Raw genomic sequence first — 57,671 nt, forward strand, 5'->3', positions numbered from 1 at the left:
ATGTCAACACCGTTTTTAGTCCATTGAATCGTATAATCCTTAGCGTCTAAATCTCCTCCAAGAACCAAAGAACCACCTGGACAGATCGCATTACCGCCTTCGATAACAAGATCTTCTCCCAAATCTGGTGTTCCGATATCAAAACTACGAGCATTAAAAAATACCGCAGATGTGTGACTTGATGAACCACAAAAATCCATTACCGCCAATTTAATGTGGTATTTACGACCGGGTATCACCTTAACCGTACGTGAACTCAATGGAATTGTTGATCCAGAAAAGTTGAAAGGAGCACCTGCAGGATTCGATTGATTGTTAGTATACTGATTCCAATAATACTGCGGATTTACACTTACACAACCAGCACCTGATTTACCGGTATCTCTAATCGTATTCAATGCAATCGGTGTATTGGTACCCGGTAATTTCGCTAAATTCTCTCCGATTCCGGTGGTAGTATCAATCAACCAAGCAGCAAATAAGGCTCCGTTTCCACATTCGTAAGTACATCCACTAACATAACTATTCGAAGCAAATAAATATTCGAATTTAATCGTATCCTTTACTGGGACAAAATCAAATTCCAATTGCGTTACACGCATATCTGTAGCCACCATCGGAGTTTGTGGCATTCCTCCTGTATCATTAATAGCATCGATTAAATCTTTATCTCCAGCCCAACGATTGTTATTAGTACCCGTAGTTCCACCATAAGGTCCTGGTATATATTGAACTTCACTTGTTCCTAAAACAATTCCTTCGTCAAAAGGGAATATAGAACCATTTTTATTAAAGTATCCTAAGGTATTTACTGATTTCGTAGCAGGACTTCCGTTACCTACTTTGTAAGTAACATTAGAAACCAAATTACATCCGGATTTCACCAATACGTTGGTCACCAACTCTTCAACAGTATACTGTTCGCCACTTGGGCTAATGCGCATCGGAGGTGGAATTGATGTCAAACACAAATCAAAAGGATAATCGTTGGCTGTGGTATTCCCCAATCGAACATAATACATACGTCCGATCACCAGATTACTCATAGTAGATTTTTTTATAGCATTAGTCAGATTAAAACAGCTAAATGCCGCTGCTTTGATCAACGAACAATCGGCTTTATCATAGATGGCCACATTGATGGTCCAATTGGCAACCCCTGGCACATTGATTTCCAATTGATGTAACTTACTGGTCGCAACAAACTTATACCACACATCGCGTTTCGGTCCTGGATTACAGTTCGGTTGCACTATGTTAGTACTGTTCGTTGCGTCTTTAAAGGTACCTAAGACATTCCGAACACAATCGAAAGCTGGATTCACCGGCAAATCTATAGCTCCTGCACAATCATCATTGAGTGGTGCCGCCAACAACATAGCAGCTGCCTTGTTAATTGTAGTTGTTCTTACGACATCAAAATAATCCACAAAACTATAATAGTTCAAAGAATTCTTATAATTTGGTGCATACGCCCTAGCCGATTCTTTCCAAACACTTGTACTCGAAAATAGAGGTGTTGAAAAAACAAACATCATTAATAATAATAAAATTCGCTTCATAAATTTGAGGTTTTTGGGTAATCTACTTTTATACTTGTATGTGTTTGATATTACTGATCAAAGTCAAAAAAAAAAATTCTTTACCTTTCGTATAAAAAATCCGAGTCGAAAATACGGAGAACGATCTCTATGTACTTTTTCATCCTTAAACCCTTGACTATCTAATTACATTTGTCAAATGTTGTTAACAGCATTGTAAGCAAATGTTAATTTTGAGTTTAAATTTCCAAATATAGCATTTCATACAATATATCTTCGCTAAATTTGAAAAAAAACAAAAAAAATGTCCCAAATAAAAACGATTGACAGTCAAAACCCCGCTATTGTTAAGTTTGTATTGCCAGACTTCATTATAAAAGGAGAGAGTTTTGAGTTTAAAAACATCGATGAAACCGCTTTGTCTCCATTAGCCAAACAGCTTTTCTACCTTCCATTTGTTAAAACGGTATTTATATCCAGCAATTTTGTTGCTATAGAAAAATTCTCCATAGTAGAATGGTCGGAGGTTAAAGAATTGGTTGCCGAACAGATTCAATCTTTTTTGGAAAAAGGGGGAAAAGTAATCCTTGAAGCTGAAAATAAGCTCAAAAAACAACCTATTACCATTTACGGAGAAACCACTCCAAATCCTGCAGTTCTAAAATTTGTTGCCAATAAAATTTTAACCAAGAAAGCAGTAGAGTTTAAAAATATTGATCAGACATCGTCATCACCTCTAGCGAAAGAATTGTTTCAGTTTCCTTATATCAAGGAAATATTTATCGATGAAAACTATGTTTCAGTGACCAAATACGATTCTTACGATTGGCATGAAATCACTTTGGAAGTGAGAACTTTTATTAAAAACTTTTTGGAAAACGGTCATCTCGCTGTTGAAGAAAGTTTGATTGAAGTCAGTACAGAAACCGAAAAACAAGCTGAAGCTCATTTTGACAGTTTAGACACCACTTCTCAACAAATTATTAATATACTCGAAGAATACGTAAAACCTGCTGTAGCAGCTGATGGGGGAAACATTGCCTTCCAGTCCTACGACAAGGAACAGAACATGGTCAGTGTAATTCTACAAGGTGCTTGTAGCGGTTGTCCTTCCTCAACATTTACTTTAAAAAACGGTATCGAAAACATGCTTAGACAAATGCTAAATGACGAAAGCATTCGTGTTGAAGCTAGTAACGGTTAAACAACAATCAATTTATAAAGAATATAAAAGCCATCTCATTCGATGGCTTTTTTGTTTTTAATCTACACTCGAAACTGATCACCAAAACCAGCACTAAGACTAAAATGCAATTAAACACGTTAAATACTATACTTAAACCTCCCAACTTCATCAATCCACAACAATATTAACTTAAATAAAAAGAGGAGCCACTTTGCACAAGTAACTCCTCCTTCATACATCACAAATAAGATTAACTATTTCTTTACATGTAAATCAAACTCTTTAAACAACTCTAGTAATCCCATAGTTGCTTTGATTAAATCATCGGTTTCAAACAAGATAGAAAAATACAGTTTACTATTTTTCGGACTAGTCTCGGTTGTTCTAATACGGATAATTTGTTTTTGTATCAAACTATCTACATATGCAATCAAGGTTTCTTTATCCTTTAACAAACTTTCAATTTGAGAGAAATCTTCATCAGAGAAGGTTCTTTGAATCTTATCAAACAATTCTTGTAACTGGCGATCGGTGTTTTTCAAATCTCGGATTTGATTAAACTTCAATTTCTTGTGATTATTATCAACATGAGTAAAGCTATTTTGAGCAATAAAACTGACCGCCTTAACCATATCTTGTAGATAACCCAGAGTCAAAATATAAAATTTACTAGCCTCAACAGAAGTCTCATCTAAATTTTTAACGAAGAAATAGACATTACCCTTTAGTTCTTCAATCTGCTTTTCTAGTTTTTTTAATTTTTTCTTACTCTGCTTTAATTTACTCAACTCTTGTAATCCCAAACTGTCAATCACCGAGATATACAATTCTTTAGTTTCTCCAATAACCGTTGCTATTTGAGCGGAACTTTCTGAAACCACCCCCTGTATTGTAACAATATCATGCGAATTGAGTTCGGATGCTTTCGCAGCATCTTTAGCTTTAGTTTTTTTCTGATGCTTTTTATTACTTCTATACAACAAAATACCCACCAAGATTAACATCCCTACTACGGCGTATACTTCTCCGATTTTCAGAATATAGGCTATTACAAATGCAGCTAAAAACGCTACAACTGCCGTTATAACCCATCCTCCAATCACATTAAATACTCCTGCTACTCTATATACTGCTGTATCACGATCCCAAGCACCGTCAGCAAAAGATGTTCCCATAGCCACCATAAAAGTCACATAAGTAGTAGAAAGGGGTAATTGCATGGAAGTACCGATTGAAATTAAGATACTGGCCACCATCAGGTTTACCGAAGCTCGAACCATATCAAAAGCCGGCTCTTCCATCTTCTTATTTTTCACCTTAAGTGGTTTTTCAAAACTTTTATCAATTTTTAATTGCAGTGATTTTGGTAAAAAGTAGTTAATCCCAACTCCAATATAAACCATACCTCTCACAATTACCTTTGACAAAATATTGGGAGTAAATTTCTCAGTCGTAGTACCGGTATCTTGACGCGCTAAATTCATTTCTGTTTCGATTACATTTCGCGCTTTTTTTGAAGTCCATAAGGTATAAACCATCACCAAACCAGCAATCACTAAGAAATAAAACGGTGCCACTATATTGTCGTTAGCCAATTCGCCCATCATATACGCATTGGGGTCTATTCCAGAACCCGCAAAAAATTCATAGGACTGAAAGGCAGCAATAGGTACTCCGATAAAATTGACCAAATCATTACCTGCAAAGGCCAAGGCTAATGCAAAAGTCCCTATAATGATAATCACTTTTAAAATATTGATTCTAAAAAGACTCATTAATAGTTGTGAAAACAAGGTCCAAAAAACAAAAGATAAAGCGACGATTCGAAACTGATGATGATCAATCCAAGAATAGGTCTCTTTAGAAATAAAAGACACGCTTTTAAGCCCTTTTATTAAAATAAAGAAAGTGATCGCAGTAATGGCTATACCTCCAAACAAGGCGCCAAAATATTTTAATCTCTTATCGACATGAAACGTAAAAAACATCCTTGAAACATATTGTACCAAGGTACCTATAGTGAAAGACAAAATCACTGAAAGCAATATGCTGTAGATAATTTCAGTCGCTTTTTCCGTGTTTATATATTGAGGTAGTGTTGCAAGCCCACCATCCGTCATAACAATTTTAACAACAGCTAAACAAACTGCTGCTCCAAGTAGTTCAAAAACGATAGAAACCGTAGTAGAAGTAGGTAATCCCAGCGAATTAAATACATCTAACAAAAGTACGTCTGTGATCATTACAGCCAAAAAGATGATCATCACGTCGTTAAAACTAAACATGCTGGGGACAAAGATTCCGCTTCGAGCAATCTCCATCATTCCATTAGAGAAAAGCGCGCCGACCAAAATCCCTAAAGTAGCGACTACCATAATGGTTTTGAAGGGAACCGCTTTAGATCCAATTGCTGAATTCAAAAAATTCACAGCATCGTTACTTACCCCAACAGTTATATCAATCACTGCCAAAATTGCCAAAGCAATCAACATAACCACAAAAATCTGATCCATATTGTCTTTTATTATTTGCGTTGCAAAAATCAGGTTTCCAATTGTTTTTTACGTTAAGTTAATGTTATCAAACAATTAAACCCGATGATTCCTTCAAAGATACAAACTGTTTTTATACCAATTAATTCTAGTGGTATTTATTACCTTTACCTTTTAAAACAATTTCCTATGAACGAATTATCCTCCGAATCAAGTCCGTATTTATTGCAACATTCCCAAAACCCCATACATTGGAAAAGTTGGAATGCAAAGTCTTTAAAACAAGCTCAGGAAGAGAATAAGCTCATCGTAGTGAGCATTGGGTATTCGACCTGTCACTGGTGTCATGTCATGGAACACGAAAGTTTTGAAACCGAAGAGGTAGCACAACTGATGAACAGTCATTTTATATCGATTAAAATCGATCGTGAAGAGCGCCCAGACTTGGATGCTTTTTATATGAAAGCCGTTCAATTGATGACCAAACAAGGAGGATGGCCACTCAATGTAGTTTGCTTACCCAATGGAAGTCCTATATGGGGCGGAACCTATTTCCCTAAAGAAAATTGGATGGAAGCACTAGAGCAACTACAAGCTCTTTTTGCGACTGATGCAAGCAGGGTTAATGAATTTGCAGAACAGCTTCACGAAGGAATCACGTTATTGAGTGGTATCCCCAATGCCAAAGAAACTGTTACCCCCCTTGATGATTTAATCTCAAAGTGGAAAAAAAGTTTTGATTGGGAATATGGCGGATACAGTAGAGCACCCAAGTTTATGATGCCCAACAACCTTTCTTTTTTACAAAAATACGGCTATTTAAACCAGGATGAAACCCTTCTAAACTACATAGACTTAACCTTGACGAAAATGGCCTGGGGAGGGATCTTTGACACGGTACACGGTGGTTTTTCACGATACTCCGTCGATCATAAGTGGCATATACCTCATTTTGAAAAAATGCTATACGACAATGCACAGCTTTTAAGCGTATATGCGGATGCCTACAAAAGAACCAAAGACCCACTTTATAAAACTTGCCTTGAAAAGACGATTTTATTTTTGGAATCAGAGCTTTCCAATGGCGAAGGAGGTTTTTATTCGGCCTTAGACGCAGATAGTTTGACAAAAGGCGGTAAACTGCTCGAAGGAGCCTATTACATTTGGACAAAATCGGAAATGGAAGATTTAATCCGCGAGGATTTTTATTTATTTGAACAAGTTTTTAACGTTAATGAATTCGGCTATTGGGAAGACAATTATTATGTACTGATACAAAACCAGTCGCTGGAAACTATCGCGCTCCATAACAATATACCGCTATCTGAATTGGTTGCGAAAAAAATAAAATGGGAAAAAGCCTTACTAGATCACCGTAAAAACCGATCACAGCCAAGACTTGACGACAAAACACTAACAGCCTGGAACGCCCTCCTTATAATGGGCTACCTGGATACTTACACCGCTTTAAACGAATCTATTCACCTGAAAAAAGCTAAGGGAATTTGCGCTTTTATTTCAGACAAAATGTGGTCAGAAACCGGTTTATTTCATACTTACAAAAACGGCAAAGCAACCATTGCAGCTTTTCTCGACGACCATGCTATTTTTATAGCCGCATTAATCATGCTTTACGAAAATACCTTAGAGGAAGATTACATAAAACAAGCCAAACAACTAACCGATCATTGTTTGGATGTATTTCTGAATACGGAAACGCAATTCTTTAATTTCAGCTCCGATCACGAACATGACATCATTACAAATTCTATAGAAATCGAAGACAATGTAATACCTGCCTCAAACTCTTATATGGCTCAAAACTTGATCAAACTCGGTATTCTATACGAAAACACTCATTATACCAAGTTGGGACAAAACATGGTCGAAACCATTAAAAAACAGATCGATTATGCATCCGCTTATTCCAATTGGCTACTTGCGGATTTATACCTATCAAATCCTTCCGAATTAGCGATCACCGGTCCAAATGCCCTAGCCGAAACACTTGCTATCAAACAGCAAATACTCACTAAAACAGCCGTATTTGGAACAACCATAGAATCGACTATACCGTTTTTTAAAAATCGTTATGATTCCAAAGAAACTATGTTTTATTTTTGTCACAATCAATCCTGTCAACGTCCAGAAAGCGATGCAGCATTTTTAGAACAACACACCCTATAATTCATGGAAAAGACCGATCAACTTCTCTCCAAATACTTAGAAGCTATCATTGATTATATCCCCAACATCGTTGGGGCTTTAGTGATTTTAATTATCGGATTAATCATCATTCGACTGTTGAAGAAATTCGCACAAAGAATTTTTTTAAAACAGCACTTAGACCCCACTTCAATCAGTTTTTTACTCGATGGAATTATTTGGGCCTTGCGCGCACTGCTCTTTATCGCCATCGTTTCGAAACTGGGAATTGAAACCACTTCATTTGTAACCGTATTGGGTGCCATGAGTTTGGCCATTGGATTATCCTTGCAGGGATCTTTAGCCAATTTTGCTGGCGGCGTGTTAATCATACTTTTCAAACCTTTTAGAATAGGCGATGTTATTGAAGCACAAGCAGAAGTCGGAAAAGTGTTAGAAATACATATTTTTTCCACTAAAATAGTTACGTATCAAAACCAAGTTTTATACATACCAAACGGCATACTATCCAACGGAAAAATTAAAAACTACTCGCAAAACAAACTGCGTAAGACCGAGGTACTCATACAGTCCACTTTAAATAAAAACAGTACGGAATTTATAGAAAAAATGAATGGCTTACTATTAGCCAACGATTTGGTTTTAAAAAAGCCCGATCCTAGAATTTTAATCAAAGAAGTGTTGGACGCTAAAGTCACCTACAATGTACAAGTGTGGGTTGAAAACCACAATCACACCGAGGTTTCTTCGTTTATTTTACAAAAGGGAAAAGAGATCTTTTCCGAGATTGACTAAAAAGAAACTTATTTCTTTTTAGTCAACATCAAAAAATCTTTTAAATAAAAAGGTTCGAAATACGCCACATCTTCAAAATCCTTAGCAAGGTATTTTTGCCAAGCTAGCATCCCCATATCCTTGGCGGATGGGTATTGAATTTCATCGTAAAAAACACAGTTATCAGCCGTAAACAATTCTTTACATTTAGTTGCCCCATCACCAATAAAGTGCAAGGCTTGTGGTTGAAGATAGTCAAAGGCATCCTGTGTCAATACCAATGCTTTGGTATCTTCTATCATGTTGTGATCAACGGTAAAAACAGCAGTAAAGACTTCCATTCGCCTAGCATCAATCATTGGAATAATCAAACCTTTATCTATACTTAATTGTTCCGCTAAAACACTTAAGGTGTTAATCGCTATTAAGGGTAATCCTAAAGCATAACACAGTCCTTTTACAGCCGAAACCCCAATTCTTAAGCCAGTATACGACCCAGGTCCTTTACTGACCGCTAAGGCACTTAAATCTTTAAATTTTAAATCCAGCTGTGCGAGTACTTCATCGATATAGAGATGTAATTTCTCTGCATGACTAAAATTTTCTTCCGCCATTTCTTTTGTAAGTAATACTTCGCCATCACCCGATATGGAAACCGAACAATTTTTGGTTGCCGTTTCCACGCTTAATATATAAACCACTATTTTTTAACTTTAATATTAATTTCTCGTTGTACTTGTTGTCCCTCTTCCAGCTCTCGATTAACCACGGCATAAGGACCTACAATAATAACATCCTCTGCTTGCAATCCTTCTATAATTTCAATATTACGATCGTCTTGAATACCGGTTTTTATCCATTTCAGCTTAGCAACACCATTAGTCAATACAAATACCGCTTCTTGTGGTTTAGTTGCATCAGTCCCCTGCATATTTTCTGATATCGTAGTACCTAGACTGTCTTGCACTGCTTTCATCACAATAGCACTGATAGGTACTGTAAAAATACCCTCGCGTTTATTGGTTACGATATCAACAGTCGCGGTCATTCCCGGTCTAAAAGGCGAGTAATTGGACGGTTTTCCATCTAACAGATCCTCATAGGATTCTTTTGATATACGCACCTTCACCTTAAAGTTTGTTACCTGATCTGCCGTAAGGGTCACACTCGCAGAATTAGAAATACTGGTAACAACCCCTCTAAACTCTTTTTTCAGATAAGCATCTACCTCAATTTTTGCTTCATTACCTACTTTGATCTTAACAATATCATTCTCATTCACATCAACCTCTACTTCCATATTATTCAGGTTGGCCACACGTAAAAGCTCTGTTCCTGCCATTTGTTGGGTCCCCAACACACGCTCTCCCAACTCTACATCTAGACGTGAGATTGTTCCATCTACCGGTGCATAAATCGTCGTTCTATTTAGATTGTCTTTCGACTCTGTCAAAGAAGCTTGGGTACTCTGTACGGTAAAAAACGCCGCATTCTTTACCGCCGTAGCCACTTCATAGGCCGACACTACTTTGTCCCATTCCGCTTTTGAAATCACCCCTTTTTCAAACAAGATTTTATTACGATCATAATTCAATTTAGCTTCTTTCAATTGCGCCTCAGCTTGATTTAATCCCGCTTTACTGTTTGACAAAGACGCAACCATTCTATCCACCCCCGATTCATACAAGTCAGGATTGATCCGTACCAACAGCTCTCCTTTTTTTACGACCTGTCCCTCTTTTACCGGCAAATCGATGATCTCACCCGACACTTCCGAAGATATTTTAACCTCGATTTCTGGTTGAATTTTACCTGTTGCAGAAACTGTTTGCGTTATCGCACTTTTCTTCAACTGTAGCGTTTCTACCTTTTTTATCTGATTATTATCGCCCAAAACATTGGTTTTATATAATGCTACCACAACAACGATAGCCACAAGAACCAGCGTAATAAGGATGTATTTAGTTCTTTTTTTCATAAGTAGAAGTATTCATAATTTAAGGTCAAACAATAAAGCTAAGGCGGCATAATTTACGCGGTCAGAGTAATAATATTAATTACTAATTCTCAAAAAGAGGAATTCCAAAATAGTACTCCAATATTTTTGTTTTAAAGATGTAATCGTATTTAGCGCGAAGCACTTCTGATTGCGCATTAACCAATAAGGTTTGAACTTGATTGAGTTCGAATATATTCATCAGCCCAACTTGATACCGTTGTTTGGCATATTCCAACGATAACTCACGGGCTTCTAAAGTACTTTTTGCTGCCTCAAAACTCTTTAAAGCACTTTGCGTATCGGTATAAGCGGTATATACCGCTTGTTTCAATTTTAAATCGGTTTGTTCTTTTTCATTTTTAGTTTGCTGTAGCGCTACCCTACTCATACGCACATTATTTCTTGCGCTCCACCCATTAAAAATAGGGATATTAATACCAACTCCAAAACTTTGTCCTTTATTACTATCAAACTGATCAAACAAGGATTCTGGACCAGAAATAATCGGTACCATATTGGGTTGCACTACGTTTTGATTGGTATTTTCTACGATTCCAATCACACGAGTCGGACTGTTTGGATCTAAGGTTTGTCCCGTTACACGATCATTATAGGCCGCACGCGTTGCAAAGCTATAAAACCCTCTAATACTAGGCAAAAACATTCCGCGGGCAATATCCACTTCTTTTGCTGCTATTTCTACTTTGGTTTGAGCTAATCGAAGATCTACCTGACTTATTTTTGCTTGCTCCAAAATTTCATCTGCCGTTTTCAACATCACTTCACTATGAGCCACTTCATAATCTTGATCGGCAATATCAAATGCCTGAAAATTATCCATTTGCAACAGTTGTGCCAAGGCCAATCTAGAGATTAAAACTGCGTTATCAGCGACAATTACCTTTTGTTGTGTATTGGCCACAGTGGCTCTAATATCCAACAAGTCTCCAGCTGGAACCACCCCTGCGGTAACCAACTCTTGTGTTCTAATTAATTGTTGGTTATCGTATTTTAATTGTGCCTCGTTGGAATGCAACAACTCCTTATTAAAGATAATTTGTAAATATGCATTAATCACATTTAATGCAATATCCTCTCTCATCTTTTGAGATTGATATTGAGATGACAACAAACTCAAGCGCGATTTAAGCAACTGATTCTGGTTTTGAAGCCCCTTAAAAATATCTATAGCTACATCCACTCCTGCAGAAGTAAACTGGGTAGTTTGATTCTCTAATATACCGGTAGTAATATTTTGATTTAAACCCAAGGTCCAAGAATGATTAGATTGAGCACTAACGGTGGGTAAAAAACTCCCCCAAGCCGACTGTTTACCAATAAAGGCTCTTTCTTGATCTAAATCAATTTGTTTGATATCGATGTTATGCTCCAAAGCATAGGAAACACACTCTTGCAACGTCCAATTTTTATCTTGAGCCATCCCACTAAAGCTACCTCCCAACAAAACACAAAACAACAGTACTAGCCTATTTGCTTTATATTTTTCGATCCTATTAATAAAGTTCATAAGCAACGATCATTTATCTATATGACGCTAAAAGCATCTTTGTGTTACAACTAATAAAAATAAAAAAAAAACCGTCGTAAGACGGTTTTATAATATAGCTTTTTTTTGTTTCTTTTTTTTAACAACCCTATACACTAGATATCCGACTACACCGACTAACAAATAGGGGAATATCATCAGATAGACAATCCCATCATTTACTGCGGCGGCTTGAACTCCGGACTCTTCTGTTTCCAAAGCAGCTCTACACATAGCGCATTGCGCTGATGCGGAAAAAGTGGACAATATAAAAAATAAGCTTACAAAAAATAAATTTTTAATCATTGAGCTTTTCATAATATACAATTAATAAACATAATAGGGTGAAATCATTAAATACACGACAACTCCAGTTACAGCAACATACAACCATAAAGGAAAGGCATATCTCGCAATTTTCTTATGCAAATCGTACTTCCCTAATAGCGCTCTTACATAAGTCACCAATACAATTGGAATAATAACTACAGATAAAACGATATGACTGATTAGGATAATAAAGTAAATGGTTTTCAAAACACCTTCTCCTCCATAAGAAGTAGAATTAGAAGTCATGTGATACGCTACATACATACCTAAAAACAAAACAGAACACAAAATACAAACCTTCATAATGTTTTCATGAAGTTTTCTATTACCCTTTTTAATAGCGATGACTGCCGCAATCAAAAGCACCGCCGTAAGTCCATTGATACTCGCATAAATCGGAGGCAAAAACGAAAGTGGCTCCACGTTTGGAATCTTAACACCAAACAAAATAACTACTACAATCGGTATGATAACCGATAATATAATAATCCAAGTATTGTATCTTTTTTCAACTGATTTATCCATTACTCTTCTAATAACAATTTAATATCTTCCTTAATCATCTTAACACCTTGGTCATCGGTTCCGTCGTAATAGAGTATAGGATTTCCAAACTCATCTTTTCTACAACGAATATTACCATCCTTATCTATTAATGCAAACAAACCTGAGTGTTCAAATCCACCAGGTACATTTGAATTTGCCGCAGCATAAAGGTTGAATTTTTTAGACAAACTAAAAATATAATCTGCATCACCTGTTAACATATACCAAAATGGCAATTTAACGCCCAGCTCTTCAGCATGAGCTTTCAGTGCAGCCGGTGTATCATTTTTAGGATCTATGGTTATAGACGCGACACCAAACTTCAGATTTCCATAAAACTCCTTTTGGATGGTAAGCATGTTTTGATTCATTATTGGACAGATCGTCGGACACTGTGCAAAAAAGAATTCCAAGACATAAACCTTACCTTTATAATCTTCATTTGTAATGATTTTGTCATTTTGATTGGTCAACTTAAACTCTGGCGCTGGACCGATCACCACCAAGTCTGATTTTTCAAATTTAGCAATAATCTTAGGTACTGCCCAAATTCCAAAAATCAAAATGATAAACGAAATACCTATATATGATTTATTTTTCATGATTGAGTTATATTACTTATTAGGTTCACTAACAATTTTATTATACTTTTTAAGAGCCAATCTGTATTCTGCAAGAATAACCTTCATATCGTCCATCATTTCGTTGTGCAATTCGGCAGCTGATATGGTGTTATAACCTTCTTTATATTCTTCTAATCCTTTTTTATTTTTACCTTTTCGCCCTCTAAGATTTTTTTCTTTGTCCAGAATAAAGACATTTGGAGTTCCAAGATTAGCATCTAGTTTTCCCTGAAGTTTAAATGAATCATAAAAAACCTGGATTTGTTCTGGCTCGAGAAAAACATAATCCCATTTTTCTAGGTCCGAAATCGGCTCCAACTCAGTACGAACTCTTTTAACCTCTTCCTCACTTCCGATAGGTGCAACAAACACCACTTGAAAGTCGTTAAAATCGCGATATCTCTTATAGATCTTTTGATCTAAATTAAAAGCATTACCCCGATCTCTAAACATATCACTACCCGGAAATCCGATGACAGTGATTTTATCCTTTAAGACGATTGGCTGACCAGACCAAGTTTTACCTTCTGGCAGTTCATCTACTCCCTCCGTCAACGTCGGTAATTTTGCAAACTGATTAACTCCTGTAGCAAAAAACAGATACGCACAAATAGGCATGATAAACAAAACGGTAAGTACAATATATTTTTTCATTTCTAGAATATATTTTATGTAAGGTTAGGTGCTATTACAAGACGAACTCCGATATTATATTTCGAAAGTTAAACACTTTGTAGTACTGATTTCATCTGTTGATAAAATCTAATGTAGTACAAGTCTTCAATACATGTTCGAAGGCAAATGAATCAAAAAGCAAATCATCCGCTGGTATATTCCGGTCTTCTAAGTAAACCGTACAAAAATAAAAAAAGGCGATTAATAAATCGCCTTTAAATACTTAATATGTTATTAAAATATCCACTTGTAAATGGAGTTATGATTGAATACATCATAAATATAAGATCCTTCAATTAAGAGTAAAGTTACCATATAAGCAATTAAGAAGGCTAAAATACCCACTACGGACCATCTTAACGCTGCTTTCTCCCCTTCTAAGTGCATAAATGCCCACATGATGTAGTATGCCTTCCAAAGGGTCAACAAGATGAAAATCCAGTTTAATAAACTTAAATGTAAAACATGCGTGTAGTGTAAAAAGTCTGGTTTAAAAATACCGAAAACAACTTCCACTATAGTTATCAAAGAAAGAATTACGAATACGGTCCAAATTCTCTTTGTATTTGATTGATGCGCTGTACCTGTTGATGCTGCCATTTTTCTTAAATTTTAAAAAATTAAACTAAGTAGAAGAAAGTAAATACGAATACCCACACTAAATCGACAAAGTGCCAGTACAAACCTCCTTTTTCAACCATTTCATAAGATCTTCTTCTTTCATAAGTTCCCAATAATACATTGAAGAAAATCACTATATTGATCAGTACTCCAGTGAAAACGTGAAATCCGTGAAATCCAGTTATAAAGAAAAAGAAATCTGCAAAAACTTTATGTCCATATTCGTTATGTTTAAGGTTTGCACCCTCCACAACCATTACAGCATCTTTTAAGTGATCTGCCGAAGCTTCTCTAGACAATATTATCTTATGCTTGGTTTCATCTACAAACTGCGTTCTAATGCGCACATTTGGATTCGCTTCAAAACCAGCTTTAACTTCTTCTAAAGAATAAGAAGGAACAGTAGAACCGCTAATAAACCAAGCCCCTGTATTTCTTTCCTTTTGAACACGTTGTTTATCTGCAGAATGAACTGCAAAATCAGCCAAAGCGATTTGCTTACCGTCTTCTCCAACGAATTGTAAAATTGATCCTCCGCGAGTTTCCACCGCTCCGTAAGATCCCTGAATAAAGTTTTTCCATTCCCATGCTTGAGATCCCAAGAAGATAAATCCTCCGATAATCGTCAAGAACATGTAAAAGGCTACTTTACTTTTCTTTAATTGATGTCCTGCATCTACGGCTAAAACCATAGTAACTGAAGAGAAAATCAAAATAAAGGTCATCAATGCCACATAGTACATTGGTGCATTTACTCCGTGTAAAAATGGAAAGTGATTAAACACCTCATCGGCAATAGGCCAAGAGTCCATAAATTTAAATCTCGAAAAACCGTACGCAGCAAGGAATCCTGCAAATGTTAATGAATCAGACAATATGAAATACCACATCATCATTTTTCCATAGCTCACACCTAGAGGCTCATTTCCGCCGCCCCAAATTTTTTCCTTAGTAGCTGCTGTAGTAACTGTCGCTCCCATATCAAGTTGTTAGTTAAAAAGTTCCCAAATTTAAGTCTTTTTTCTATTTATAGAAAGTAAAAAACAAAAACAAATAAATCCAAATCAAATCAAGAAAATGCCAAAACATCCCACATAACTCTATACCAAGAGTTTGACCTGAATTATACTTTTGTTTAAAATGATTATAAATTACTATTAAAAGTGATATCAATCCACCAAACAGGTGGACCACGTGTGCAATCACTACAACATATAAAAATGAGGTTGTAATGGTACTTTCACTCCCAGTAAAGAAATAACCGGATTCTATAACTTGTCCAAATCCTTTGAACTGCAAAAAAACGAATAATAAACCTAATACCAAAGTAGAAATCAAGTAAATTGTCGTCTTCTTACGATCATCTACTTTTATAGCTCTGTGAGCCATTGTAAATGTGACACTACTTAAGATTATAGCAATGGTGCTATACAAAAAAGCCGTTGGCAGTTTGAAATCGACGATCCAGTCCGGTCTCGACTTACTGATTACGTAAGCACTAGTAAGTCCGGCAAAGACCATTATAATGCTTCCCATAGCAAAAAGAAGCATCACCTTTAAGGCCTTCCCTCTTTTCTCTTCTTGTTCCTCAATACTTACATCCATAATTATCGCAAAAATTTATCTAATATATATATAATCTGAATTAGCGAAATATAGGACACACTAACCAACATCAGCGAACGCGCTGCTTTTTCAGTTCGAGTTCTATATAACTGTATCGCTGCATATAACATCCAAAGCCCTGCTAAAAACACCAATACGGCTGAAATAGGAGATAAAAACAACCTACCTGTAAGCCCCGTTGCAGGAAAAACGGAAATAACAATTAACCAAACCGTATATAATATAATCTGAAGGGCGGTTTTCTTATCTCGTTTTCCCGAAGGTAACATCGAAAAACCACCTCTTTTATAATCATCGTATAAAAACCAACCGATTGCCCAAAAATGCGGGAACTGCCAAAAAAACTGTATCAAAAACAACGTTCCGGCTTCGATTCCAAAATTATTAGTTGCCGCAACCCATCCCAACATAAAAGGAATAGCACCTGGAAAAGCACCTACAAAAACGGATAAGGGAGTAATGGTTTTTAATGGCGTATAAATACTGGTATATAGAAAAATAGAAATCGCTCCAAACATAGCTGTTTTAGGACTTACCACATACAAAATAGCGACTCCTAACAAAGTCAAAATCACCGCCAATATAAAGGCAGACGAAGGTTTAACACGACCTGCTGGTATAGGTCTATTTTGAGTACGTTTCATTTTAGCGTCCAATTCCTTTTCTATAATTTGATTATAGACATTGGATGCTCCAACCATACAATAACCACCCACAGCTAGCATTACTAGAGTCCACAAATCGACTTCACGCCAATCCAATACGGCTAGAAAATAACCGGCAATAGTTGAAAAAACAACACTAATAGCCAAACCGGCCTTGGTCATTTCTTTAAATTCCTTAAATATCGAAGTCTTGGTATCCTGTGGTATGTTCAAAGCAGTTTTCATTTCAAGTAAAATGGGATTGCAAATATACTCCAATTTTTAAAATAACTTCTAAAAACTGTGGTAGTTACTGTTAATCTTTATTTAACATTTGAATTAATATGTATTATCGGAATCCAAATTATCGACAATTGCTTTAGCCGATGAAGTCCCCAGTCTTTTCACACCCAAACCAATCATCAATTCAGCATCTTGACGGTTGCGGATACCTCCAGCTGCTTTTACCGGCAAGGGATTTGCGTTCTCCAACATCAGCACTAAAGCTTCCACGGTAGCGCCGTTTGGTCTACCATCCTCTGTCTGAAAAAAACCCGTTGAGGACTTAACAAATATTTTATCATATTGCTTTTCTTCAAATTTAGAGAGCGCGACTTTCTTGATTAAAGTCGTTAATTGAACAATCTCCATATTGCTTAAAGCAGCTACTTCAATAATCCATTTCACCGTCTTTCCCGCACCTAATGTCAATTGGGTACACTTACAGATTTGATCGCGTACCTCTTCGATCATTCCCTGCTGAAACAAACGATAGTTCACCACAAAATCCAATTCATCCGCACCTGCATCTATAGCCCGCTGCGCCTCTTCTAGCTTTTCATTCAAAGAACCCTTTCCTCCTGGAAAATCAATTACAGTACCCACCAAGACCTTTGATTCAGACAAATCGATATAAGCCCTAGCCTGAGCCACATATTGCGGCCTTAACATGACCAATTTAAAAGACTCCTCTACGGCCTCCTTGATAACTTGCTGAACAATCTTCGAATTTTCCTCTTCACTTACCCCGGCTTGAACCGCCGTTTTTAAGTAGGTCGAATCCATATAGTTTCTCAAATCCATAGTATATAAAATGAAAAGCCCCACTTTCGCGGGGCTTTGATTATTTCTTTTTGGTCGTAAATACAGATACACATAATAGCCCCAAAAAACTACCGGAGCAGTTTGCTGCCACATCTGCCCATTCCGCTCCTCTTGATACCGTGCAATAATATTGTAACAACTCAATCGTGATTCCAAATAAACTGGCACTCACAAAAACCATTAGATAAATCTTACTGGTTTTTCTCTTTTTGTCAAACAATAAATACTTACTCCACAGTATAGAAAAAACAAAATAAAAGGCAAAATGGACGATCTTATCTTTGTTAGGAATATTCAATTCAGAAACTGTAGGAATAGAACTTGCATCAATTAAACAAGCAATTCCGACTAGAATAGTCCAGACTATTGCGATCAGAAAATATATATTACGCCCCAATTAATTCTTTATATGCCGCATCTGACAGCAAATCGTCCACTTGTGATGGATCTGAAATTTTTACTTTTATCATCCAACCTGCTCCGTAAGCATCCGAATTCACTAATTCTGGATCACTTTCTAAGGTATCATTAAATTCAATAATTTCTCCAGAAAGCGGTAAGAATAAATCTGAAACCGTTTTAACGGCTTCTACAGTTCCGAATACTTCATCTCTATCTAATGTTTGATCCAAAGTTTCTACTTCTACATAAACGATGTCTCCTAACTCTCTTTGAGCGAAATCAGTGATTCCTACTGTTGCGATATCACCTTCAATCGATATCCACTCGTGGTCTTTAGTGTACTTTAAATTAGCTGGTATGTTCATTATATTTAGTTTTTAGCAAATGTATGATAATTAAAATAACTTTAAAATTTTTAGGCTTGAATTTAAAAATTATAACGCATGGTAAATCCTGATCTAATATTGGTCATCGGGAACGTCGTCGAAATAACCGCTTTCGAAAAGGTATGATCGTAGAAGAATATGGCTGTCAAATTTTGACTCAAAGCATAATCCGCTGCCAGTCTACAAGACCAAATATCCTGTCCTGCCCCCAATTGATTATTATTATAATCCAAATACCTTATAATAGTTTCATTCTTACGCCAAGTAAAATCAACTTTCACATTTATATCACTCGTTATTTGACCTCCCTGTCCATTGTTGGCAAAATCCGAGTTAAACGACACATCCTTGATGCGGTATCCCAAACCAATTACGTAATCGTTACCGCGAACCTCTGTCAATAAATTATTGTCAAAACTCAATGATAAAGCGCGATCTTGTCTAATTTCTGCCAAGATTTTAAAGGCATTTTTCAACTCAAAATCAACGCGTACCAACGGATTAAAACGCTCCACTAGAGTTGCATTATTGACAATCGTTTTGACCGGATAATTACCGTAGTCATTAATTTCATTTGGTTTTGAATAATACTCAAAGTTTGAACTGTATGAGCCAATTGTATAGCCCGCTTGATAACCGTGATGTATTGAAAATCTCCTGAAATTATTTTTAAACCATCCTATTTTCATCAAACCGGTATACTTCATATTCCAATTGGGCAACGGTATATTTCGGAAAACCCCTGTCGACACATCGGATGCATTAGAACCGGTATATGCCGCTAAAAATGCAGGCAGCAATACTTCTTGGTTGTTCTTACCATATCCAATCGGAAATCCATCATCATCTCTATTTGCCGGATTTGACACATCGATACCGCGAGAACCCGCTAGACGATTTGCTATGACTAATCGGTTATCTCTAAATTTATCGAATGGCACAGAACTATTGATATCACTTTTGCTAAACGAAGTTTTGATCATGACCGTCGAAATCGTAAAGTTTCCAAAATCATTCGGAGAACGCGAATTATAAAAACCGTTATCCACATCGTACTGTTCCGAGAAATTCTTGGTTATCGTTCTATCCGCAGACAAATCAATCATCAAGTCAGGAATCAATTCTATTTGCGCAGTGATGTTTAAGGTTTTATTATTTACTTGTGTAAAGCTTTGGTTAAACTCCGGATAATCGGTTAACCAACCATTTCTAGCCGCTTCATAACGTACATCACTTTGACTACCAAAAACAAATCCCATTGACGGCTTAGACGTACCGAAGAATCCCAATCCAGGCATAAAACCAGGTAATAGCGTTCCGTTGTTTTCACTGTAATTAACTTGTACATTTCGCACACTTGTCACCAAACCAATCAGTAAATCTGTCACAACACGGCCATTCTTCTCCTCTTCTTCCGGTTTTGCAACTGCATTACGAACTACTTTTTGTCCCGGAACCAAAGCGGCTGTTTTTGCAGCAGGTTTCTTTTTATTTCGTTCCGAACTCTTAACCAATCCCACGTAGCGATACAAACGATCAAAAGCGAAAGTGGTATTCAGTCGGTGTGAATTAGCATTCTGAATGGTGTTACCCAAGTGATATACATTACCGTTATCCTCTATTGACGAGAAGGCATCCGAGGCTCTTTGCCAGTTAAAATCTCCGGTATAAGAATAAGTCGATTTAATAAACGATAGCAACGGTATTTTATTAATTGGCAATTCATAATTGACTGTCAATTGTTGCATATGTTGATTCGCTTCTCCTACGTCAAAATAATTATCCCAGATGGTATTATCATTATTGATTCTATTATTAAGATCATAATAATTTCTAACAATATTGCTGGTTCCAGCCGTATAGGTCAATCTCAAAGACTTGGTCAAATTATAATTAAAACCATAATTATAATTAAAGAAATAATTACGGCGATACAACGGTTCTAGTCCTATTCCTTCGACATCAATCAAACGATATTGTTGTTTGTTATACTGACGCAAGACATTGGTACTAAAAGACACATTCGACGGTAAATAATTCAAATTGAAGTCGCTTAATAACTTCCAGTAATTACTCTTTTTCATCATCGCACTCTTTTTAAAAGGCTCGATAGGTTTTGGAGAAAAACTGTAAGCATAATCCACCGACGTTCTGGTTTGCTGATCCAAAAGCGCTTCAATTTCAAAATCATGACGCTCCGTTTCGTTATATGAATGTGACAAAGTTAAATTCTCCACATCGTACAAACGCGCTTTTTTATCTGGATTACGTTGTTTATTAACACCTATAAAGTTGATACTTCTTCGTTTGGTATAGTCTTCCGCTCTATTTTGAATGGCTTTTCTCTCCGCTTCCGAATTAGCACCATCCTTCATATACTTCAGTTTAATATCCGGATTCAACGGATCGTATTCCGGCGTTATGGTTTCCTCGCCTATAGCATAATTAAAAGGCAAATTAACACCCCATTTCTTAGGTAATAGATGCCCTAAATTAACATTGGTTACTACATTATACTGCAAATGATCTTCTCGACTACGCTCATTCGGACCTTGCTCCAGTCCCCCAAATCCAATAGTTGATCTACTACCCGTTGCAGATAGATTAGCGAAATCCGCAAATTGCGCATCGACATTAGCCACAGCTGCCCAACCTCCTTTATTGTCCATATCAGACATTCGAAGTTCGTTAAACCACACCTCTCCTCGTAAATCTTTTGGAGTTCCCAACACATCTGTCTGATTTTTCAATCCCAACATAATGGTTCGAACTCGTCCAAAATTCGGGCTTCCCTTGATACCCAATCTCAATTTATTAGATTTCCCTGATAAGGATGGATCTAATTCGTCTTCGTATTTATAAAATATAAAGTTGGGATCAATAGAAGCATCATTCATCTTCATAACCTTCAACTTGGTCAATAAATCCAAAGCCACTTCGATTTCGTTTTCAATCCTCCATATTTGATCTGGCGCTGATTCTCCAAAAGTTGTCAGCTTTAAAGGAATCTCTACTTGATAAAAGTTCTCCGTAAAGTCATTTCCAAATCGAATGAAGGCCACCATTTCATCATCTTTTAATCGATCAGAAACGCCTTGTGGCTCTAATGCTTCAGCATGCAAAAACATACGCAGCTTTTTATACTGACGCATATCGACACTCACATTTTTAAATACCGCTTTAGAATCTCCTGGCTCTAATCCGCTAGGCGTCATAATTGCCGGATCTCTTTGATATACTTTTAAAGATAAGGATTGCTCGTTTTGATTGATCAAAGAATTATTATTATAAACCTGTTCTCTTACTACTCCTGGAGGAGTAACGTAAGGAATCGGGTTTCTCTCAAAGTTATTTTCAATATTAACCGAGGTCACATCAAATCCAACATTGGATCCTTTTACCGGCGCATTTACATCTTCAACCAAAGTACCATCAAAACGTCTCCATTCACTACGTACCAAATCCAAAGTTCCAAAACGCAAGGTTACTTCCTCTTTAAAACCGGTGACAAACATTCTCATAAAACGAATTGATCTTAAGTCAGAAATCGGTCCAACCGCATTCTCTTCATTAGCATCAATTGGAATTTTATAAAGAATCCAACGAACCGGAGTTGTAGATCCATCAGGCAATTTCGCTGATGATGTACGAATATCTACCACATTGTTTTCACCTATTTTTAAACCCGCTTTGACATCTACGGAGAATTCGTAATAAGCATTAATGGTGTTCATCGTATTATCTCCGTCGATATCTTCCGTATCGGGTAAAGTACTCGATCCGCGATTACTTCCAGAAAGCCCTACAGGTGAATTTCCATCGAGTCCATTATAATTTTTATAACGTTCCAAAACATTTCCTTCAGCATTTAAAAAATACTGATAATTGTCCGCTGCCGGATCTTCTAATTTAGCAAAAGAAGGAAACATCGCCGCCTCCTCTGCATCAGATAAACCATCCAAACCAACATCTTGTGCAATTCTATTTTGTTCGTTGGTATCAAAGGCATATATCAATGAAGTCGATGCAGGTACTTTCCCCCAGATCGTTTTAATCGTCGGCTGGTTTCCACCTGCCGTTGGCAAGCCGTTTTCATATTGTTTGTGCCCGTCCTTTAAGATGTCTTCCGAAATAAAACCCAAATTGAATTTAACCTTTCCCTGATTCATCTCACTACTAACATCTCCAGGATTACCAGTATAAGGATCCATCATCCAAAATTCAATAAACTCGACGTTGGCCTGCTCAAAATTGGTTGAATTAAGCGCCCTCATGATTCCACCCCAGTTTTTATCTGGATTCATAAATCGATTAGAACTGGCGAATTCGGGATTATAATTATAAGGCCCTCTTTCGTTGGGATAATAGGTTAAATCCAAAGTCGTAATAACCCTACTCTCCCCGTATGCCACATCTTTAGAAGGAAATAACTCCTCACTAAATACACGTCTGGTACGGTTAGACGAAACATCTTGCTCGGTAATACCATTAGGTCTTCTTGAACTGGCGTAAAAAACGGGATCAACACTATACCACGCTAATTTCCCACGGCGATAACCGTAAGATAAATCGTTATATTCATCGCCATAACCCACTGGAGTACTCGCCAAATGCCAAGCTTGAGGTGAGCGAATATCAATATTAGATTGAGAACCCTCGAAATCATCAATATAAGAAGTGGCTTCACCACCGAATTGATCTGCTTTGGAACTTCCCGGCATTAAATATGCAAACTCCCCTCTAAATGAAATATTGGATTCCGCATCCGTATCCACGTTAGGCAATTTATTTACTAATCGGGTAAAAAATGGAACTTCAGTAGAAAAGTTCATATTCATTCCCATAATCGTATTATTTACAGATTCCTCACCATAACTTGATTTTTGAGTCATCGGTTTTTCAGACAATCTTAAATAAGTTGCTCCAATCAAGAAATTCTCATTGAATTTGTGTTCCACATTCACTCCAAAAAAACGTTTGGTCTGTTGTCCAAAAACCGCATTATTTTCTACAGAAATATCTATAGGAGTATTGGAAGCCTGCAAACTTGGGTCTAAGATTTTTACACGGCCTCGTGCATAATCCACTGTATAATCAAGACCTTCGATTAACAAACGTCCACCTGCTTGAACTACTACAGAACCTTGAGGTACATTATACGCTCCAATAGGAATTCCATCTCCCATCGAACTCTTATAACGTCCCTTTAATTGAAATTTATTTTTATCTCCTTCTTGTAAGGCAGAAGCTTGAGTACCGCGATACAATTTTCTAAACACATACTTCTTTTGATTGGAGTTATACGAAGCTGGTAAATTATAATCTTCTTGATTGCCTTGTGACAATTTATTAAACAAATGTTTTCCAAACGGCTCTACAGTGGTAAAAATGATGCGACCATTTTGAGCGTCTATTGTAATTCCTTCAAATTTATTAAAGTTGTTTTGATTGGAGTTTTGGTTGCCCATGTTTCCACCAGTATTCCCCATACCACCGACACCCCCAGTAGTTCCAGAAGGATTCATTGGATTCTGACCTACCGCATTCGCTACAAAGTCAAAGAAACCATCACCACCTTCTTGTGGGTCATTGGTATAATTGAGTCGATCCAGATTAAATACACGCAATAAAGGTGTCTTATCAACGTCTGGAGGTAATGGATCAGTACCTGCGGACGAGATATAATTTAATGGAGACGGATCGGTATATAAAATATTAAATCTAAAATCCTGTTGTTCCAATTGCATAGCTCCTGGAATCTGATAAATATTTTTCATCATTAAGTTCCACAACGGTTGTTCAACAGATGTCAAATTACTCTTTAACATTTTTAGAATTAAACTCTGTGAACTCGGGATTGGCGACTGTGTTGGATCCAAATTTGGAGTAATCGATGTCGGATCTCCACCATCTGTACCAAATTCACCGACTTGATAAACCTGATCACCGATGGTGTATTGATAGGACACCGCCAATACTTCATCGTTGGATAATCGCTGCTGTAACGAGATATAACCCAATTGCGGGTGAAAGGTGAATTCGTTAGCCGTTAATTTTCGAGCGCTTTCCAATTTTGAATAATCTCTACCTTCAGTAACCGGTATATTAAAACCCGCGGTACCCGATGTAATAGTACGGATGCTGCTGTTTAAAAAATTACTACCAATTTTACCTGGATCAAATTTATTATTTCTGTTATCAGACGGTGCGTCTGGCTGTGGGTTAACAATGAAATCCGGATAAGTTTGAGTGTTTACTCCGATAATTTCAAAATCATTTATACGCGTTAATCGCCCTTCACCTAAATCCTGTATAGCAATAATATTACGCATATTATTATCTCCTGAATTCACTCTATTCGAACGGTTTGTTATCCAAACTTCTACCCTAGTGATCCGTGCCCGGCTATTGATGTAGGGATAGTTTTTTAAACTCTCGTCGTATTTATTTCTAAAATACTGAGAAAGAAAAAAGTGTCGATCTGCATCATAATCCAAACCGAAAAGTTCAAATTCTTCCATGGTTCCTCCACCTTCAGCTACCACAGATCTGGTTTGAGATTTCTGTTCGGAAAACACTCCAGTCAAAGTGGTACGTCCGAATTGCAATTGGGTTTTTACCCCAAATAGACTCTGAGCACCGCGAATCAACGAACTACTTATAGGCATACTTACGTTACCAACCTCTATCTTTTGTACAATATCATCCTCATCAGGACTATAATCCAACTTGATTAAATTCTGAAAATCAAAAGTCGATTGGGTATCGTAATTGGCATTCACGTTCATACGCGTACCGACCTTACCTTGAAGACTCATCGATATACGTTGATTAAAGTCAAAGGTAAATACCTTTCGATTACGCGGTGAAAGCGAAGGATTATCCTGTTTGGTGAAACGCCCTCCCAAATCAATCTCTACAGACCCCTGAGGTTTTACATCTATGGTATTTGAACCGAATATACCTTCGAAAAGACTTGAATTCACGTAGTAACGCGGCAACATATCGCGTTGCACATCCGGATCGCTACGCCCATCTACCGTATTGAATTTTTGCATAAAATACAAACGCATTTGCTCTCTAAGAACTAATTCTTCGTATTGTTGACGCGTTAAAATCAGTGGATAATCAATCGTAAATCCATCAATAGAACGCGTATAAATATATCGATCACTTGCGGGATCATAGGTATAGGATTCGACGATACTTTTGGGATCGGGTAAATCAATACTTCCAACGTCAAATTTTTTGACATTGAGGGTATCATTAACCGGTTCTTGTGCCTGGATAAACTGGGTTGCAAAAAACAACACAGTACACCACAGCAATGGAGGCCAAACAAATCTTTTTTGAAAATTCACTTTCAAGTTCTATAGGTTTTTTAAAGCTTGTTTAATAATCATTTCAACCGTAGCATCTGGGGTTTGTTTGGCGATTTTATCGACAACTCTTTCGGCCGCTTTTCTTGCAAAACCCAAAACTTCTAAAGCAGATAACGCTTCTTCTACATTTGTATTGTTAACAACAAGAGAAACCTCGTCAATATTATATAATTTAATTACTTTTTCTTGTAAATCCAAAATAACCCGTTGCGCTGTCTTAGCCCCAACGCCTTTTGCGGATTGTATGGTTTTGACATCATTGGACGCAATAGCTTGCAACAACTCACGCGGCGTTATCGAAGACAACATCCCCCTAGCTGTACTCCCACCTATTCCAGACACAGAGATCAACAGTTTAAAAAGCTCTCGTTCGATCTTCTCCACAAATCCAAAAAGGGTATGAGAATCCTCCTTCACCTGTAAAAACGTGTATAAGCGAATGTTTTCCGCACTCGTAATTTGCGAATACGTATGCAGTGAAATATGAATAAAATATCCTACCCCTCCACAATCGATTACGACGTCTGTAGGCGTTTTCTCTACCAACCTTCCCTGAATATGTGCAATCATCTTTAAATCAAATTTTACCCAAAAATAGCAAATATATTTTAACTATTTTCTAACAGATTTATTTCATCACTTTTTTCACGTACAAATGTTCTTAATTTCATGATTTTCGATGTTTCTAAGAAGATCCTTCTTTGATAGAATCCAATAAAAAAGACAAAAGGGCTAATTCAGAAATTAGCCCTTTTTGTTATCACCTTAAGAAATCGTTTATTATTTCTTTTTTCTCATTTCTTTTACTTGAGCATCAACAACTGCTACTGCAGACATATTGACCATCTCTTCAACACTAGCTCCTAATTGAAAAACGTGTACTGCTTTATCCAGTCCTAAAACAATAGGCCCTATAGAAGTTACTTTGTCCAATTCCTTCAACATTTTATACATCATGTTTGCGGCATCTAAATTTGGAAAAATCAAAGTATTGACTTTTTTATTAACCAATTTTGAGAATGGAAATTTATCTTTCAACATGTCCGGATTCAATGCAAAATCGATTTGAATTTCACCATCTACAACCATATCGGGATAATTTTCATGTAAAAAAGCAACTGCTTGACGCATTTTGGCTGGCGACTCATGATCCGCAGATCCGAAGTTTGCAAAAGACAACATCGCTACCACAGGATCCAATCCAAACATCCGTACAGTACGTTCTGTCATTAATGCGATTTTAGCCAAATCTTCTGCTGAAGGATTTGGGTTGATGGCTGTATCTGCCAAAAACATCGGTCCACGCTTGGTCATCATCACGTTGGTTGTAGCAACCTTAGAAACACCAGCTGCTTTAGGAATCAACTCCAAAATCGGTTTTATTACCGAAGGATAACTTCTTGAATAACCCGTTACCAATGCATCCGCATCGCCCTCATTGACCATCATAGCGGCAAAATAATTGCGTTCGCGCATCCACTTTTCCGCGTCGTAAAACGTGGTTCCTTTTCTTTTTCTGGATTCCCAGTACGAAGTTGCAAAACGATTTCTACGTTCGGATTCTTCTTCTGTTTTAGGATCGATGATTTCAACATCTGCGTCAAAACCAATTTCCTTCATCAATTCCAGAATGATTTCTTTATTTCCCAACAAGATTGGAACACCAATGCCTTCCTCTTGTACAATCTGTGCTGCTTTTAAAACATCTAAATGATCTGCTTCAGCAAAAACCAAACGTTTAGGATCCGTTTTTGCTCTAGTAGTTAGCATTCTAACAATTTTGTTGTCAGAACCCATACGTTCATAAAGTTCGTTTTTATACTTATCCCAATCTGTAATCGGCTCGGTGGCAACACCACTTTCCATAGCTGCCTTAGCAACTGCTGGTGGCACAACTGTAATCAAACGCGGGTCAAAAGGTTTTGGAATAATATACTCTCTACCAAAGATTAATTTAACTTCTCCGTAAGCGATATTAACTTGTTCAGGAACCGATTCTCTTGCCAATTCAGCTAAGGCTACAACAGCAGCCTTCTTCATCTCTTCATTGATTTTAGTAGCTCGCACATCTAAAGCTCCACGGAAGATAAAAGGAAACCCTAAAACATTATTCACTTGGTTAGGATGGTCAGATCTACCTGTTGCCATGATGATATCTTTACGAGTATCCATAGCCAATTGATACGAAATCTCCGGGTCTGGATTCGCCATAGCAAAAACAACTGGGTTATCAGCCATAGTCAATAACATCTCAGCCGATAGAATTCCACCACTAGACAAGCCGATAAACACATCACTACCAACCATAGCTTCTGCTAGTGTACTGATGTTTTTATCTGTTGCAAAATCACGTTGCATTTCGGAAATCTTTGGATCATCTTTCTTCAACACACCTTTACTATTCAACATAATAATGTTGTCTGGATTAACTCCAAAAGCAATATATAATTTAGCGCAGGCAATAGCAGCAGATCCCGCACCGGAAACCACCATCTTAACATCACCCATTTTCTTTCCTGCCAATTCAACAGCATTGAGAAGGGCAGCACATGAGATGATTGCAGTTCCGTGTTGATCATCGTGCATAACAGGAATATTCAACTCCTCTTTTAACCTTCTCTCGATCTCAAAAGATTCTGGAGCCTTAATATCTTCGAGATTGATACCACCAAATGTCGGTGATATATTTTTTACCGTTTCTATAAATTTCTCAACATCATGAGTGTCTATCTCGATATCAAAAACATCGATATCAGCAAAAATTTTAAATAATAAACCTTTCCCCTCCATCACAGGTTTTGAAGCTTCAGGCCCAATATCTCCTAATCCCAAAACAGCAGTACCGTTTGAAATTACAGCTACTAAATTTCCTTTAGCAGTATATTTATAAACATTTCTTACATCTTTTGCAATCTCTAAGCAAGGTTCTGCAACCCCTGGAGAATAAGCTAATGCCAAATCTCTTTGAGAAGCATATTTTTTCGTCGGTACCACTTGAATCTTCCCCGGTGTCGGTTTTGCGTGATACAATAAAGCCTCTCTACGTTTACTGTCTTTATGCATTTTTTTAAGTTTAGTGAAACAAATATAACGTTATTGATTGATAAAACTAAACAATGAGGTGCTTGAAATTAGTATTAAAGGCGCCAAAAACAGACTTTATATTTTTATTAAACATAATTAAGACACAATTATAAATCTATATCTCCAGAAAAATAATAATTGTAAAAATTAACTAAAAACCAGCTAAACACGAAAAAAATCACAGAAAAAGCCCCACTTAAACACCGAGAAGTAAAATCAAAAAAGCGATAAAACAAACTTCCTGTTCGTCTTATCGCTTCTCTAATAAACGGTAAATATCTACTTGGGTTAAAACAAACCTCCTTGTGTCATTGGACGAATCAATCCCAGATGTTTAAATGCCAAATCGGTTACTTCCCGACCTCTTGGTGTACGCATAATAAATCCTTGTTGAATAAGAAATGGCTCGTAAACTTCTTCAATAGTCTCCGCATTTTCAGAAACAGCTGTCGCTAAAGTAGACAATCCAACCGGACCTCCCTTAAATTTTTCAATAATCACTCTTAGGATTTTGTTGTCCATTTCATCCAAACCATGAGCATCCACATTCAACGCATTTAAGGCATATCTGGCGATCTCTATATCAATAGTTCCATTACCCTTAATCTGTGCAAAATCACGCACCCTACGCAACAATGCATTTGCGATACGCGGTGTACCACGACTACGACCCGCAATCTCAATGGCGGCTTCCATTGAAATAGGCATTTTAAGAATTCCAGAACTACGCTCGACTATACTGGTCAACAATTCGGTATTGTAATACTGTAACCGACTTTGAATTCCAAAACGCGCACGCATAGGCGCAGTCAAGAGTCCTGAACGAGTAGTCGCACCTACCAAAGTAAATGGATTTAAGTGAATCTGTACCGTTCGAGCATTGGGACCCGACTCGATCATGATATCAATCTTAAAATCCTCCATAGCTGAATACAAATATTCTTCCACAATAGGACTCAAACGATGGATCTCATCAATAAACAAGACATCGCGTTCTTCCAGATTCGTCAATAATCCAGCCAAATCACCAGGTTTATCCAATACCGGACCAGAAGTAATCTTAATACCCACCTGTAACTCGTTAGCCAAAATATTAGCTAAAGTCGTTTTACCTAGACCCGGAGGTCCGTGAAATAAAGTATGATCCAAGGCTTCATTTCGCAAATTGGCCGCTTGAACAAAAACCTTTAAGTTATCTAAAACTTGATCTTGTCCAGCGAAATCTTCGAAGGAAAGCGGACGTAATCTCTTTTCAACATCTAAGTCGTCAGAAGAAAAATTCTGATTGGTAGGATTTAAGTTTTCATTCATAATAGCAAAGATAATTGATTTTTTTTTAAAAAGCTGATTCGCGGATACGCTGATAGGCCGATAGGCGAATACGTGCATGTACGAATGGAAATATAGGCATAGAAGCAGATAAGTTGAAAGCCTGTTCCATTTTTACATGATTAAGCGAATTCGCGTATGTGCGAATGGGCATATAAGCTTTTTAGATTCTGATACGCTAAGAGAATAACAATCGCTGACAACGAATCACGAAAATGACAAAAGCCACTTAAAAAATTAAGCAGCTTTTGTCGTTATATAAGTAAGATATGTTTTAGTGTTGTAATTCTTCTTCACCTTCTCTCATCGGTAAGTTTTGCGGAGCAAAATCTTCTTCGAAACCTGGTTTAGAATAATCATAAGGCCATCTGTGTACTGTAGGTAATTCACCTGGCCAGTTTCCATGGATATGTTCTACTGGAGTAGTCCATTCCAAAGTATTTGATTTCCATGGGTTTTGTGACGCTTTCTTACCGTAGAAAATACTAACGAAGAAGTTCCATAAAAACACCAATTGGAAAGCTGCACCAACAAGAGCGAAAACAGTAATAATAACATTCACATCAGCTAAATCATCAAATAAAGGGAAAGCTGTATTAGAATAGTAACGTCTTGGAAGACCTGCCATTCCGATAAAGTGCATTGGGAAGAAAACTCCGTACGCACAAACTGCTGTTACCCAGAAGTGAATATAACCTAAGTTCTTGCTCATCATTCTACCAAACATTTTAGGGAACCAGTGGTAAATACCAGCAAACATTCCATAAAGCGCCGATATACCCATCACTAAGTGAAAGTGAGCAATAACGAAATACGTATCGTGAACGTTGATATCCAAAGTACTATCTCCTAAGATGATTCCCGTTAAACCTCCAGTAATGAAAGTAGAAACGAAACCAATACAGAATAACATACCTGGATTCATTTGTAAGTTACCTTTCCAAAGCGTCGTGATATAGTTAAATGCTTTTACAGCAGAAGGAATCGCAATTAAAAGGGTTGTAAAAGTAAATACAGAACCTAAGAAAGGATTCATTCCCGATACGAACATATGGTGACCCCAAACGATCGTAGAAAGAAAAGCAATAGCTAAAATCGAAGCGATCATCGCACGGTATCCAAAAATTGGTTTACGCGCATTAGTAGAGATAACTTCAGAAGTAATTCCCATCGCTGGTAAAATTACGATATAAACTTCAGGGTGACCTAAGAACCAGAATAAGTGTTCAAAAAGAACTGGGGATCCACCTTGGTAATGCAATACTTCTCCTGCTAAATAAATATCAGACAAGAAGAAAGACGTACCAAAACTTCTATCAAAAATCAACAATAAAGCTGCTGATAAAAGAACCGGGAAAGAAACGATACCGATGATAGCTGTAACAAATAATGCCCAAACTGAAAGCGGTAATCTAGTCATAGACATCCCTTTAGTTCTTAAGTTGATTACAGTCGCTACATAGTTCAAAGAACCCATTAACGACGAGGCAATAAAAATAGCCATAGAAATCAACCACATGGTCATACCTGTACCAGAACCTGGAATAGCTTGAGGCAAGGCACTTAAAGGAGGATAAATTGTCCAACCTGCAGAAGCTGGTCCTGACTCCACGAATAATGAAAGAATCATTATTAAAGAAGAGATAAAGAACAACCAATAAGAAACCATGTTTAAGAAACCTGACGCCATATCTCTAGCTCCAATTTGCAATGGAATTAAAAGATTACTAAAGGTTCCACTCAAACCTGCGGTTAAAACAAAGAATACCATGATACTACCGTGCATTGTAACCAATGCTAAGTAAACATCATTTTTCATTACTCCATCCGGAGCAAATTTATCACCTAACAACCAGTTGAAAATTTTGAAAGATTCATCAGGCCAAGCGATTTGCATTCTAAATAAAAGAGACATTGCCACACCGACAATTCCCATAATAATTCCAGTAATCAAATACTGTTTAGCAATCATTTTGTGATCTAAACTAAACACATATTTGGTAAAGAAATTACCTTTATCGTGGTGATCGTGATCGTGGTCGTGTTCGTGACCATTTGTTATTTCGTGTCCTACTGCTGACATAGTATAATTTTTTGAATAGATAAAACGTGAGAATTATTTAATTCTGTGAGCTATAGCTGTTGAATCTACAACAGTTTCAGCATCAGGCTTAGCTGTTTCAACAGGAGCTACAGGTGTTGCTGCTGCTGCTTTTTCAGCCTTAACTTGATCACCTAATGTTGGCAATTCTTTCAACCATTTATTAAATTGTTCCTCAGTTTCAACTACAATCTTAATTTGCATGTTGTAGTGAGAAGCACCACAAATTTTATTACAAAGTAACAAATAATCAAAAGTATAAGGATCTAAAGCCTCTTTACCTTCTGCGATTAATGCTTTACTTTTTTCTCCTCTGATTTTATTAATATTATTTACTTTCTTAACAATTTCAGCTCTCTCACGCATTTCTGCAGTAGTAACTGAAGGAGTTAAAGCAAATTGAGTTACCATACCAGGAACACAGTTCATCTGTGCTCTGAAGTGAGGCATATAAGCAGAGTGAAGTACATCTTGCGAACGCATTTTCATTACTACTTTTTTACCTACAGGTAAGTGCAATTCTTTAGCCATCATATCATCTTGAGCATTCGGGTCAGACATATCTACCCCTACTACGTTGATTCCTTCAATATAACGAACGTTCGCTTTTCCAAGCGTGTTGTCTTTTCCAGAATAACGAATATCCCAACTAAATTGTTTGGCATAAACCTCTACATAAATCACCTCTTCTTCTTCATCAACAAACATGATGTCGTTCCAAGCATACAATCCGTATAAAATCAAACCAGACAATACAATTACTGGTATGATAGTCCATACAGCCTCTAACTTATCGTTATCCGAAAAATAAAGAGCCACATTTCCTTTTTTACCTCTATAACGGAAAGCAAAATAATGTAATAAAGCTTGCGTGATAATTTGAACGATGAAAATCAAAATCATTGAAATCCACATTAAATTATCTACGTGTACTCCGTGTTCAGACGCGGAATTATCCATTAAGGGAAGATCACCGTAGTAATACAAACAATAGATGGTTATAACATAAATAAATGCTAAAAATCCGAAAGATAAATATCCATTGATATTATTGTCTTTATCTGTAGCGATCTCTGAATCTGCATCGTTTGAAGAGCTTCCGATCTGCGTTAGGTCAAATATTTTAGTCAATTGCCAAACAGCAATTCCTAACAATATTACAACGGCTAATATTAATAAACTAGTCATTTGTTTATTACTTTAAATATTAATAATGAAAATGTTTACTCTCTTCAATCAAAGGATTGCCTTTCGCTAACAACGGTGCTTTTGTAAGAGCCGTGAAAACAACAAAGATAAACAAACCAGCAAAGAATAAAAGCGATGCGATCTCAGATACTCCAATAAACCAAGAACCACCAACGGTACCAGGCATAATCATATTGAAGAAATCTAAATAATGTCCTACTACGATCAAAGAACCAGCCATAACAATAATCCAAGTCAATCGTTTGAAATCAGTATTGATTAACAACAACAAAGGAAGTACAAAGTTAAGAACTAACATACCAAAGAACGGTAATTTATATTCTTGAATTCTAAAGATAAAGTATGTAACCTCCTCTGGAATATTAGAATACCACATCAACATAAATTGAGAGAACCATAAGTATGTCCAAAAGATACTGATACCGAACATGAATTTAGCCAAATCGTGGATATGACTTGTATTTACATATTCTAAAAGACCTTTAGATTTTAAGTATAAAGTTACGAAGGCAATAATTGTAATACCAGTTACGAAGAAACTAGCGAATACATACCATCCGAATAGGGTGCTATACCAGTGCGTATCGATAGACATGATCCAGTCCCAAGACATGATAGATTCTGTAACGATAAAAAACACTAGGAAAGCAGCAGATATTTTAAAGTTCTTTTTGTAGTAACGCAAGTCGTTAGTTTCATCAAGAGCTAAAGAATTTTTAACTGCATAGTGTCTATATAAGTTCCAACCAGCCAAGAACACTACTGCTCTAATAAGGAAGAAAGGAACATTTAAAAATCCCGTTTTACCTTGGATGATTGGATCATTGGCAACAACCTCTGGATCCATCCAGATAAACAAATGATTCAAATTCATAGTAGACAAAACCAATAGAATAAAGAAGATGATAGATCCTGGTAATAAATACGCAGTGATACCTTCCATAACTCTAAATAATACTGGCGACCATCCTGCTTGTGCAGCATATTGAATGGCATAGAATGCTAAAACCCCTAAGGAGATCAACATAAAGAAAATACAAGCAATGTATAACGCTGCCCATGGTTTGTTTTGCATTTGTTGCAGAACGTGCTCCAAGTGATGTTGATGTTCTGCATGTTCAGCGGCACTCACTTCAGCGTGATGACCTGCATCTGCAGCTACATCATGAGCTCCTCCATGGTGCTGTTCTGTTAAAATACGCTCGACGTCATTAACCGTTTTTGGTGCACTGATAAACCCATAAACGATTCCTATCAATCCTAAGATCATTAGAATCATTGCAAAGGTTTTCAATCTTTTTGAAAATGTGTACATATCTAAACTTCAAATAAGTTTTACAATTATAATTCTGATTTCAATTTCAACACGTAATCTGAAACCAACCAACGTTCATGTTGATCCAGTTGGTTTGCATGCGATCCCATGGAATTTAATCCATAAGTAATCACGTGGAATATACCTCCTTCAGTTAATTCACGATCAGCGTAACTAGGAACTCCAAGAAATTTCTCTCTCTTAACGAGGTTCCCTTTTCCATCACCTTTATCGCCGTGACAAACACCGCAATAAATTGTAAACAACTCTTTACCTTTACCATTCGCTCTTTCAGCTTCTGTCAAAGGTGATTTATTATTGGCTTTTGCCGCTTCTAAACCTTCCGTTGTATTTGCGTATTCATAAGGCTCAAAACCACGAGGCACAGAGTGCTCAGCAGGTAATTGACCTTCTTTACCGTTTTTAAAAGCTGTTGATTCTGAATATGTTTCGTAAGCTACTGATTCATACATATTCGGAAAAAACTGGTAGTTGGGTCTTTCTTTATTAAAACAAGAAGTAGTCAATACAGAAACCCCTACTAAAGCTGCTATTTTGTATATAGTTTTCATTTCTACCATTATTCTTTATCGATTACTTTTACTTCTACCGCTCCAGTTTTTTTAAAGAACTCAACCGCTTCTTCTTCATTACCTTTTAAGGCAACTTCCATAAGGAAATGGTCGTCTGTAGTTCTAACATCTGGGTTTTCAGCTTCTTTAAAAGGCCATAATTTACTTCTCAAATAAAAAGTAATAACCATTAAGTGGGCAGCAAAAAATACTGTCATCTCAAACATAATAGGCACGAAAGCCGGCATGTTTTGAATATAACTAAAACTTGGCTTACCTCCAATATCTTGAGGCCAGTCTTCAATCATAATATAATTCATCAGGAACGTTGCAAAAGAAAGTCCCACTAATCCATATAAGAATGAAGCTATGGCAATTCTAGTAGGCGCTAAGCCCATAGCTTTGTCCAAACCGTGAACTGGAAAAGGCGTGTAAACCTCTTCGATATGATGATGGGCAGCTCTAGTTTCAGCAACTGCGTGTAACAAAACGTCATCATCATTATAAATCGCGTGTATAACTTTAGTACTCATACCGAATTAATGATTTAAAGATTGATTGTTTTCGTGATTGGCGGCTCTTGCTCTTTTAAAATTATCACCAGATGATTTAAGAATCGTTTTCACCTCTGCTTGCGCAATTACAGGGAAACTTCTAGAATATAATAAGAAAAGTACAAAGAAAAATCCAATAGTTCCGATATAAATACCTGCATCTACAAAAGTAGGTTGGAACATCGTCCAAGAAGAAGGTAAGTAATCTCTGTGTAAAGACGTAACAATAATTACGAAACGCTCGAACCACATCCCTATGTTTACAATAATAGAGATAATGAAAGAAGCCATAATACTTGTTCTGATTTTCTTAAACCACATTACTTGTGGAGAAATCACGTTACAAGTCATCATTAACCAATATGACCACCAGTAAGGTCCTGTTGCTCTATTCAAGAAAGCGTATTGCTCATACTCTACTCCAGAGTACCAAGCCACCCACAATTCCGTAATATAAGCCACCCCTACGATAGATCCTGTGATCATCACAACGATGTTCATCAATTCAATATGTTGTACGGTAATATAATCTTCTAGGTTAGACACCTTTCTCATAATGATCAACAAGGTGTTTACCATTGCAAATCCAGAGAAGATCGCACCTGCCACGAAATATGGAGGTAAGATAGTCGTGTGCCATCCCGGTATAACAGATGTAGCAAAGTCAAAAGATACAATGGTGTGTACCGAAAGTACCAATGGAGTTGCCAAACCAGCCAATACCAAAGAAACCTCTTCAAAACGTTGCCAGTCTTTAGCTCTACCGCTCCAACCGAAACTTAAAATTGAATAAATTCTCTTAGTAAATGGCGTGATAGCTCTATCTCTTAACATCGCGAAATCGGGTAACAAACCAGTCCACCAGAAAACTAATGATACCGATAGATACGTTGAAATCGCAAACACGTCCCAAAGTAATGGGGAGTTAAAGTTCACCCATAATGATCCAAATTGATTTGGAATAGGTAATACCCAGTACGCCAACCAAGGGCGTCCCATGTGAATAATTGGGAATAAACCCGCTTGAACAACAGAGAAGATAGTCATGGCTTCCGCAGAACGGTTAATAGCCATTCTCCACTTTTGTCTGAATAGTAAAAGTACGGCAGAAATCAATGTTCCCGCGTGACCAATACCTACCCACCAAACAAAGTTAGTAATATCCCAAGCCCATCCAACTGTTTTATTTAATCCCCACGTACCGATACCTGTACCGACAGTGTAGATCATACAACCTACTCCCCAAAGAAAAGCAGCTAAAGCAATCGAAAAAACTATCCACCATTGTTTATTGGCTCTCCCCTCAACAGGTCTAGCCACATCAACTGTTATATCGTGATAAGATTTATCACCTATAACTAAAGGTTTTCTAATGGGTGCTTCGTAATGTGACGACATAATCCTTTATAAGTTTCTTAATTAATAATTAGTTATTTTTAGTTATTTCTAACTTTTACGTGATAAAACACGTTTGGTTTTGTTCCAATATGCTCCAACAAATGATACATTCTATCATCCTCAACTAATTTAGCTACAACGGATTCTTTGTCGTTAACGTCACCGAACACCATTGCACCACTAGAACAAGCTGCAGAACAAGCCGTTTGGAATTCATCCTTACTTACTGCTCTACCCTCTCTCTTGGCAGTTAAAATTGTTGCTTGAGTCATTTGGATACACATAGAACATTTCTCCATAACCCCACGTGAACGTACATTTACATCTGGATTTAACACCATACGACCTAAATCATCATTCATGTGATAGTCAAACTCGCTATTTTTATTATATAAGAACCAGTTAAAACGTCTTACTTTATAAGGACAGTTATTCGCACAATATCTTGTACCCACACAACGGTTGTACGCCATGTGATTTTGACCTTGACGTCCGTGTGATGTTGCCGCTACTGGACAAACTGTCTCACATGGAGCATGGTTACAGTGTTGACACATTACCGGTTGGAAAACAACTTGTGGATTATCAGCCGATTCTTCAAGACCTTTAAAAGTATTGAAATTCTCCGTGAATCCTTTAGCATTTACCTTCACCTCTACATCTCCTGCGAAAGTATCTTCAGAAGAATAGTAACGGTCAATACGCAACCAGTGCATATCTCTACTTCTACGGATCTCTGATTTACCAACAACTGGAACGTTGTTTTCAGCATGACATGCGATAACACAAGCCCCACATCCAGTACAAGCATTTAAGTCGATCGATAAATTAAAATGGTGCCCAACACTACGGTCAAACGACTCCCAAATATCCACAGAACTAGCTGGCACAGACTGGTGATCTAAAGAAACCATCGGAATGATATTCCAATCTCTAACGTCTTTAGAGTTAAAAACCTCTAGAGTCGTTTCTTTAATAATATCTCCTCTTCCCATTAAGGTATTCTGCAACTGAACACAAGCAAACTCGTGATCACCTTTAGTTTTCTCAATAGTAACAGACTGAACCGTATTAAAATCATTATACAATTGGTAAGCATTAACACCTACCTGCATTTCTTCTTTCATCGCCGCTTTACGACCGTAACCGAAAGATAAACCTACTGTTCCAACAGCCTGACCTGGTTGAATCAATACAGGAACATTTTCCAATGTTACACCGTTAACCTTGATCGATACATAACTTCCGTTAAGACCACCATTGGCTACGTGATAATTTTTAAGATCTAAAGAAGCTGCGTCTGACTTAGAAACCGTCAGATAGTTATCCCAAGATACACGTGTCAATGGATCTGGAAACTCTTGCAACCAAGGATTGTTTGCTTGTTGTCCATCACCCATTCCAGTTTTAGTATACAATACCAATTCCAGACCTGCCGCTTTTTTAGTTTGACCTAAAGTCGCCGCAGCAGATGCATAATCATATCCTGCATTTTGTTCGTTTGATGCTGCAAATTCTGCGAAACCATCATGAACTAATTTATTCCAACTTACTCCCTCTAATACAGAACTTCCAACAGATTTTAAGTAGTCGTAATAAGCAGTAGCACTACCGTTCCAAACCAACAAAGCATCTTGTAATTGTCTTGTATCAAATAACGGACGAATCGTCGGTTGCACTACACTGTAGTGTCCTTTGCGAATCATTACATCTCCCCAAGATTCTAAGTAATGAGGTAAAGCTGCCGCTATAGTTGTATGTAAAGCTGTCTCATCCTCTTTCATCGAGAACGCAACAGATGTTTTAACTTTTTTAAGTCCTTCTTCGAAAGCCGTTGCATTTGGCAACGTGTAAACCGGGTTAACCCCACTCATGATTAAGGTATGAATCACACCCGCATTCATGTCTTTTACCAATTGCGCTACTTCAGCAGCATTTCCTTTACGAACATATTTTGGTTTTGATGGCATAAATGCTTTAGAACCCAAAGCTTGGTTAATTGCAAATACCAATAACTGAGCATTTACATCTTCCAATCCTGAAACCAAAACCCCACCAGCACCAGCTGCTTTTAATTGTTTTGCAGCAATTTCAATTTCTTTATCTCTAGCAGTAGCTGCAGTTGAAACAGCTCCACCAACGATCGCATTGTAAATCTTAACTAACGCTAATTTTTGTTCCGCTACCGTTAAAGAAATTCTCTTATCTGCATTGGCTCCTGACAAAGACATATTAGCCTCAATCTGGATATGCTTAGACATTTTACCGTTTTTTGGAATTCTCTTCATTCCGTAAGCCGTATCATACCCACCACCTTGCCAGTCTCCCAACAAGTCAGCCCCTACAGAAAGAATCAAATCTGCCTGACCAAAATCATAGTCAGCCAAAGCGCGCTCTCCGTAAACTTTTTGATATGCATCTAAAGCTGCAGTAGAAGAAACCGCATCATAAACGATGTGTTTAGCAGAAGGATTTAAGGTCAAGAATTCTGCGATCAATCTATCCGTAGATGGACTAGCCATAGTATTTGTCAATAAAACAATTTTTGCCCCTGTAGTTTTAGCATCTTCTAAACTCGCTGTGATTTTAGAATTTACCGCTTTCCAAGAAACTGCTTTACCCTCGATTTTAGGTTGCTTTAAACGAAGATTATCGTAAAGAGACAAAACCGATGCATGCACACGAGCATTAGCTCCTGACAATGCGTTAGACAAATTATTATTTTCTACTTTAATCGGACGCCCTTCACGGGTTTTAACTAAAATATTAGTAAAATCAAAACCATCAGCAATGGTAGTAGCATAAAAATCTGCTACTCCCGGAATAATTTCTTCCGGCTGAACAACATAAGGAATCGACTTAATAACTGGTCCTTCACAAGCTGCTAAAGAAGCTGCTGCTGTAGAAAAACCAACGTATTTCAAAAAGTCCCGACGAGTAGTTGATGAAGTCGATAAAGTATCTTTATCTCCAAGAAATTCATCTGTAGGAATTTCTTCAACAAACTCATTGTTTCTTAGCGTCTCAACAATAGAACTATTATCATTCAGCTCTTCAACACTTTTCCAGTATTTTTTGTTTGATGCCATTGTATATATATATTAGCTTCTTAAATTATTTTTAATAGTGGCACTTTCCACACTCTAAACCACCCATTTGTGCAACAGTCAATTTCTCAACGCCGTATTTCTTAGATAATTCCTCATGAATTTTCGCATAATACTCATTGTTGTCCATTTTCACATCCGTTTTACGGTGGCAATCAATACACCATCCCATTGTCAATGGAGAATGTTGTCTCATTACTTCCATCTCCTCTACAGGACCATGACAAGTTTGACACTCCAATCCAGCCACTGATACGTGCTGTGAGTGATTATAGTACACAAAATCAGGTAAGTTATGAATTCTAACCCATTTCACTGGTTTTTCTTCTCCAGTATACTTTTGAGTAGAAGCATCCCATCCAACCGCAGCGTATAATTTTTGAATTTCAGCTGTATAGAATTCTGGACTATAGTTACCATAGTCTACACCTTCATCACCTTGAAACTCGCTAATACTCTTATGACAGTTCATACAAACATTCAAAGAAGGAATTCCCGAAGTTTTACTAACTCTCGCAGAAGAGTGACAGTATTTACAATCAATACCATTATCACCAGCGTGAATTTTGTGAGAGAAATGTATCGGTTGAACCGGCTCGTAACCTTGATCAACACCTACCTGCATCAAATAACCAAACACAAAGTAAGACCCTACTAAAATAAACACTATCGTAGTCAAAACTACCATAAACTGATTTCTAGCAAACGCCTTCCAAATTGGCACAGTCTGACGAACCTCTGGAGTCAATCCATTGGCCTCAACAACCTTATTTAACACCTTCTTAACAAAGAACAGCATCGCTACTAGTAGCAACAACACCAATACCAATGCCCCCAAGACAACCATATTCGAAACATCGTTCGAACTGCCACCTTGAGCACCTCCAGCTGCAGCAACTGGCGCAGGCGCCACCTTTGCAGGCTCAGAAGTATAAGCTAAAATATTGTCGATATCTTCATCAGAAAGAGCAGGAAAGTCATTCATCACGACTTTATTCCACTCATTGAAGAGTTTTACAGCAGCTGCATCCCCTGATTTGATCAAGGACGAACTACTCTTAATCCATTTGTGCAACCAAGCGGTGTCGTGTCTTTCGACTACACCACGAAGCGCAGGCCCTGTTGAATTTCCATCCAGCTTATGACATGCCGCACAGTTTGAATTAAATACTTCTCTACCTTTTGCTGCGTCTTGAGCAAACGAAACTGTAGAGAACGATAGCATTAACGCTAAACAAAAGAAAAAAATCTTTGAAAACGAATTATGGTTACCCACTTTTTCCATAGTTATAAAATGATTATCAACTAAATTAGATAGTTTTTTTGTGCTAATATTAGCGTTCTATTAACTACCCTATTTATAAACTCCGACAAAAATACAATTTATGAATTACTCTTAAAACCTTTACCAGACTTAAAATGTAATTTATACCTATTCTAAATAGACCGGATGTGTGTATTTATTTATATATATTGTACTTTTGCTACAAATATAATTCATTATGAGAATTTTAAGAAACCTTTTAGCAACATCCTACTTAATTTGTTGCGCAAATGTATGCTTCGCTCAACAACAAAAAGCCACCATTCAAGAAGACAAAACCTTCCAAACTCTACTAAATGAGAAGCGAAAACTCAATTCTACCTCCACAGTGAGTGACCGTTTTAAAATTCAAATTTTTTACGGTACCAATGCTGAGGCCAGAAAAAGACTCTCCCAGTTTAACCAACAGTATCCTCAACTCGGCGGAACTATTGTCTACACCAATCCATCTTATAAAGTCTGGGTCGGGAATTTCAAAACACGCATCGAAGCTGAACGAAACCTACAAGCAATTAAGACCTCGTTTTCAAATGCTTTAATCATCAGTCCTAGTAAATAAAAAAAGCTGTCTAAATAGACAGCTTTTTTTATAGTAATCAGTAATTAGTGATCTGTAATCAGTTTGATGGCGATTAACAATTAGATCAATAGTGATGAGCGGTAGATTCACGGGGGAACACTTTTTTAGCGAGTGATCGCTACTTCAACGAACCCTCCAACCACTAACCCACCAAATTAATAATTTTTCCAGGTACAATAATCACCTTTTTAGGAGCTACGCCATTCAACTGAGCCTGAGTACGTGCATCATTCATCACGATTTCCTCAATCTCCTTTGCCGTTAAATCCATTGGTAATTCCAATTTAAAACGCATCTTACCGTTAAAAGACACCGGATACTCCTTTGTACTCTCAACCAAATAAGCGGCTATAAACTGCGGGAATACTTGCTTAGAAACCGAATCCTCATGCCCTAAAATAGACCAAAGCTCCTCAGCTATATGTGGCGCATAAGGCGATAAAACTACAGCTAAAGGTTCTAATATTGCACGATGATGGCATTTTTGCTGACTCAATTCATTGACACAAATCATAAATTGAGAAACCGAAGTATTGAAAGAGAAATTCTCTATGTCTTCTGACACCTTTTTAATCGTCTTATGCAATGTTTTTAGCATTTCTGCAGTTGGCTCCTCATCAACAACAACCACCCCGTTATCATCTACATACAATTTCCAAAGTTTTTTCAGAAATCCAAAAACACCGCTTATACCTGCCGTATTCCAAGGTTTAGCTTGCTCCAATGGTCCTAAAAACATTTCGTACAAACGCAAGGTATCCGCACCATACTCTTCACAGATATCATCCGGATTCACCACGTTAAACTTAGACTTAGACATTTTTTCCACTTCATGCCCCACTATATACTTCCCGTTTTCATCTAAAACAAAATCCGCTGTAGCAAAGTCCGGACGCCAAGCTTTAAATCCTTCTAGATCCAATTCACTAGACGCATTAACCAAACTCACATCTACGTGAAGCGCTTGCACTTTTTGATCCGTTATCGCATTTTTAGAAACAAAAGTATTACTTCCTTCAAGGCGATATACAAATGCACTATTTCCAAGGATCATTCCTTGATTAATCAATTTTTTAAAAGGCTCCTCTACAGCTACAACCCCAATATCCTTTAAAAACTTATTCCAAAAACGCGCATACAACAAGTGACCCGTCGCATGTTCATTTCCTCCAATGTATAAATCGACATTTTGCCAATACGCCACAGCTTCTTTTGAAACAATTTCATCGGCATTTCCATCTTCCATATATCTCAACCAATAGAACGAACTACCCGCCCATCCCGGCATGGTATTTAATTCTAAGGCAAATACCGTTACACCATCGATCTTTGAATTCTCCACAACCTGATTGGCTGCTATATCCCAAGCCCAAACCGTAGCATTACCCAAAGGGGGCAACCCATCTTCAGTCGGTAAATACTTTTCTACCTCTGGCAACAATATAGGCAAATATTGCGCATCAATCATTTTCGGCAACCCGTTTACATAGTAAACTGGAAACGGCTCTCCCCAATAGCGCTGACGCGAAAAAACAGCATCGCGCAAGCGATAATTCGTTTTCCCCTTACCTTGTTTAAGTACTTCTAATTTTTCGATAGCCAAAGCCGTCGCTTCTTTATAACCCAGTCCGTTTAAGAAATCTGAATTTTCTAAAACAACCGAATCTTTGTCTGCATAAGCAGTCTCTGATATATCTATACCTTTAAAAATATTCTGAATCGGAATTGCAAAATGTTTTGCAAAAGCATAATCTCTCTCATCACCACAAGGTACAGCCATAACCGCCCCTGTTCCATATCCAGCCAATACATAATCACCAATCCAAACCGGAATAGGCTCTTTCGTAAATGGATGCTCCGCATAAGCCCCAGTAAATACACCCGAAATGGTCTTTACATCAGCCATACGCTCGCGCTCACTTCTCTTCGAAGTCGCTTCAACATAAACATTCACAGCATTCAACTGAGCTGCTGTAGTGATTTTTGACACCAATTCATGTTCCGGAGCCAATGTCATAAAAGTCACACCAAATATGGTATCAGGACGGGTTGTAAAAACCTCGATGACCTCAGAAGAATCTTTTAAATTAAAAGTCACAGCAGCTCCGACTGATTTACCAATCCAATTGCGTTGACTCTCCTTCAAACTATCACTCCAATCAATCGTATCCAATCCCTGCAACAAACGATCCGCATAAGCAGAAATTCGCATGCTCCACTGTGTCATTTTTTTTCTTATTACCGGATGACCACCTCTTTCTGACAACCCATTTATTATCTCATCATTGGCCAACACTGTTCCCAAAGCAGGACACCAATTGACTTCCGTTTCTGCCAAATAAGTCATTCTATATTGCAATAAAATTCTCTCTTGCTCATCGGCAGTAAAAGAATTCCACTGCGTTGCTGTAAATTCAACGATACCCTCATCACATACCGCCTGAACGCTAGTATTCCCTTCCGCAGCAAAAACAGCTTTCAAGTCATCTATCGATTCAGCGCGATTTGCAGCCAAATTGTACCACGAATTAAACAATTGGATAAAAATCCATTGGGTATGTTTATAATATTCCGGCTCCGATGTACGGACTTCTCGACTCCAATCAAAAGAAAAACCAATTCGATCCAATTGTTCGCGATATCGTTTAATATTGACCTCTGTCGTTAAAGCCGGATGTTGTCCTGTCTGAATCGCATATTGCTCAGCAGGTAATCCAAAACTATCATAACCCTGCGGATGTAAAACATTAAATCCACAATGACGTTTGTAACGCGCATAAATATCAGAAGCTATATATCCCAGTGGATGCCCCACATGCAGTCCTGCACCAGATGGATAAGGAAACATATCGAGTACAAAATATTTCGGTTTGTCAGAAACAGCTTCTGTTTTAAAAGTTTGATTTTCGCTCCAATACTTTTGCCATTTGGCCTCAATCTCTTTTGGATTGTATTTCATCTGTCGTTAAATTTTAAAAGTCATTTGATATCACCGGGCAACGAATCAGTTTGACTAAACCCTCCGTACCGAGCAACTTAATATCTACTTGCTTATAGTGAAAAATATATTTTGTGTTAGCTCCTTGATTTTTAGCGAAAAACCATAAAAACTCAGAGATTTACACCGTATAGAATTCCTCAATTCACGCAAAAATACACTATATTTATAAGAAATATAAATCTTTAGCCGTTATTATCGCTGAAAGACATATTTGTTTATTATTTTTACGCCTTAAATAAAGAACTATGGCATCATCTTTTGAGAGATATCAAAAAAGAAAATTAATTTCTTCGTATTTTTCGGTCATCTTGAGTATTTTCCTGGTACTTTTCCTTTTGGGAACCTTGGGTTTATTCATCATGAATTCCGAAAAAATATCTAATAATTTCAGAGAGACTATACCGATGTCTATCTACTTTAACGACAAAGCCACCACTGCTGAATTAGAACAATTCCACAGAGATATGGAAATAGCCCCGTTCGTAAAAGACGTGCACTATGTATCTAAGGACTCTGCGGCAAAATCACATCAAGACATTATCGGCGAAGATTTTCTTCATTTCCTAGGTTTTAATCCACTAGAAAATTCCTTCGACATTCACCTGAAGGGAGATTATGTCGTATCGGACAGCATCAAGAATATCGAACTCGACTTTAAAAACAATCCACTAATCAGCGATACGGTCTACGATAAACAATTGGTCGAATTGGTCAACGAAAATATTAAAACCATTACTTTTTGGATTTTAGTTATCAGCAGTTTTCTAGCTGTTGTTGCGATGTTATTGATAAACAGCTCCCTGAGACTCTTGATTTTCTCGAGTCGTTTTATCATCAAAACCATGCAAATGGTAGGAGCTACGAAGTCATTTATTCGACGTCCTTTTATCTGGCACAGCATGAAACTCGGAATCATTGGATCTCTATTGGCTATAGCCGGTGTTTTTGGGGTATCTTATTACTTGGACTCTAAATTCCCTTCACTCGGATTGGGTTTTAAAGAGGATTACTTCCCTATACTGATCATCTCTGTAGGTATCTTTTTAGTGGGTATAATCATTACTTCCATCAGTACGTTTTTTGCTACACAACGTTTCTTAAATTTAAAATCTGACGAATTATATTAAGCTATATGATTATGAATAACAACGAAAACCAAAATAGCGAATTCCTATTTGCCAAAAACAATTATATCATTTTAATCGCCGGTGTTTTGATCATTGCATTGGGCTATATACTCATGTCTGGCGGCGGAAATGATAATCCAGCTGAATTCAACGACGCTATATTCAACTTCAGAAGAATCAGACTAGCTCCAACAGTGATTTTTATTGGTTTTGGAGTATGTATCTATTCCATTTTCAAGAAAGCGAAATAAACGTAATTCCCCTATAAACACCTATTTAAAAAATGGATTTAATTCAAGCCATCCTTCTTGCTATTGTAGAAGGACTGACCGAATATTTACCGGTATCTTCCACCGCACACATGATTTTCACGAGTTCGTATTTTGACATTCAAAACGACGATTTCGTAAAGCTATTTCAAACCGCCATTCAATTTGGAGCCATACTTGCTGTAGTTGTATTATACTGGCGTAAGTTTTTTGATTTCACCCGTTTAAATTTTTATGTTAAGCTAGCTTGTGCAGTTATTCCAGCTCTAGTATTAGGAAAAATATTCGACGAAAAAATAGACGCAGTATTGGGAGAACCCATTCCAATCGCTATAGTATTAATAATTGGGGGTGTCGTTTTGTTATTTATCGATCGATACTTTAAAAACCCAACAATTCTTAAAGAAGAAGACATCACAATCAAAAAAGCTGTTACCATTGGTTTTTGGCAATGTCTAGCCATGATGCCAGGTACCAGTCGTTCTGCTGCTTCCATCATCGGTGGAATGCAACAGGGACTATCGAGACAAACCGCAGCGGAATTTTCATTCTTCTTAGCGGTTCCGACGATGCTTGCTGTAACCGTATACTCGATTGTTTTAAAAAAATACGAAAACACCGGACTAAAAGGATATGAACTGTTGATGGAAAATCCCGACAATATAAAATTGTTTATCTTGGGTAATGTCATCGCTTTTATAGTATCCATTTTAGCCATCAAATTCTTTATCGAAATTATCAAAAAATACGGTTTCAAACCTTGGGGTTGGTATCGTATTGTTGTTGGTTCACTTTTGTTAATCTATTTTGTTTACGTAAAATAATAAGCATGAAATTATCCGCTGAGGAATTCCAAAATGGTCAAATTTTATTGATCGATAAACCCTTGAACTGGTCCTCTTTTCAAGCGGTTAATAAAATCAAATGGGCATTAAAAAAACACTTGGGTTTAAAAAAAATAAAAGTGGGTCATGCCGGCACACTTGACCCTTTGGCAACAGGGTTGTTAATCGTTTGTACAGGAAAGTCTACCAAACAAATCTCTGAACTGCAAGGGCAGATTAAAGAATATACAGGGCGTTTTTACATCGGGGCGACCACCCCATCTTATGATTTAGAGACAGAGATCAATCAAACTTTTGAAACGGCTCATATTACCGCTGAATTAATCGACAGCACCAGACTGCAATTTTTAGGCGAAATCGACCAGAAACCACCGATATTTTCGGCGATCAAAAAGGACGGCCGCAGATTATATGAACACGCTCGAAAAGGCGAAGAAGTCGAGATCGCAACGCGAAAAGTTACGATCAGTGAATTCGAAATCACCGACAACAACTTACCAGAACTCGAATTTAGAGTTGTTTGTTCGAAGGGCACCTATATCCGATCACTAGCCTTTGACTTTGGTCAGCAATTAAATTCCGGCTCACACTTAACCGCATTACGCAGAACTAAAATAGGCGACTACGACGTTCAAAATGCCATTGCCGTAGAGGAATTTGAAACTATTTTCTTTGGTAGCAACGAACCTATCACAACACCAAACACTCCAAATATTTAATCCTATTTTGAGAAGAAATCCATTTTTGCTCCTTTTTTTACTACTGACTATAGTTTGTTTATCACAGACTAAATCCGTGTTACAAGAAGGTGATTTGATTTTTCAAAACCTCAATTGCGGACCGATGTGCGATGCAATCAATGAGGTGACAACCGGGTATAAAGATTTAAAATTTAACCACATAGGTCTTGTCGTTTTTAAAAACGACGAGATTTATGTGCTTGAAGCCAGTGGAGCTGCCGTAAAAAGCACTCCTTTAGATGTGTTTTTAAGTTATTCCTCACAAACAATGTATTTGGGTAGATTAAAAGAGGACTACCTTGATTTAATACCCCAAGCCATTCAATTTGCTACGCAACAGATCGGAGTTCCGTATGACGATGAATTTCTATACGACAACGGAAAATATTACTGTTCCGAATTGATCTATGACGCTTTTAAATACGCCTACAAAAAACCGTTTTTCAGCCTGTATCCGATGACCTACAAACCCTTGAACTCCGACGAATTCTTTCCAATATGGGTTTCGTACTTTAAGGAATTGGGCCAAGAGATACCGGAAGGATTACCGGGATGTAACCCTGGGGGTTTGTCAACTTCAGATCGAATTCAGATGTTAGGTCCTCTATAAATATAGGTATTTTCGGGATAATTAGCAAAAAATTAGACTAAAAGAAGCTTATTTATGTCGCAATGACTCCTTTAATTACAGACCCTTTCGTTATTTTTACGCCAATTTTGACGAAAAATGACCTGGACACGGTTAAATTGATTTTATAAAATGTACTTTTGCCGAAATTATTGTTTTAGGGCTCAATAGATGTTCCTCTTTTAAGAACAATAAAGACCTCATTTTATTTATGAAAAGAATTATCAGTCACAGAAATCTATTGGGTGTAGAAAAAAACACCGAATTAAAAGAATTAAAAACGATCTACCGCAATTTTATGAAGGAATTTCATCCTGATAAAATTCAAGACAATCCGGAAGCTCAATTAGAAGCTGAAGAAAAAAGTAAAAAAATCATTGAAGCCTATCATTTCTTGGTAAGTATTGCACCAGAAACCGTTGCTAATACGTTACCTGAGTACACTGAAACTACAACAAAATCTAGTATTCAAGATTTCAATTACGAGCGTTCGGTTTTAACCATCACGTTTACAAATGGAAGCAGCTACGAATATTTCAGCGTACCGAGAAACACTTATATAAAATTAGTTAATGCCGATTCTCCTGCACGTTTTGCAAGAAGACATATCTACACCGAGTTTATTTACAGAAAAACTGGTAACGCAGAATAAATCTATTTTACTGAGATTTTTGAATTCAAAAATCTCAGTATTTTTTTGCTTTTATAAATTTGCAGCCACTGCAACACTATTCATCATTTCCATTACTTCATTTTGAATAGCTACGCCTTTATCTTTCGCGTACCATTTTTGCAAGACCACTATCCCTTGTTCGTCAAACTGGCCGAATTCCGCTTTATAATCTACTACTGCCTTTTGAGCACCATCAGGTCTTGGTCCCCAATCTGCAAGAACCTCCAAGGTATTTTTATCCAAAACGATCAACTTGGGAATTGCCTTACCTCCATTGGTCAAAAACTCTTCCATCAACTCATTATTTTGATCTCTAAAAACAACAACCAAATCAATAGCCGTAGAAGCCTCAGCCATTTTATTTAAAACCGGTAAGATTTGAGCGGCATCGCCACACCAGCTTTCAGAAATCACCAACCAAATATAGGCTCCTTTTAATTGTTGTAACTTGGCCTGAACTTGATCCGTAATTACCATTGTTTTGTCCAAGCGATTTAAACGAGCTTCATTAAGCTCTGCGTAAGACAGATAGCCTTCCTCTAATTCCAATATTTCAGGATTATTTAATAGGGCATTAGTCACAAAAGATCTATATTGCTTATAGGTATAGCTTTTTTCCAAACTTTGTGTAATGATGTTTTTCATTTTATAGTAAATTTATGCATTCAAATATAGAACATTTATCCATTCCAAAAGACAGATTTCAAATGGAAGAACAACAGTTATCTTCAGGATTAGTACTATCAGGGGGCGGTTATAAAGGCATAGCACATGCTGGTGTATTACAATTTTTAGATGAAGAGGGTATTCGTCCTACTAAAATTGCGGGAACTAGTGCGGGATCAATTGTTGCAGGACTTTATGCTTTTGGAATTAAACCACCCGAGATACTCGATTTTTTTAAATCGGTAAACATTTTTAATTGGCATCATTTTACGATAAAAAAGGCTGGCATCATGGATGCTTATGCCTTCCACAAGTACCTAAATAAAATTTTTAACGACCACATACTCGACGATTTAGAGATCCCTCTATATATCACCGCAACTGATATAGTACGCGGAAAATTAAAAATATTTAGTCCGGAAACCAAAATAGCAGATGCACTCCTGGCCTCTAGTGCCTTTCCTGGTGTATTCTCTCCGTTTAAAATTGAGGATAGACTATATAGCGATGGCGGTATCTTAAACAATTTCCCTTCCAATATACTACAAGGGCGTTGTGATTATATCATCGGGGTCAATGTCTGTCCTTTGCAGGAGATAGAAGAGCCCCAATTAACTTCTATAAAATCAGTCACAGCACGTGCTTACGAGTTAATGACCACCTTGAATAACTATCAAAAAATACAGCTTTGCGATTGGATTATTGAACCGAAGGCACTGACAGAATACTCGACTTTTGAGCGCAATCGCAATCGAATGGATCAGATTTATGAGATTGGATATTTGGCGGCAAAAGAAAGCTTTCAAGAGAAAAAGCATAATTTTAAAAATCTTATTTTATAAAAACAGATAATGACTATATTTGCACAATCTTAAAATCATCCTTTCAATGAAATACAAAAGAATTCTACTAAAATTAAGTGGAGAAGCCTTAATGGGAGAAAATCAATACGGTATTGATCCAAAGAAGTTAGCAGAATACGCTGCAGAGATAAAACAAATACACAATAAAGGTATTCAAATCGCGATTGTAATTGGCGGTGGAAACATCTTTAGAGGAGTTGCTGGAGCAAGTGAAGGGATGGATCGTGTTCAAGGTGATTATATGGGAATGTTAGCTACAGTGATCAACGGCATGGCCTTGCAAGGAGCTCTTGAAGCTGCTGGTATGTTGACTCGTCTACAAACCGCTTTAAAAATTGAAGCTGTTGCTGAACCTTATATCAAAAGAAGAGCTGTTCGTCACTTAGAAAAAGGACGTATTGTAATTTTTGGTGCAGGTACGGGTAATCCGTATTTTACAACGGACACCGCTGCGGTATTAAGAGGTGTTGAAATCAATGCAGATGTTATCTTAAAAGGAACGCGAGTAGATGGCGTTTATTCAGCAGATCCAGAGAAAGATCCTACGGCAGTAAAATATGAAACCATCACTTTTGACGATGTCTTGAGAATGGGATTGAACGTTATGGATACGACTGCATTTACATTAAGTCAAGAAAATCATTTACCAATAGTGGTATTTGACATGAATAAAAAAGATAATTTACTTAAAGTTTGCGAAGGAGAAACTATAGGTACCACAGTAAATATTAATTGATAGAATAAAAAGTTATGACTGAAGAGATAAACTTTATTATTGCCAGTACTAAGGAGTCTATGGAGGGTACTATTGCCCACTTAGAGAAAGAACTTTTAAATATCCGTGCTGGAAAAGCAACTCCACAAATGTTAGGAGGTGTTTTCGTAGACTATTATGGCTCTCCGACTCCATTGTCACAGGTGGCCAATATTAATGTACCCGATGCACGTACCCTTGCGGTTACACCTTGGGAAAAAAGCATGCTTCAACCCATAGAAAAAGCAATAATGATCGCCAATTTAGGATTAAACCCTATGAATAATGGAGAGAACATCATTATCAACATCCCTGCTTTAACAGAAGAACGCAGAAGAGACTTGGCAAAACAATCTAAAACAGAAGCTGAAGATGCCAAAATCGGTATTCGTAACGCTCGTAAAGATGCCAATACAGAAATTAAAAAATTGGAAAAAGAAGGTACTTCAGAAGATATCTGTAAAGTAGCTGAGGAAAGCATCCAAAAGATTACTGATTCCTATATCAAAAAAATCGATGAAATCTTCGCAGTTAAAGAAGCTGAAATCATGAAAGTATAAAGTCAAAAAAATCCGCAAATTGCGGATTTTTTGTTTTCTATATGGGTGTTTTGCTAATTCGAAACAAACTTGAGGCCAATAATCGATGCTATAAGTGTTGTAATAAAAAATACCCTCCAAAAATCAGCCGGTTCTTTAAAAATAAAGATTCCAACGATGACTGTTCCAACTGCCCCTATTCCAGTCCATACCGCATAAGCCGTTCCTATAGGCAAAGTCTGAGTCGCTTTATACAACAAAAACATACTGATAGTCAAGCAAACGAAAAAACCACACATCCACAATGCGGATACTGTGCCAGTGGTTTCCTTGGCTTTCCCCAAACATGATGCAAAACCCACTTCAAAAAGACCTCCAATAACCAATAAAATCCAATTCATCCTTTTTATTTTTTTTTTTTGCAAATATACTTCAGCAAAAACAAAGTTCATGCACTTCCTAAAATAAGACCGCTGCCTTTCTCATTTATACCAAAAACCAAGCGACTCCCCAAAACCGCTATACAAATAGAAATATAGTTGTTGTTTTTATTTTAATTGTTAATAAAATTTAACATATTTGTTACCATATACCAAACCGAGCTATGAAACAACTATACATCCTATTAATCTTTTTAAGTTGTATACCTGCAACTTCCCAAACGAGTAAAAAGGTCTTTTTTATCGGCAATAGTTATACAGACACACACAATATACCACAACTGGTTGAATCCATAGCTAAGGCAGCGGGTGATCAGCTATCCTATACGAGTCATGCCCCAGGTGGCGCTACACTTCAGCAGCACAACAACAATCAAAACGTCAATAACACCATCGCTCAAGGTAACTGGGACTATGTCGTTTTACAAGAGCAAAGTCAGCTTCCCGCATTTCCCGATCCCGATGTAATCAATCTGGTATATCCGTATGCCGCTGCTTTAAGCAAAAAAATAAAACAAGCCAATCCTTGTACACAGGTGACGTTCTACATGACCTGGGGTAGAAAAAATGGCGACCAAACCAACTGTGCCTTTTGGAAACCGCTGTGCACCTATATCGGCATGGACGACCTACTCCAACAAAGATATATGACTATGGCTACCACAAACAAAGGTATCGTTGCACCCGTAGCAGCTGTTTGGCGCTATCTGATCACCAATAATCCTGAAATCGAACTTTATTCAGCAGACGAATCTCATCCATCCGTAGAAGGTGCTATGGCAGCAGCTTATACTTTTTATACGGTGTTTTTTGAAAAAGCACCAACAAGTTCTACTTTTACCAATAACCTACCATCTTCGACGATTAACACGATTAAAAATGCCGTCGATAAAATTGTTTTTAACAATCTTGCCAATTGGAAGATTTACGATTATGATCCAGTCTCTAACTTTGACTATACGTTAACCAATAACGAAGTTACTTTCAAAAACCTATCAATAAATTCTGAAGATTACCTCTGGACCTTTGGAGATGGAAGCAGTTCAAATTCGACAAACCCGACGCACACCTACAACAATACCGGTACTTTCACAGTACAATTAAGCGCCGCGAAATGCTCGAAAACAGTAGTGTTTGAAAAAACAATTCAAATCAAAACTTTAGCCACTGAAAATTTCATTTCCAAAAGCGCTTTCTTATACCCCAATCCAGCTAATCATCAAATGGAATTCACCACAACGCAAAACGTACAAAACATAGAGATCATCGATTTCAACGGAAAGATCATCGCTCCAAAATTCAGTTCAAATCAAAACAAACACCTAATAGATCTGAGCGCTCTAGCAAGTGGCAGTTATTATTTGCGAGTAAAATATACTCATGGAAACGATGCACATCCCTTTATCAAGTTGTAAGTTACCTACAAGCTAAAGCTAATCGAAAAAACAAACCACAAGGGAGTTAGACAACCTCTAAGAAGTCGAAGCAACTTGAATGCTACCGAGAAAACTGCAAGCGTTATAAAACGATGCTTTTTCACTAAACCCCATCTACCATGGAGCTGCATCGCCAAATTCAAAACGGCGAAACCTATATCAAAAAAATCTCGCAAAGGGTTTTACCTAGATATTCCAAAAACTACTTAAATTTTTAGTACCTTTGCGGGTATTTTACAGAGAGATAATCCTGATTAATTTCGTATTTTAAATATAAAAGTCGACGATGAAACACACTAAAGTTATTGACCTACTGAGCAGTACCAACACCCTGCACGAAGTCAAAGCAAAAGGATGGGTGAGAACCTTTAGAAACAACCAATTTCTTGCTTTAAACGATGGATCAACCATTCACAACATTCAATGTGTTGTAGATTTTGAAAAATTCCCTGCCGAATTATTAAAGAGAATTAATACGGGAGCAGCCGTTTCCTTAACGGGAACACTCGTTGAGAGTAAAGGGTCTGGACAAAACGTAGAAATCCAAGTTAATGAATTGGTGATATTGGGAGATTCTGATCCAGAAAAATACCCTATACAACCGAAAAAGCACTCTTTAGAGTTTTTACGTGAAAACGCACATTTAAGAATACGCACCAATGTTTTTGGAGCGATTATGAGAGTTCGTAGTACGTTGTCATTTGCCGTACATAAATATTTTCAAGACAACGGATTTTTCTATTTCAATGCACCGATCGTTACAGGATCTGATGCAGAGGGAGCTGGAGAAATGCTGCATGTAACTTCGTTGCCTTTTGATAACATCCCTAAAAATGAGGATGGATCTATTAATTTTAGCGAAGATTTTTTCGGTAAAGCGACCAACCTAACCGTTTCTGGACAGCTAGAAGCTGAAACCTATGCTATGGCATTGGGGCAAGTATATACGTTTGGACCAACATTCCGTGCGGAAAATTCTCATACTTCCCGCCATTTGGCAGAATTCTGGATGATTGAGCCTGAAGTGGCCTTTATCAACTTGGACGAGAACATGGATTTGGCTGAAGACTTCATCAAGTACATCATCAAATACACTTTAGAGAAATGTGCTGATGATTTAAAATTCCTAGATCAGCGACTAACCGATGAAGAGAAAAACAAACCGCAGGCAGAACGCAGCGAAATGTCTTTACTTCAGAAATTAAACTTCGTATTGGAAAACAACTTTAAAAGAGTTAGTTATACAGAAGCCATCGATATTTTACGCAACAGCAAACCCAATAAAAATAAAAAATTCAAATACCTCATTGATGAATGGGGAGCTGATTTACAAAGTGAACATGAGCGCTTTTTAGTTGAAAAACACTTTAAATGCCCTGTAATCTTATTTGATTACCCTGCAGACATTAAAGCCTTTTATATGCGTATGAACGAGGACGGTAAAACGGTTCGCGCTATGGATATCCTTTTCCCAGGAATTGGAGAAATTGTAGGAGGTTCTCAAAGAGAAGAACGCTACGACAAACTCGTGGAAAGAATGCAGAAAATGGGAATCGATGAAAAAGAATTGTGGTGGTATTTAGATACCCGCAAATACGGTTCTGCACCACATAGTGGGTTTGGATTAGGATTTGAAAGAATGGTCTTATTTGTAACTGGAATGACCAACATACGCGATGTGATTCCATTCCCTAGAACTCCGCAAAACGCAGAATTCTAGCATACCATACCTTTTGTTAAAAAGTTTACTTTATACACATATTTTATTAATTTTGGTGAAATAAGTTTTTGTATAAAGTAAACTTTTTTTTATTCCATAAAATCTTATTATTTCTTATCTTAGTCTATGCTTAAACAGAATTTACAATTAAAACTATCTCAAAAACTATCACCTCAACAGATTCAACTGATGAAGTTGATACAACTGCCTACCCAAGCTTTCGAGCAACGGTTAAAGGAAGAATTGATAGAAAATCCTGCTCTTGAAACAGGTAAAGAAGATACCGTTGAAGCAGATGAGTTTTCCAATGAGGAATATGACGATTACGATAACGAGAGAATCGACACTGAAGACATCAATATTGACGAGTATTTAAGTGACGATGAAACCCCAGACTACAAGCTACAAGCCAACAATTACAGTCGCGATGATGAAGATTATGAAATACCGATTATTGCTTCTGTAAGTTTTCATCAAGATCTGATCAATCAGCTCAACACCTTTATTCTTAATGATTTTGAAGGAAGCATAGCAGAGTTTTTAGTCGGAAGCATTGACGACATGGGATATATTCGTCGTGAAATACAAGATATAGTAGATGATTTAGCCTTTACACAGGGTATTTATACCGACGAAGCTACCGTAGAGAAGGTTCTACATATCATACACGAATTGGAACCCGCTGGTGTAGGTGCTCGAAATTTACAGGAATGCCTGTTATTACAATTACGACACAAAACACCAAGCGAAGCAGTTGACTTGGCAAAGGATATTATTGAAAATCAATTTGAAGCCTTTACCAAAAAGCATTACGACAAAATGTTGCAAAAATATGGCATTACACAATCCCAATTGAGAAAAGCCATAGACGAAATAGAAAAACTCAATCCAAAACCGGGAGGTGCTTTTGCTGGAAACTCTAAAGCCGTAGAACACGTGGTTCCCGATTTTGCTATTAAAATTGTTGAAGGCGATTTAGAACTCACCCTCAATGGCCGTAATGCACCTGAATTGCACATATCTAAGGATTATCAAGAAATGCTTCAAACCTACAAAGAAGTAGCCGAGAAGCCGTCAAATTCCCAACGCGATGCCGTGCAATTTATCAAACAAAAACTCGATGGCGCCAAGTGGTTTATAGAAGCGATCAAACAACGTCAAGAGACTTTGTACGTAACGATGAATGCGATTATGGAATATCAAAGAGAGTACTTTTTAGACGGTGACGAGACCAAACTGAAACCGATGATTCTAAAGGACATCGCTGATTTAATCGGTTTGGATATTTCTACGATTTCGAGAGTTGCCAACAGCAAGTATGTAGAAACCCCTTATGGAACCAAACTGATCAAAA

At 37.2% G+C, this 57,671-nt stretch carries 47 protein-coding genes (1 of these 47 running past the window's edge); 16 read left to right on the forward strand and 31 right to left on the reverse strand.

Annotation, left to right across the window (positions count from 1 at the left end):
* On the reverse strand, positions 1–1,562 hold a 1,562-nt coding region (locus tag L1275_RS13425), incomplete at its 3' end, for a choice-of-anchor L domain-containing protein (protein ID WP_253474304.1).
* 283 nt (positions 1,563–1,845) lie between these two features.
* On the opposite strand from L1275_RS13425, the gene L1275_RS13430 reads away from it, so the two are divergent.
* A complete protein-coding gene (locus L1275_RS13430; protein ID WP_253474307.1) occupies positions 1,846–2,745 on the forward strand; it encodes a NifU family protein in 900 nt (299 codons plus the stop codon).
* Positions 2,746–2,981: 236 nt separating this feature from the next.
* Here L1275_RS13430 and L1275_RS13435 read toward each other — a convergent pair whose 3' ends face one another.
* Positions 2,982–5,240: an inorganic phosphate transporter gene (locus L1275_RS13435; protein WP_253474310.1), complete on the reverse strand. Its 2,259-nt coding sequence runs from the start codon at positions 5,238–5,240 to the stop codon at positions 2,982–2,984.
* 168 nt (positions 5,241–5,408) lie between these two features.
* Here L1275_RS13435 and L1275_RS13440 point away from each other — a divergent pair, with 168 nt between their 5' ends.
* A complete protein-coding gene (locus tag L1275_RS13440; protein ID WP_253474313.1) occupies positions 5,409–7,406 on the forward strand; it encodes a thioredoxin domain-containing protein in 1,998 nt (665 codons plus the stop codon).
* Between the two features lie 3 nt (positions 7,407–7,409).
* Positions 7,410–8,180: a mechanosensitive ion channel family protein gene (locus L1275_RS13445; RefSeq protein WP_253474316.1), complete on the forward strand. Its 771-nt coding sequence runs from the start codon at positions 7,410–7,412 to the stop codon at positions 8,178–8,180.
* A gap of 8 nt (positions 8,181–8,188) precedes the next feature.
* Here the strand turns inward: L1275_RS13445 and tsaB are convergent, their stop codons facing one another.
* The 26 genes from tsaB to L1275_RS13575 all read right to left on the reverse strand — a co-directional run bounded on the left by tsaB (position 8,189) and on the right by L1275_RS13575 (position 41,997).
* Complete coding sequence (gene tsaB, locus L1275_RS13450) at positions 8,189–8,860, reverse strand: tRNA (adenosine(37)-N6)-threonylcarbamoyltransferase complex dimerization subunit type 1 TsaB (RefSeq protein WP_253474319.1); 672 nt, start codon at positions 8,858–8,860, stop codon at positions 8,189–8,191.
* Positions 8,860–10,137, reverse strand: coding sequence for an efflux RND transporter periplasmic adaptor subunit (locus L1275_RS13455; RefSeq protein ID WP_253474322.1), 1,278 nt, complete (start codon positions 10,135–10,137; stop codon positions 8,860–8,862). The genes tsaB and L1275_RS13455 overlap by 1 nt, the downstream gene beginning before the upstream one ends.
* Positions 10,138–10,219: 82 nt before the next feature.
* Positions 10,220–11,686 (reverse strand): TolC family protein, encoded by a 1,467-nt coding sequence (locus L1275_RS13460; RefSeq protein WP_253474325.1) that lies wholly within the window; start codon positions 11,684–11,686, stop codon positions 10,220–10,222.
* 87 nt (positions 11,687–11,773) lie between these two features.
* A complete protein-coding gene (locus L1275_RS13465; protein WP_371923484.1) occupies positions 11,774–12,022 on the reverse strand; it encodes a hypothetical protein in 249 nt (82 codons plus the stop codon).
* A gap of 9 nt (positions 12,023–12,031) precedes the next feature.
* Entirely contained in the window at positions 12,032–12,559 is a 528-nt protein-coding gene (locus L1275_RS13470; protein WP_253474328.1) for a DUF420 domain-containing protein, read from the reverse strand.
* Positions 12,559–13,182, reverse strand: coding sequence for an SCO family protein (locus tag L1275_RS13475; RefSeq protein WP_253474333.1), 624 nt, complete (start codon positions 13,180–13,182; stop codon positions 12,559–12,561). Before L1275_RS13475 ends, L1275_RS13470 begins: the two co-directional genes overlap by 1 nt.
* A 12-nt stretch (positions 13,183–13,194) precedes the next feature.
* Positions 13,195–13,857 (reverse strand): hypothetical protein, encoded by a 663-nt coding sequence (locus tag L1275_RS13480; protein WP_253474336.1) that lies wholly within the window; start codon positions 13,855–13,857, stop codon positions 13,195–13,197.
* 255 nt (positions 13,858–14,112) lie between these two features.
* Complete coding sequence (locus tag L1275_RS13485) at positions 14,113–14,478, reverse strand: cytochrome C oxidase subunit IV family protein (protein WP_253474338.1); 366 nt, start codon at positions 14,476–14,478, stop codon at positions 14,113–14,115.
* Between the two features lie 20 nt (positions 14,479–14,498).
* A complete protein-coding gene (locus L1275_RS13490; RefSeq protein WP_253474341.1) occupies positions 14,499–15,479 on the reverse strand; it encodes a cytochrome c oxidase subunit 3 in 981 nt (326 codons plus the stop codon).
* 43 nt (positions 15,480–15,522) lie between these two features.
* Entirely contained in the window at positions 15,523–16,104 is a 582-nt protein-coding gene (locus L1275_RS13495; protein WP_253474344.1) for a cytochrome c oxidase subunit 3, read from the reverse strand.
* A gap of 2 nt (positions 16,105–16,106) precedes the next feature.
* Positions 16,107–17,003, reverse strand: coding sequence for a heme o synthase (cyoE, locus tag L1275_RS13500; protein ID WP_253474492.1), 897 nt, complete (start codon positions 17,001–17,003; stop codon positions 16,107–16,109).
* 105 nt (positions 17,004–17,108) lie between these two features.
* Positions 17,109–17,852 carry a deoxyribose-phosphate aldolase gene (gene deoC / locus L1275_RS13505; protein ID WP_253474347.1) on the reverse strand — a complete coding sequence of 248 codons (744 nt, stop codon included), beginning with the start codon at positions 17,850–17,852 and terminating at the stop codon, positions 17,109–17,111.
* 40 nt (positions 17,853–17,892) lie between these two features.
* Positions 17,893–18,270 carry a VanZ family protein gene (locus L1275_RS13510; RefSeq protein WP_253474350.1) on the reverse strand — a complete coding sequence of 126 codons (378 nt, stop codon included), beginning with the start codon at positions 18,268–18,270 and terminating at the stop codon, positions 17,893–17,895.
* Positions 18,260–18,640, reverse strand: coding sequence for a glycine cleavage system protein GcvH (gcvH, locus tag L1275_RS13515; protein ID WP_253474353.1), 381 nt, complete (start codon positions 18,638–18,640; stop codon positions 18,260–18,262). The genes L1275_RS13510 and gcvH overlap by 11 nt, the downstream gene beginning before the upstream one ends.
* 62 nt (positions 18,641–18,702) lie before the next feature.
* On the reverse strand, positions 18,703–25,989 hold the full coding sequence (gene sprA / locus L1275_RS13520; RefSeq protein WP_371923488.1) for a cell surface protein SprA: 7,287 nt from the start codon (positions 25,987–25,989) through the stop codon (positions 18,703–18,705).
* A 42-nt stretch (positions 25,990–26,031) separates the two neighbouring features.
* Positions 26,032–26,613, reverse strand: coding sequence for a Holliday junction branch migration protein RuvA (gene ruvA, locus L1275_RS13525; RefSeq protein WP_253474356.1), 582 nt, complete (start codon positions 26,611–26,613; stop codon positions 26,032–26,034).
* 210 nt (positions 26,614–26,823) lie between these two features.
* Positions 26,824–29,106, reverse strand: a complete 2,283-nt coding sequence (locus L1275_RS13530; RefSeq protein WP_253474359.1) for an NADP-dependent malic enzyme — start codon at positions 29,104–29,106, stop codon at positions 26,824–26,826.
* Between the two features lie 309 nt (positions 29,107–29,415).
* Positions 29,416–30,438, reverse strand: a complete 1,023-nt coding sequence (gene ruvB / locus L1275_RS13535) for a Holliday junction branch migration DNA helicase RuvB (protein WP_253474362.1) — start codon at positions 30,436–30,438, stop codon at positions 29,416–29,418.
* A gap of 292 nt (positions 30,439–30,730) precedes the next feature.
* Positions 30,731–32,539 carry a cbb3-type cytochrome c oxidase subunit I gene (locus L1275_RS13540; RefSeq protein ID WP_253474365.1) on the reverse strand — a complete coding sequence of 603 codons (1,809 nt, stop codon included), beginning with the start codon at positions 32,537–32,539 and terminating at the stop codon, positions 30,731–30,733.
* 33 nt (positions 32,540–32,572) lie between these two features.
* Complete coding sequence (locus L1275_RS13545; protein ID WP_253474368.1) at positions 32,573–33,745, reverse strand: cytochrome c oxidase subunit II; 1,173 nt, start codon at positions 33,743–33,745, stop codon at positions 32,573–32,575.
* Positions 33,746–33,764: 19 nt separating this feature from the next.
* A complete protein-coding gene (locus L1275_RS13550; protein ID WP_253474371.1) occupies positions 33,765–35,081 on the reverse strand; it encodes a quinol:cytochrome C oxidoreductase in 1,317 nt (438 codons plus the stop codon).
* 26 nt (positions 35,082–35,107) lie between these two features.
* Entirely contained in the window at positions 35,108–35,653 is a 546-nt protein-coding gene (locus tag L1275_RS13555) for a cytochrome c (RefSeq protein WP_253474374.1), read from the reverse strand.
* Positions 35,654–35,661: 8 nt separating this feature from the next.
* Positions 35,662–36,186 carry a DUF3341 domain-containing protein gene (locus tag L1275_RS13560; RefSeq protein ID WP_253474377.1) on the reverse strand — a complete coding sequence of 175 codons (525 nt, stop codon included), beginning with the start codon at positions 36,184–36,186 and terminating at the stop codon, positions 35,662–35,664.
* A 6-nt stretch (positions 36,187–36,192) separates the two neighbouring features.
* The gene (gene nrfD, locus L1275_RS13565; RefSeq protein ID WP_253474380.1) at positions 36,193–37,605 is read right to left on the reverse strand and encodes an NrfD/PsrC family molybdoenzyme membrane anchor subunit; all 1,413 of its coding nucleotides are present in this window, start codon (positions 37,603–37,605) and stop codon (positions 36,193–36,195) included.
* A 38-nt stretch (positions 37,606–37,643) separates the two neighbouring features.
* Positions 37,644–40,694, reverse strand: coding sequence for a TAT-variant-translocated molybdopterin oxidoreductase (locus L1275_RS13570; protein ID WP_253474383.1), 3,051 nt, complete (start codon positions 40,692–40,694; stop codon positions 37,644–37,646).
* 31 nt (positions 40,695–40,725) lie between these two features.
* Positions 40,726–41,997, reverse strand: a complete 1,272-nt coding sequence (locus L1275_RS13575) for a c-type cytochrome (protein WP_253474386.1) — start codon at positions 41,995–41,997, stop codon at positions 40,726–40,728.
* Between the two features lie 217 nt (positions 41,998–42,214).
* On the opposite strand from L1275_RS13575, the gene L1275_RS13580 reads away from it, so the two are divergent.
* Positions 42,215–42,595 (forward strand): SPOR domain-containing protein, encoded by a 381-nt coding sequence (locus L1275_RS13580; RefSeq protein ID WP_253474389.1) that lies wholly within the window; start codon positions 42,215–42,217, stop codon positions 42,593–42,595.
* 163 nt (positions 42,596–42,758) lie between these two features.
* Here L1275_RS13580 and leuS read toward each other — a convergent pair whose 3' ends face one another.
* The gene (leuS, locus tag L1275_RS13585; protein ID WP_253474392.1) at positions 42,759–45,575 is read right to left on the reverse strand and encodes a leucine--tRNA ligase; all 2,817 of its coding nucleotides are present in this window, start codon (positions 45,573–45,575) and stop codon (positions 42,759–42,761) included.
* Positions 45,576–45,862: 287 nt separating this feature from the next.
* Here leuS and L1275_RS13590 point away from each other — a divergent pair, with 287 nt between their 5' ends.
* From L1275_RS13590 to L1275_RS13615, 6 genes are all read left to right on the forward strand, one after another.
* Positions 45,863–46,744 (forward strand): ABC transporter permease, encoded by an 882-nt coding sequence (locus L1275_RS13590; protein ID WP_253474395.1) that lies wholly within the window; start codon positions 45,863–45,865, stop codon positions 46,742–46,744.
* Between the two features lie 11 nt (positions 46,745–46,755).
* The gene (locus tag L1275_RS13595) at positions 46,756–46,995 is read left to right on the forward strand and encodes a DUF3098 domain-containing protein (RefSeq protein WP_253474398.1); all 240 of its coding nucleotides are present in this window, start codon (positions 46,756–46,758) and stop codon (positions 46,993–46,995) included.
* 32 nt (positions 46,996–47,027) lie between these two features.
* On the forward strand, positions 47,028–47,837 hold the full coding sequence (locus L1275_RS13600) for an undecaprenyl-diphosphate phosphatase (protein ID WP_253474400.1): 810 nt from the start codon (positions 47,028–47,030) through the stop codon (positions 47,835–47,837).
* A gap of 5 nt (positions 47,838–47,842) precedes the next feature.
* Positions 47,843–48,577, forward strand: a complete 735-nt coding sequence (gene truB, locus L1275_RS13605) for a tRNA pseudouridine(55) synthase TruB (protein WP_253474403.1) — start codon at positions 47,843–47,845, stop codon at positions 48,575–48,577.
* A 76-nt stretch (positions 48,578–48,653) separates the two neighbouring features.
* Positions 48,654–49,208, forward strand: a complete 555-nt coding sequence (locus tag L1275_RS13610; RefSeq protein WP_253474406.1) for a YiiX/YebB-like N1pC/P60 family cysteine hydrolase — start codon at positions 48,654–48,656, stop codon at positions 49,206–49,208.
* 229 nt (positions 49,209–49,437) lie between these two features.
* Complete coding sequence (locus L1275_RS13615; protein WP_253474409.1) at positions 49,438–49,878, forward strand: KTSC domain-containing protein; 441 nt, start codon at positions 49,438–49,440, stop codon at positions 49,876–49,878.
* A 51-nt stretch (positions 49,879–49,929) separates the two neighbouring features.
* On the opposite strand, the gene L1275_RS13620 is transcribed toward L1275_RS13615, so the two are convergent.
* The gene (locus tag L1275_RS13620) at positions 49,930–50,544 is read right to left on the reverse strand and encodes a thioredoxin family protein (protein ID WP_253474412.1); all 615 of its coding nucleotides are present in this window, start codon (positions 50,542–50,544) and stop codon (positions 49,930–49,932) included.
* 62 nt (positions 50,545–50,606) lie between these two features.
* Here L1275_RS13620 and L1275_RS13625 point away from each other — a divergent pair, with 62 nt between their 5' ends.
* The 3 genes from L1275_RS13625 to frr are packed head-to-tail and all read left to right on the forward strand — an operon-like array spanning position 50,607 to position 52,742.
* Positions 50,607–51,407, forward strand: a complete 801-nt coding sequence (locus tag L1275_RS13625; protein WP_253474498.1) for a patatin-like phospholipase family protein — start codon at positions 50,607–50,609, stop codon at positions 51,405–51,407.
* Positions 51,408–51,453: 46 nt separating this feature from the next.
* A complete protein-coding gene (gene pyrH / locus L1275_RS13630; protein WP_253474414.1) occupies positions 51,454–52,164 on the forward strand; it encodes a UMP kinase in 711 nt (236 codons plus the stop codon).
* Between the two features lie 14 nt (positions 52,165–52,178).
* A complete protein-coding gene (gene frr / locus L1275_RS13635) occupies positions 52,179–52,742 on the forward strand; it encodes a ribosome recycling factor (protein ID WP_253474416.1) in 564 nt (187 codons plus the stop codon).
* Positions 52,743–52,795: 53 nt separating this feature from the next.
* On the opposite strand, the gene L1275_RS13640 is transcribed toward frr, so the two are convergent.
* Positions 52,796–53,122, reverse strand: coding sequence for a multidrug efflux SMR transporter (locus L1275_RS13640; protein ID WP_253474418.1), 327 nt, complete (start codon positions 53,120–53,122; stop codon positions 52,796–52,798).
* A 203-nt stretch (positions 53,123–53,325) separates the two neighbouring features.
* On the opposite strand from L1275_RS13640, the gene L1275_RS13645 reads away from it, so the two are divergent.
* From L1275_RS13645 to rpoN, 3 genes are all read left to right on the forward strand, one after another.
* Positions 53,326–54,576 carry a T9SS type A sorting domain-containing protein gene (locus tag L1275_RS13645; RefSeq protein WP_253474420.1) on the forward strand — a complete coding sequence of 417 codons (1,251 nt, stop codon included), beginning with the start codon at positions 53,326–53,328 and terminating at the stop codon, positions 54,574–54,576.
* Positions 54,577–54,883: 307 nt separating this feature from the next.
* Complete coding sequence (asnS, locus tag L1275_RS13650) at positions 54,884–56,317, forward strand: asparagine--tRNA ligase (protein WP_253474422.1); 1,434 nt, start codon at positions 54,884–54,886, stop codon at positions 56,315–56,317.
* Between the two features lie 126 nt (positions 56,318–56,443).
* Positions 56,444–57,671, forward strand: the 5' portion of a protein-coding gene (gene rpoN / locus L1275_RS13655; RefSeq protein WP_253474424.1) for an RNA polymerase factor sigma-54. Its footprint extends 230 nt past the window's final position; 1,228 of the gene's 1,458 nt are visible here — the first part of the coding sequence; it begins with the start codon at positions 56,444–56,446; its stop codon lies beyond the right edge, outside the window.

The sequence above is a fragment of the Flavobacterium sp. HSC-61S13 genome, assembly GCF_024171535.1.
GTDB lineage: Bacteria > Bacteroidota > Bacteroidia > Flavobacteriales > Flavobacteriaceae > Flavobacterium.

What these genes read in the sequence shown, in the direction of transcription:
- truB (WP_253474403.1), top strand. Translation starts at nt 47,843, where the DNA reads ATGAAATTATCCGCTGAGGAATTCCAAAATGGTCAAATTTTATTGATC.
- L1275_RS13550 (WP_253474371.1), bottom strand. Translation starts at nt 35,081, where the DNA reads ATGTACACATTTTCAAAAAGATTGAAAACCTTTGCAATGATTCTAATG.
- L1275_RS13470 (WP_253474328.1), bottom strand. Translation starts at nt 12,559, where the DNA reads ATGGATAAATCAGTTGAAAAAAGATACAATACTTGGATTATTATATTA.
- L1275_RS13560 (WP_253474377.1), bottom strand. Translation starts at nt 36,186, where the DNA reads ATGAGTACTAAAGTTATACACGCGATTTATAATGATGATGACGTTTTG.
- L1275_RS13465 (WP_371923484.1), bottom strand. Translation starts at nt 12,022, where the DNA reads ATGAAAAGCTCAATGATTAAAAATTTATTTTTTGTAAGCTTATTTTTT.
- ruvB (WP_253474362.1), bottom strand. Translation starts at nt 30,438, where the DNA reads ATGAATGAAAACTTAAATCCTACCAATCAGAATTTTTCTTCTGACGAC.
- L1275_RS13460 (WP_253474325.1), bottom strand. Translation starts at nt 11,686, where the DNA reads ATGAACTTTATTAATAGGATCGAAAAATATAAAGCAAATAGGCTAGTA.
- L1275_RS13580 (WP_253474389.1), top strand. Translation starts at nt 42,215, where the DNA reads ATGAGAATTTTAAGAAACCTTTTAGCAACATCCTACTTAATTTGTTGC.
- L1275_RS13440 (WP_253474313.1), top strand. Translation starts at nt 5,409, where the DNA reads ATGAACGAATTATCCTCCGAATCAAGTCCGTATTTATTGCAACATTCC.
- L1275_RS13495 (WP_253474344.1), bottom strand. Translation starts at nt 16,104, where the DNA reads ATGGATGTAAGTATTGAGGAACAAGAAGAGAAAAGAGGGAAGGCCTTA.
- L1275_RS13600 (WP_253474400.1), top strand. Translation starts at nt 47,028, where the DNA reads ATGGATTTAATTCAAGCCATCCTTCTTGCTATTGTAGAAGGACTGACC.
- L1275_RS13445 (WP_253474316.1), top strand. Translation starts at nt 7,410, where the DNA reads ATGGAAAAGACCGATCAACTTCTCTCCAAATACTTAGAAGCTATCATT.
- L1275_RS13430 (WP_253474307.1), top strand. Translation starts at nt 1,846, where the DNA reads ATGTCCCAAATAAAAACGATTGACAGTCAAAACCCCGCTATTGTTAAG.
- leuS (WP_253474392.1), bottom strand. Translation starts at nt 45,575, where the DNA reads ATGAAATACAATCCAAAAGAGATTGAGGCCAAATGGCAAAAGTATTGG.
- L1275_RS13555 (WP_253474374.1), bottom strand. Translation starts at nt 35,653, where the DNA reads ATGAAAACTATATACAAAATAGCAGCTTTAGTAGGGGTTTCTGTATTG.
- L1275_RS13590 (WP_253474395.1), top strand. Translation starts at nt 45,863, where the DNA reads ATGGCATCATCTTTTGAGAGATATCAAAAAAGAAAATTAATTTCTTCG.
- gcvH (WP_253474353.1), bottom strand. Translation starts at nt 18,640, where the DNA reads ATGAACATACCAGCTAATTTAAAGTACACTAAAGACCACGAGTGGATA.
- L1275_RS13435 (WP_253474310.1), bottom strand. Translation starts at nt 5,240, where the DNA reads ATGGATCAGATTTTTGTGGTTATGTTGATTGCTTTGGCAATTTTGGCA.
- L1275_RS13485 (WP_253474338.1), bottom strand. Translation starts at nt 14,478, where the DNA reads ATGGCAGCATCAACAGGTACAGCGCATCAATCAAATACAAAGAGAATT.
- L1275_RS13575 (WP_253474386.1), bottom strand. Translation starts at nt 41,997, where the DNA reads ATGGAAAAAGTGGGTAACCATAATTCGTTTTCAAAGATTTTTTTCTTT.
- frr (WP_253474416.1), top strand. Translation starts at nt 52,179, where the DNA reads ATGACTGAAGAGATAAACTTTATTATTGCCAGTACTAAGGAGTCTATG.
- L1275_RS13480 (WP_253474336.1), bottom strand. Translation starts at nt 13,857, where the DNA reads ATGAAAAAATATATTGTACTTACCGTTTTGTTTATCATGCCTATTTGT.
- L1275_RS13595 (WP_253474398.1), top strand. Translation starts at nt 46,756, where the DNA reads ATGAATAACAACGAAAACCAAAATAGCGAATTCCTATTTGCCAAAAAC.
- asnS (WP_253474422.1), top strand. Translation starts at nt 54,884, where the DNA reads ATGAAACACACTAAAGTTATTGACCTACTGAGCAGTACCAACACCCTG.
- L1275_RS13545 (WP_253474368.1), bottom strand. Translation starts at nt 33,745, where the DNA reads ATGACTAGTTTATTAATATTAGCCGTTGTAATATTGTTAGGAATTGCT.
- L1275_RS13640 (WP_253474418.1), bottom strand. Translation starts at nt 53,122, where the DNA reads ATGAATTGGATTTTATTGGTTATTGGAGGTCTTTTTGAAGTGGGTTTT.
- L1275_RS13455 (WP_253474322.1), bottom strand. Translation starts at nt 10,137, where the DNA reads ATGAAAAAAAGAACTAAATACATCCTTATTACGCTGGTTCTTGTGGCT.
- L1275_RS13490 (WP_253474341.1), bottom strand. Translation starts at nt 15,479, where the DNA reads ATGGGAGCGACAGTTACTACAGCAGCTACTAAGGAAAAAATTTGGGGC.
- L1275_RS13615 (WP_253474409.1), top strand. Translation starts at nt 49,438, where the DNA reads ATGAAAAGAATTATCAGTCACAGAAATCTATTGGGTGTAGAAAAAAAC.
- pyrH (WP_253474414.1), top strand. Translation starts at nt 51,454, where the DNA reads ATGAAATACAAAAGAATTCTACTAAAATTAAGTGGAGAAGCCTTAATG.
- L1275_RS13620 (WP_253474412.1), bottom strand. Translation starts at nt 50,544, where the DNA reads ATGAAAAACATCATTACACAAAGTTTGGAAAAAAGCTATACCTATAAG.
- L1275_RS13625 (WP_253474498.1), top strand. Translation starts at nt 50,607, where the DNA reads ATGGAAGAACAACAGTTATCTTCAGGATTAGTACTATCAGGGGGCGGT.
- L1275_RS13475 (WP_253474333.1), bottom strand. Translation starts at nt 13,182, where the DNA reads ATGAAAAATAAATCATATATAGGTATTTCGTTTATCATTTTGATTTTT.
- L1275_RS13540 (WP_253474365.1), bottom strand. Translation starts at nt 32,539, where the DNA reads ATGTCAGCAGTAGGACACGAAATAACAAATGGTCACGAACACGACCAC.
- nrfD (WP_253474380.1), bottom strand. Translation starts at nt 37,605, where the DNA reads ATGTCGTCACATTACGAAGCACCCATTAGAAAACCTTTAGTTATAGGT.
- L1275_RS13570 (WP_253474383.1), bottom strand. Translation starts at nt 40,694, where the DNA reads ATGGCATCAAACAAAAAATACTGGAAAAGTGTTGAAGAGCTGAATGAT.
- deoC (WP_253474347.1), bottom strand. Translation starts at nt 17,852, where the DNA reads ATGGATTTGAGAAACTATATGGATTCGACCTACTTAAAAACGGCGGTT.
- L1275_RS13530 (WP_253474359.1), bottom strand. Translation starts at nt 29,106, where the DNA reads ATGCATAAAGACAGTAAACGTAGAGAGGCTTTATTGTATCACGCAAAA.
- ruvA (WP_253474356.1), bottom strand. Translation starts at nt 26,613, where the DNA reads ATGATTGCACATATTCAGGGAAGGTTGGTAGAGAAAACGCCTACAGAC.
- L1275_RS13645 (WP_253474420.1), top strand. Translation starts at nt 53,326, where the DNA reads ATGAAACAACTATACATCCTATTAATCTTTTTAAGTTGTATACCTGCA.